This window comes from Enterobacter sp. CGMCC 5087 (assembly GCF_003144775.1).
GTDB lineage: Bacteria > Pseudomonadota > Gammaproteobacteria > Enterobacterales > Enterobacteriaceae > Enterobacter > Enterobacter cloacae_M.
On the sequence record NZ_QFXN01000090.1, the window covers coordinates 1 to 52,753 of the forward strand.

The following is a 52,753-nucleotide window of genomic DNA, read 5'->3' on the forward strand; positions in this document are numbered from 1 at the left end:
CCCAGCAGCGTCGCCACCCCTATCTGGGCGATCGCTCCCGGTATGGCGATCGACTTTACCGCCATCAAATCCTTCAGGGAGAAATGCAGGCCGACGCCAAACATCAGCAGAATCACGCCCAATTCCGCCAGCTCAGGGGCCAGCTTGGTATCCGCCACGAAGCCTGGCGTAAACGGTCCCGCCAGTACACCCGCTAACAGATAGCCGACAAGAGGAGAAATACGCAGCTTATTGGCAATCATGCCGAGGATAAAAGCGAGCACAAGTCCACCAACAATGGTGGTGATAAGCGGTGTGGCGTGGTGCATTCCGTCTCCTTTCGTTGTGGGTGTTCCTTTTTGGCGAAAACCAAAAAACCGAGTAATAGTTTATGACAATTTTTACCCTTATGTTTATGAATTATTGTTGAAGTTTGAATAAAACAGCAATATGCACGTAAAAAAGCGCGTTTTGATAAATTCAGCGAGGGGATGAAGAAGAAACCCTTATGGCATCAGGGTATCAGGTAGCCAAAGTTAAACTTTGGCTACCCGTAATTTACGCTTTGTGGCGGTTATCAGGCAGGAATATGGTCAACATACCAAGAAGTGGCAGGAAAGCGCAGATTTTATAAACCAGGAAGATGCTGGTGTGATCCGCCACCATCCCCAACACCGCCGCGCCCAGCCCGCCCATGCCGAAGGCGAAACCGAAAAAGAGCCCGGAAACCATACCGATACGGCCAGGCAGCAGCTCCTGGGCATAGACCAGAATGGCGGAAAAGGCGGATGCGAGGATAAAACCAATGATCACGGTTAAAATCCCCGTCCATTCAAGGCTGGCGTACGGCAAAATAAGAGTAAACGGAGCCACGCCGAGGATAGAGCCCCAAATGACGTATTTACGCCCAATCTTATCCCCCACAGGCCCGCCAATGACCGTGCCGGCCGCAACGGCGAACAGGAAGGCAAACAGGTGGATCTGCGCATTCTGTACCGATAATCCGAATTTTTGCATCAGATAAAAGGTGTAATAGCTGCTGATGCTCGCCATATAGAAGTATTTCGAGAAAATCAGTACCAGCAGCACGGAAACCGCCAGGATAACCTTGTTGCGCGGCAGGGGATTGATAACCTTCGCTTTAGGTTTACCTTTATTCACGCGATGCTGAGCGGCATACCAGCGGCTGATCTGCGCCAGCACGATGATCGCCAGCAGCGCGGCCAGCACAAACCAGGCCACGTTGCCTTTACCATAAGGGGCAATAATCACCGCGGCCAGCAGCGGGCCGAGAGAGCTACCAAAGTTACCGCCCACCTGGAAGAGAGACTGCGCCAGACCGTGACGTCCCCCGGAGGCCATGCGCGCCACGCGGGAAGACTCCGGATGGAAAACGGACGAGCCGGTACCCACCAGCGCGGCGGCAATCAGCACGGCTTCAAAGCTGCCCGCCATGGCCAGCAGCACCAGCCCGCTTAAGGTAAAGCACATGCCAATCGGCAGCGACCACGGCATCGGATATTTATCCGTCCAGTAGCCGACCACCGGCTGCAGCAGTGAGGAAGCCAGCTGGAAGGTCAGGGTGATCATCCCGATCTGCACGAAGGTGAGTGAGAACTCGGACTGCAGCAGCGGATAAATGGCCAGAATCAACGACTGGATCATATCGTTGAGCAGGTGCGAGAGACTGATTGCGCCTAAGACTTTAAAGGAGGTGCGCGACGCCGGTGCGCCCGGAACGGGCTGGGTTGATTCACTGATTGCCATAGAGAAGTACCACGTTTTTCGTTATTAGAGATGCAGGGTGTAATTATTATCCGACTAACATACCCGCCCGGGACATTTGAAGAAAGTCGCAATTCTGAAAACTTATTTGTCTATTCTTGTTAGTCACTGTAATTTTTGCCTTTGTCTATTGGTCAGGGAGAGAGAAGATGAAGTTAATGAAGCGGGGCGTCGCGCTGGCGCTCATCGCCGCATGGGGCCTGGTAAGCCTGCCCGCGCAGGCGTATGAAAAAGACAAAACCTATAAAATCACCATTCTGCATACCAACGATCACCACGGTCATTTCTGGCGCAGCGAATACGGCGAATATGGACTGTCGGCACAAAAAACGCTGGTGGACGGCATTCGTAAAGAGGTGGCGGCCCAGGGGGGCAGCGTGCTGCTGCTGTCGGGAGGCGATATCAATACCGGCGTGCCGGAATCCGATTTACAGGACGCGGAACCTGATTTTCGCGGCATGAACCTGATTGGCTACGACGCGATGGCCGTGGGTAACCACGAATTCGATAATCCGCTGACCGTACTGCGTCAGCAGGAAAAATGGGCCAAATTTCCCTTCCTCTCCGCCAATATTTACCAGAAAAGCACCGGCGAACGCCTGTTCAAGCCGTGGGCGCTGTTTAAGCGCCAGGATCTGAAAATTGCGGTCATTGGTTTAACCACCGACGATACGGCGAAAATTGGCAACCCCGAGTTCTTTACCGATATCGAATTCCGCAAACCGGCAGACGAAGCGAAGCTGGTAATCCAGGAGCTGCAGCAAAACGAGAAGCCGGACGTGATTATCGCCACCACGCATATGGGGCACTACGACAACGGCGAGCACGGCTCTAACGCGCCCGGCGACGTGGAAATGGCGCGCAGCCTGCCTGCGGGCTCGCTGGCAATGATTGTGGGCGGTCACTCACAGGATCCGGTGTGCATGGCCTCGGAGAACAAAAAGCAGGTGGACTACGTGCCGGGCACGCCGTGCGCGCCGGACCGTCAGAACGGTATCTGGATTGTTCAGGCGCACGAGTGGGGCAAATACGTCGGCCGGGCGGATTTCGAGTTCCGTAACGGCGAAATGAAGCTGGTTCATTATCAGCTCATCCCGGTCAACCTGAAGAAGAAAGTCACCTACCCGGACGGGAAAAGTGAGCGCGTACTCTACACGCCAGAGATCGCTGAAAACCAGCAGATGCTCTCCCTGCTGACGCCGTTCCAGAACAAAGGCAAGGCGCAGCTGGACGTGAAAATCGGCACGCTGAACGGTCGTCTGGAGGGGGACCGCAGTAAAGTTCGCTTCGTGCAGACCAACATGGGCCACCTGGTGCTGGCGGCGCAAATGGCGCGCACCGGCGCTGACTTTGGCGTGATGAGCGGCGGCGGTATTCGTGACTCTATCGAAGGCGGAAACATCACATATAAAGACGTCCTGAAGGTGCAGCCGTTCGGCAACGTGGTGGTCTATGCGGATATGAGCGGGAAAGAGGTGATCGACTACCTGACCGCCGTGGCGCAGATGAAGCCGGATTCCGGGGCCTATCCGCAGTTTGCCAACGTCAGCTTTGTGGCGAAAGACGGCAAGCTTAACGACCTGAAGATCAAAGGCGAACCGGTTGATCCGGCTAAGACTTACCGTCTGGCGACGTTAAGCTTTAACGCCACCGGCGGCGACGGCTATCCGCATATCGATAACAAACCGGGATACGTGAATACCGGCTTTATTGATGCGGAAGTGCTGAAGCAGTTTATCGAGCAGAATTCGCCGATTGACGTGAATGCCTACGAGCCGAAAGGTGAGGTGAGCTGGCAGTAGCGTTGTGCGGCCTGATGCCCTCACCCCAACCCTCTCCCACCGGGAGAGGGCGCGAACACAAAAAACGGTAACGCTTGTTACCGTTTTGCTTTTACCTCGTAGCCGCCACCCGGCAATTTTCTCAATCCCGGCGCGCAATATCCGCAAACTTCGCGTCCAGCATTTTCGCCAGGTCGCCCGCCGCCAGCTCGATATCCAGCCCGCGTTTGCCGCCGGATATAAAGATGGTTTCAAACTCCTGTGAAGGGGCATCAATCAGCGTCGGCAGGCGTTTTTTCTGCCCGAGCGGACTGATCCCGCCCACCAGATAGCCCGTGGTACGCTGCGCCACCATCGGATCCGCCATATCCACCTTCTTCGCCCCCAGCGCTTTGGCGACTTTCTTCAGATCCAGCTGCCCCGCCACCGGAGTAACCGCGACGGCGAGGTGTTTCATATCGCCATTCACCGCCACCAGCAGCGTTTTATAAACCTGGTCCGCATTCAGGCCCAGCTTGCGCACCACTTCATCACCAAAGTTAGTCTCATTCGGATCGTGATCGTAAGTGTGGATCCGGAAAGAAATGTTGTTTTTTTCGAGTAATTTAACGGCGGGAGTCATAGCTATCCTTCTAACGACAGACAAATCATGCCATCAGCATACGCCTGACGTTTGTCTAAAAAATAGCACCATCTTGCGCAATAGTATTGGCAGTGATGGTCACTTTGAGCGACAATCGGCTCAACCGAAGGTCTCCTTCGGCATAATAAAAACGATGAAATTCCTCTTTGACGGGCCAATAGAAATATTGGCCATTTTTTTATTTCAACAGTGACGGCAAATTCCCTTCTCCGTATAAATGTAACGCCCCAACCGCCACCACGTAATGCCCCGCGGGCAAAGCGTGCAGCGTCTGCCGCCAGGCTTTGTTGCGCGCGTTCATCAGCACATCATACAGCGATTCGCTGAACGTCGACGGTAACGCCAGCTTACCGTCTTCAGGCGGCGCGTCCAGCCACCAGCCAATCATGGTCTGCAGCAGGCGCGCGTTGGTGTGCCAGTGGGTCAACGTATCATCCAGCAGCATCAGTCCGTCGTCGGGAAGCTGGCGCAAAAGCGCAATCTGGCTGTCCGTCCCTTCCAGCTCGATGATGGGCAGGCTGCGCGCCCTTGCCGCGTTCAGCAGCTGGTAATCAATGCCGTAGTCACCGCGCAGTCCCAGACGCTGCGCCTGCGTGGCCTGCAGCACCATCGCAATTTGCCAGAGCGGCAGGGTGTCAATCATGGAGAGCGACACGCTGGTTTCATCCGCGACGCGCGTCAGTTCGGCAAGCCGGGCATCATCCAGACGTTCCGCCAGGCTGAGATCGCTTTCCAGCCCGGCAAACGGCGACTCCTGACCCGAAATGTCCGCCTCAACGACCAGCGCGTCGGCGCGTTTCAGCAGTTTAATCAGCCCGGGTGGCAGGGGAGACATATCCTGCGTACCCATATGAATGCTGCCGACCAGGTGCAGGTGCTGCCCGCCGGGGAGAGAGATATCCAGACCGGGCCAGGCATAACGGCGAGGAAAGAGGGCGCGAAACGATGCTTTTATACGATTAAACAGACCCATACGCGCTCCATGAATGGAAAGGTTCATGCTAGCGCGTACGGGTACAAGGTTCAATCCTTCGGTTTAAAGCGCAGCAGGCGGTTGGCGTTGCTCACCACGGTAATGGAGGAGAGCGCCATCGCCGCGCCCGCGACCACCGGGTTAAGCAGCGTGCCGGTCAGCGGCCATAAAATCCCGGCCGCGATTGGGATACCGAGGGTGTTATAGACGAACGCTCCCAGCAGGTTCTGCTTCATGTTGCGCAGCGTGGCTTTAGAAATGGCCAGCGCGTCGGCAACGCCTATCAGGCTGTGGCGCATCAGCGTAATCGCAGCGGTTTCGATGGCGACATCGCTCCCACCGCCCATGGCAATCCCCACGTCCGCCTGGGCCAGCGCCGGGGCATCGTTGATGCCGTCGCCGACCATCGCCACCTGACGGCCCTGACTTTGCAGCTGCTTGATGGCGTCCGCTTTACCGTCCGGCAGTACGCCTGCAATGACCTCATCAATTCCGGCTTCTTTCGCGATGGCGTTGGCAGTGGTCGGGTTATCCCCGGTCAGCATCACCAGACGATAGCCCGCACGGTGCAGACGCTGCAGGGCGTCCACGCTGTCCTGGCGAAGCGGATCGCGCACGGCCAGCAGCGCGGCGGCTTTGCCATCTACCGCCAGCAGAACCGGCGTGGCGCCCTGAGACGCCTGCGCCTTCAGCTCGCTTTCCAGCGCGGCGGTATCAATACCGTTTTCATTAAGCAATGCCTGGTTGCCCAGCAGCAGCGCGTGTCCTTCTGCTTCACCGCTGACGCCGAGCCCGCGCAGGGTGCGGAAATTGCTGACCTGCGGCAGGGCAGAAGCATTCGCTTTATCGAGAATGGCGCGCGCCAGCGGATGGCTTGAGCCTTGCTCCAGCGCGGCGGCGAGACGCAGCGCCTCCTCTTCCGTAATGTCCACGGTGTGGACGGCGACCACCTGCGGTTTGCCTTCGGTCAGCGTGCCGGTTTTATCAAACACCAGCGTGTCCAGGGTGCTGGCCCGCTGCAGCGCGTCCGCATCCCGCACCAGTACGCCAAATTCGGCCGCGCGGCCTACGCCGGAGATAATCGACATCGGCGTCGCCAGGCCAAGGGCGCAAGGACAGGCGATGATCAGCACCGTGGTGGCGATCACCAGGGTGTAAACAATCTGCGGTGCGGGGCCGAAGAAATACCAGATAGCCGCGCTCAGCAGGGCAATGCCGACCACCACCGGCACAAAAATGGCCGAGATTCTGTCGGCAAGCTGGCCAATTTCTGGCTTGCTGCTCTGGGCCTGACGCACCATGCGGATGATACGCGACAGCGTCGTGTGGCTGCCGACGGCGCTGGCGGTAAACAGCACGCTGCCGTCCTGCACCACCGTACCCGCATGAACGGCGTCGCCGTCTGATTTCTGCTGGGGAATGGGCTCGCCGGTCAGCATCGCTTCATCCAGCCAGGCTTCGCCCTGGGTTATCTTACCGTCAACGGGAACGCGATCGCCCGTCGTCAGGCGCAGCGTCATGCCGGGCTGAACTTCCGCCAGCGGGACGCTCTTTTCCCCCTCGTCCGTGACCACGCGGGCCGTTGGCGGGGTTAAATCGAGCAATCGTTCCAGCGCTTTCGAGGAACGCTGACGGGCGCGGGCTTCCAGCATATGGCCCAGGTTAATCAAGCCGATAATCATCGCGCTCGCTTCATAATAGAGATGTCGCGCCTCCATCGGGAACCACTGGGGCCAGACGTTCACGCTCATCGAATAGAGCCACGCCGCGCCGGTCCCGAGCGCCACCAGCGTATCCATCGTCGCGGTGCGGTTTTTCAGGCTCTTCCAGGCACTGGTATAGAAATGCCCGCCTGCAAACACCATCACCGCAAGGGTAATCAGACCAATCACCAGCCACAGCGTGCGGTTGTCAGCGGTGACCATCATGTTGTCACCCATCATGCCCCACACCATCACCGGAATACCCACCAGCAGGGCGACAATTGCCTGCCAGCGGAAGCGTTTCATGGTGGCGATAGCCGTTGCCTGCTGGCGCTCGCGGCGCTCGGCATCATCTTCGATGGCCTCCGCCCCGTAGCCCGCTTTCTCAACGGCCTGCACTAAATCTGCGGCGGAGGCGCTGCCCATCACCAGCGCAGTACGCTCCGCAAGATTGACCCGTGCCTGCGCGACGCCCGGTACGGCCTGCAAGGCGTTTTGTACCCGGGAGACGCAGCTGGCGCAGCTCATGCCGTTGATCAGCAGCTGTTGGCTGTCGTCAATATCATCAGCTGCCGGAAGCTCAGGAGTGGCCGCTGTCAGTGCTTCCGACGGGGATGATGACTCTGCCAGCGGTTTAGCCTTTGGGTGGCTTAACTCCGCCCCGTAACCGGCCTGCTTGATGGTATCAATCAGCGCATCCGCGCTGGCGCTGCCGGTGACGGCGGCATGATCGATAGTCACATCAGCGCTTTCAACGTCAGGGCGCTGTTCCAGGCTTTCTTTAACGCGTTTGACGCAGTGGCCGCATGAGAGGCCGTCCAGCGTCAGGTCGATAGTGTGAGACATAACAAAACTCCCGTATAATGATCTGGTCAGTTGTTGACCGATACAGTGCTTTTCACTGACTGTTATAAAGGTTAAACCTTCCATCAAGGGGAAGGTCAAGTTTTTAATTCACTGATGTAAAAGGATTTTAAAAATCAGTGTCCACATAGCGACCATACTTCGATAAAAGTGTCCACGTAACAATGACAAAGCCTTGCCGAGCGGTGAGGTTTTTTTTCACTTGTGGAATAACTGCGTTTAGATGGATGAGTTATAAAGGTGTTGTTCCTAACAGAAGAAAATGAAGGATATAAATATGAAAATAGGTTTTTTGTTCATGGTGGCGTGCTTTGCTGCCTTAACATCTATGGGGGTGTATGCTGACGATGGAACCCGCGTAGATTTTGTCGCAGCAAACCAGTGTCGAAGTCAGGAGGATGACACGCAACGGCTCGCTTGCTATGACAGTGCGGTAACGCCTACGCGCACCAAAACACTTCAAAAATTTGAGAGCAGGGATCAGTGTAGGGATGAGTCAGGGGATGATAGAAGGCTGGCTTGTTATGACCGATTTTACTCTCCAACATTTGCAGGGGCGCGCGCCGAAAGAAGTATAAATGATTCAGGGGTAAATGTTGGTGGATGGCAAACAAGCATAAGTACCTCTCCAATTGATGATTCCAAAAACGTGATTATTGCTCTTGAAGGTAATGATTCATTTTCCACTCGATTTGGTGAAACGGTAACTCCATCTCTGTACATAGCCTGTCGGGAGAAAAAAACAGAATTATATATAGACTGGAGTACTTACCTTGGGCTGGAAGAGACCACAATGATTCATCGAATTGACAAGCAAAAGGCGATAAACAAATCTTGGGCGATCTCCACGGATACAAATGCTGTGTTTTATCGTGGCAATGTGGTGAGTTTTATAAAAAGCCTGAGCTCTGGAAGAGTGCTGTATGCTCAAATAGTTCCATATAGTGAGAATCCCGTAAGCTCAACTTTTAGCCTTGACGGATTATCTGAGGCATTAAAGCCGCTACAGGAATCATGTGGTTGGCGGTAAGTAAATAGAAAAGCCCGCAGATTTTACGCTGTGGGCTTTTTTTTTACTTCGTTCATACCTGTTGTGAATAGGGTGCCTTGCGACCACTACCCTGAGCAACCGAATAGCGGGGGATTACTCCCCCGCTGCGGCTCCTACATTACTTTTTACAGTGTTGCAGGCTTGCCGCAAACTCCGCTCCCCATAATGTTAAGTGGAACTCGCACAGCGAACCGCGCAGGATCCAGATTATGAGGACCATCGCAATACAGATTGAGACAGTGATGAACGATTTTTGCGACATAGCGCTTGCTCCTATATTGGAGACGCGCTAACCTTCTACTTGCTAGGGTAGATCGGTTAGGGCCTCGGGTTAACGTAAGTTGACTCGGGGCCTTTCCACATCCGACCTTTGGTAATACCTCCGATCGTCAGTCGAAGGCACCCGTCGCGCAGTGTATCAGAAAGTTTTGAATCGCCAAAAAAACCGGCCAACAATGCCGGTTTTGTCTTTACTGCAGCTGATGGTTTTTATATCGGTATTTCCAGTTGGCCATCCCCCCGGTGCGATCGCGGGAATGCCGTCAGCGGGATAGGGGGTAAATTCCTCAGGCTGGCAGGATCTGGTGTGTTGTTGCTGATGATGTGGGTTACCTCCGCCATGGTAACGAAGGTAATACCGCAAAACAGATTATTGCACTGGTGATAGGCTCTCTGTGTGGTATCGCTGAGGGATTCACTGGAGCGCGTGCGGGTTGAGGCTTTACACTTTGGACAACGGAACATGGTGGCTTCTCCTCTCGCTATCGCAATAGTATAACATTTCAACAGCGAAAGAGTGAAGCTACGGGTCCGTTGTGGCCGTTACCGTCCAGTCTGTTAACCTGACTTCCAGATCAAGGGCTGTCCGATAACCCTGCTGCGTGATGGCGTGCACTGTGCGAACGATGGTCCAGTCATTCTCATCTATCACACTCTTAAAACCCTGTACGTTGGCGTGCAGCTCCGGGTAAAGCTCTGGCTGCCCCCTTGCCAGCGTCAGGTTAAACTCTGCGGCACCGCGTTTTAACTGTTGCCATTTCGCGACGGCAGCGCGCCGTGCTCCCCGTTCTGTGGCGTAGGTGTAACGCATGACATAAACGTTACCTTCTGCGCCGTCCAGATAATGCCCCTCTTTACTGCTGCTGTCTTTCCGGCGTCGCCGCCCGGTGGCGCGGGTCTTACGCTTTTTTCCAAATCCTAAATCCAGCCAGTATGCCTCAACACCGGTGTAAGCATCACGATCGGCAACCCTGAAAAAGTGGCTGTCTCCACTCTTGCGCGTGATGGTGATGGAGGGTAATACCTTGCCGCCCGCTGTTCGTCCGGTTCCAGGGGTAAAGAACAGCAGATAACCGTTTTTGATAGTGGTCGCCGCGCCCAGCATATCCGCCATGCGGGTTAAGAAGCTGATATCGGATTCCTTTGTCTGGTCACCGTGGTCAAGCTCCAGCGAGGCCAGCTCGGTGCTGATCGCGGGTATCAGGTTGTAGCGACCGGCGATAGCCTGGACGACATAGCTCACCGTGCAGTTGTGCCAGCTGTAGTCCCGCTTGACGTTGAAATCCGCCCGGAAGTCCGCGCTTCTGGCGCTGATGGTCAGGGTGTCCGGCGGGCCGTGGAGGGTGATTTCATCCACGATAAATGTCCCTTTTTTTACCAGGGGCTGACCTTTCCAGCCAATAGCGACATCGATCGGTGTTCCGCGCGAAGGGGGTTTTAGTGCGCCGTCTGTGTCTTCCAGCTCCATCTCTATCGTGTCAGCGGTAAATCCCCTGTTTTCTGTCACTGTCAGACTGATCAACCTGTCGTTGACGGGCATGATGGTTTTTCCCCCGATCTGTATATCAAAACCTGGCTGTGGGCTGAATGAGGACAGAAAATCATCCATCTGCTCCGTGTTCTGTTTTATGTCATTTACAAAATCGGTCATTCAGTTTGTCCGGTAGATGATTCTGGAGTGTGGGTATCTTTCCTGCGGGCGCGCGCGACCGCAATGATGGGGTTTTGTCGCGGCTCTGTGACAAATGGTAGAGCATGAAATCGCCCGGGTTAACACGCAGTATGTGAGCAGAACTTCAGGAGGCACGATGGCTACTTATCATCACGGCACGCGTGTTACCGAGACGACGGATCTTGGTGATGCGATTAACGATATTGATTCTTCCGTTATTGGGGTGGTCTGCACGGCAGACGACGCAGACGCGGACGCTTTTCCGCTGAATAAGCCGGTTCTTGTTACCCGCGTGCTGTCGATGCTGAGTAAGGCAGGGAATACCGGAACACTGAAAACGGTACTTACCGCTATTGGTAACCAGTGCAGCCCTAAGGTGGTGGTTGTCCGTGTGGCGGATGCCGCAAATGTGCAGCCTGCCCGCAGCGATGAGGAGCCTCCAACGCAGGACTCCCTGGTAATAGGCGGGCAGGGTGATGACGGTCAGTTTACTGGGCTGTATTCGCTATTAACCGCAGAGGCCCGCGTTGATGCAAAACCTCGCATTATCGGCGCTCCTGGGCTTGACTCGCTAAATGTTGCAACTCAACTCGGAGTGATCGCCAAAAAGCTACGTGCATTTACCTATGTTGGTGCGCCTGGCTGTAACACCAAAGAAGATGCGAAGGCGTATCGCCAAAAACTCTCCGGGCGTGAAACCATGGTTATCTGGCCGGACTGGGAAGCGTACGACAGCACGACCGGTGAAACCGGTATTGTTCCGGCTCCAGCGGTTGCGTTGGGTCTGAGGGCACTAATCGATCAACAGATTGGCTGGCACAAATCGCTGTCTAACGTTGAAGTCAGTGGCGTTACGGGCATCACCCATGATGTGTACTACTCCCTTCAGGATACCGACAGCGACACGGACGACCTTAACCAGGCGGGTGTTACGACGCTTATCAAGCGTAATGGATTCCGATTCTGGGGTAACCGTACCTGCGACGAAGAAACCTATATTTTTGAGGTTTACACGCGTACTGCGCAGATACTGGCGGATGAAGTGGCTGAGTCTAACGCTGAGGAAGTGGACGATCCACTCAATCCCTCGCTTGCTCATGACATTGTTGATGGTGTTAGCCGGAAGCTCTCTTCGCTTACCACCAAGGGGCAGTTGTTGGGCGGTAAGGCGTGGCTTGAAGCCGCTGACAATGACAAGGACTCTGCGCGGGGCGGGAAGCTGACCGTCAAATATAACTACACGCCAGTGCCTCCACTTGAAGATCTGGAATTCATTCAGGACTTTACGGATGACTATTTCAGTGTACTTACAGCGTCTGCTGGCAATTAAGAGGTATAGCGGCGATGGCATTACCGGCAAAACTTAAGAACTTCAACATCTTCGTCGATGGTATCACCATGATTGGGGTTGCCCAGGAGATGACGCTGCCAAAACTGACGCAGAAACTGATCGCATATCGTGGCGGCGGCATGATGGCGGCGGTCAACGTCGAACTTGGCTTTGATGATGGCGCGCTGGACATGGATATGTCTGTTGGTGGTCTGATGGTTGACCTGCTTAAAAAAATGGGGACATCAACCGCTGATGGAATGCAGCTCCGTTTCGTCGGAGCGTACCAGGATGACAGTGACGCATTGTACAAGTCCTGTACCATCCAGACGCGTGGCCGCTTCACTGAGGTGGACTGGGGCACCGCGAAAGTAGGTGAAGACACGACTCACAAATACACCCTTAAAAATACTTACGTCAAGATCACCGTTGACGGCGAAGTTGTGCTGGAAGTTGACGCGCTGAATATGATCTGGGTGGTTGGTGGTGAAGACAAAATGGCAGCCCTGCGCAAAGCAATGGGTATGTAACGGAGAATGTAAGTGATGGGTAAAACTGAAGATAATTTGATGGCAGAGGAAGAGATCACCTCCGAGCAGGATGATTCAATGATCACTCTGAGTGTGCCGGTGGAGCGTGGTGGTGGGAGTATCGCGTCGGTGCGCATTACTGATGCTGTGCGCCAGCCTGGTTCCCTGCGTGGTTTGAAGTTGTACGACGTTATGCAAAGTGACGTTGATAGCCTTATTAAGCTAATCCCTCGGGTGACAGAACCGGCGCTCATGGAGCATGAAATCCTGACGATGGATAACCGGGATTTTGTTGCACTGGCAACGGGAATTGTGAGTTTTTTAGTTCCGAGCTAGGGATAGAGGATGATGGCAACATGGAGGTGCCATTCGTTCGGGTTGAGGATGTGATACACGATATCGCTTTTATTTTTCACTGGCCGTGCTCCGAGCTGTGGGTGATGCCTCTCCCTGAGCTGCTTGATACCTGGCGTGGTGCGGTCGAGAGGTTTACGGCCGTCTATGCAGCAAACTCTTAGTATCAATGTGGCATTTGGTGCCATCGACAAACTTACCCGGCCCCTGAATGCTGCAAAGGCGGCAAGCAAGGGGTTGGGTGCGTCCGTTAATTCTACTCGTCAGCAGATCCAGTCACTGGATAAGCAAACCCGCCAGTTCGAAAAATCCAGTCAGATCATCGCCAAAAAGACGGCGGAGATGAACAAGCTCATTGCGAAGCGCGACGAACTCAGAAAGCAGGAGTTCGTCAGTGAAGAGCAGAAAGCGCAGATTGAAGAGTTTGGCAAGCAGATAGGAAAACTCAATCGCCAGATCAAGGCGGAAGAGACCGGCCTTCAGAAAGCTAAGGATGGTTTTAAGCGTTTCGGCCTGGCAATGGAGGCGGGTGGGAGTGTAACCGGAAGGATCATCCAGAAAACCCGTGAATATACAGTTCAGTTACGCCAGCAGGAGGCGCAGCTACTGCGCGTCACGAAGGCGCAAGAGTCATACGACAAGGCTAAAAAACTCTCGCAGCGGATACGTAACGGCGGCGCCAAAGCGGCGGCGCTGGGTGGGGTTGCCTTATGGGGCGGGATGCGCCTCATGCAGCCCGGCATCGAGTTTGACCAGGCATTTTCCCAGACACTTGCAAACGCGCAGCTTCAGCGAAACAGTATAGAGGCGAAGGCGCTGCGTGAGCAGGCAATGCAGCTTGCGCGCACCACGCATTACAACGCTGTTCAGGCTACACAGGGGCAGTATGCGCTTATCTCTGGCGGCATGTCCTCACAGAATGCCCGCACGGCCTTGCCCTCGATTCTTAACATGGCGTTGGCTGCGCATGCCGATCTCGGTGAGGCGGCTAACGTTGGCTCTAATATCCTCGATCACTTCCAGTTGCAGGCCGACCAGGCCACCCGCGTAGCTGACGTCATGGTGGGTACCTTCACCCGCTCCAAAACCAGTCTGTCCTCCCTTAACGAAACCATGGAATACGTGGGTACCGTTGCCAGCAACGCAGGTATGAGCCTTGAGCAGACTGCCGCGGCGGCGGCGACACTTGCCAAAAACGGGCTGACTGGTTCGATCGCTGGTACCGGGCTGAAGGACACCATTAAAGGGCTGTATGCGCCAGCGGCGGCAGGGACGAGGGTGCTTGATGAGCTGAAGATAAAAACTATTACCGCGACCGGCGCTGTTCGTCCCCTGGCTGATGTCATGAGTGAGCTATGGGAGAAAACGCGGAAGTTTGACCAGGGTTCGCAGTTTGCGATCTTCAAGCAACTGTTTGGTACCGAAGGGCTAACGGCTGCTCAGGTGCTGGCTCGTGCGTCGGCGGAAGGGAACCTGCAGGCGTTTGAAAAATACCTTGGAACGGTCAAGGGGTTGGCCGCCAAAACCTCTAAAGAGATGACCGACAACTACGCCGGTGATATGCAGATGCTTCATTCTGCGTGGGATGGTTTGTGGACAAACCTTGAGGATGGTTCCGATTCTCCTATGAGGGCTATCGTCCAGAAGATAACCAAAATTATTCAGGCATTGGCTGACTGGACAAAGAAGCACCCTGCATTAACGGCGGCCATTATGGATACGGTGCTTGCAGTTGGTGCTCTGTCTGCTGTACTCGGCACGCTGTTTACGTTGGTCGGTACGGCGTTGGGTGTTCGTGCGACATTGAAGTTTGCCATGTCGCTGTTTCGTGTTGGGGCGGCGGCTGACACTGCTGCGGTTAGCCTGACGGCGGCCGGTGATGCGGCAGTGGTTGCTGGTACCGAGGTGGCAACGGCAGGTGAGGCAATAGCGACAGCTGGGGCCGCAAGCGCTGTGGCTGCGGGGAGAGTCTCGTTATTCTCCGGGGCAATAACACTTTTGGGTGGTTCGCTTAAGTGGCTTGCGCGATTGCTGTTGGTGTTTGAAGGCATACCTGCTCTGATCTTCGCTATAGGTGCTGCAGCTGATTACATGTGGTCCCACCTCAATCTTACCGACAGGCTCACTGAGCTTGAAAAGCACGGGAAGGGCGTTGCCTCATCAATGGCGAGGGTCTGGCTTGCTTCGACGGCGGATGCCCGGGTTGCAATTTCATTGTTTGATCTCGCTATCAAGAAGGGAAGGCAGCTTCTCGGGCTTGAGGATAGCGATCAGCAGGCCCTCCTCAAAAGTAAAATTCTGGCCCTGCAGGGTGATGTTGCCGGTGCTCAATTGCCTGGGAAACTCCAGGGGATGGTTAATACCCTTAAATCAGATATCAAGGGTGCGCTTAAGAAGCCACCGCCACCAGGCGATAAATTCGGTACTGTGCACTGGGATGGCGGTAAGAAGAAAAAGAAAAAACGCGGGGATGGAGGGTACCTCCCGGAAGATGATGGCCGCCCTGGTGCAATTGTCTTTAAAACGCTGCCACCCTGGCTTGCTCTGAAAAATGGTTTCAACCAGCCGACACTTTCCCCCGGCCATGGTGGCATCCTGGCCGCTACGCAATCGCCTGCCATGCAGGAGAAGAAAAAACCGGATATCGGTACCAACGTGGCCGGTGATATTAATTTGCATATCCATATCGACGGAACACATATGGATCGGCGTGAGCTGGTGAATGATATCGAGCGACAGGTGATGGCGGCGCTCAACAAACTCAAACGGCAAAACCTTGCCAGCCTGAAAGACAGGGAATAACTGTGATGATGATGATACTTGGCTTGTTTCTCTTTGAGGTGCGAACCGCGCCCTACCAACAACTTAGCCGGGAAAATGTCTGGCGCCACAGTAAGGCGGACCGGGTAGGTGCGTCCCCTCGATATCAGTATATCGGTCCGGGTGAAGAGACTATTACGTTGAACGGAGTCCTATACCCGGAGATTACCGGCGGAGACGTTTCATTGCTGGCGCTGCGGGCGATGGGTTACAGCGGCCGGGCCTGGCCGCTGATTGAAGGGACGGGGATGCTGTTTGGGATGTACGTAATTACTGGCCTCAGGCAGACTCGCCAGGTTTTTTTCTCCGACGGTAAAGCGATGATCATAGAATTCTCGCTCTCCCTGAAAAAAGCCAACGAGGATCTGCTGGAAAACATTGATGACTATGCCGCGCGCGGTGGAAAAATACTGTCCGATGTTACCGGCGGGCTGCTTTAGATACTCGCTTTTTCACAGAGGTCTGCGGTTGCTCGGCTGTCTCGCCGGGCTTTTCTGGGAATACCGGATTTTCCATGGTTGCTCTGTTCACCATTACGCTGTATTTCTCCCAGGCTTCAAGCTGTAGCTTTTCTTCCTCGGTGGCGATACCAAATTTAACAGCGCGCTCTAAAGGGGCGATAATGCGTTCAGCTTCCATTAATAGAGATTCTTTCTGGGTGCCGAAAATAGCGTCATGATCAATTTCTGGTGTAACCAGTTTCGGATTACCGTCATCGCCCGGAACGATCACCTGCCCGCGAGACTGACCTTCGAGCAATGCCTGATAATCGTTGGTGTTGATTTCAACGGCGTCAGCAGGCCAGCCATTAAGGCTGTTCTCATATTGCTCTTTCATTGATAGGGGATAAAACCCCCTGGTTGTTGGACTATAGAAATAGCGCTCTTCCATAACCTCTCCTCATTTGCCAAATGCGACCCAGAATGAAGTGGTTTCAGGGTCGCCACCTGAACCATAATCGAAACTGGTGTTACTGTGTGCCAATACCCTGATATTGGCCTGTGAATCTTTAATAGAGCCAACATACATATTCAGAGAGACAAGCACGCCAATGCAGAAATTTGGGAAGGCTTTAGGGAATACCACATTGGTACTGGGGCCGACGCGGTTAACCATCCCCATCTGCATAATCAAGCCAGTTGAGTTGTCCTGCCACCAACCGCCACCACTGCTAATGGCATCAACGATTGTTGATGGTGGCGGATTGTTGGGTGAATAAGCCCTTACCGCACCACCTGACTCGTAAAGCCCCTGACCAGCCACAATATTTCCCGGGGCGTTCATGGTTCCGTTTATGTCGAACCCATATATTGCTGTATTGCCGTTATCCCCGATAATCTGGATTATGGCAGAGCCAAAATCAGCTTTTCCCGTTCGCAGGATGCCAAGGATTACAGCAGCGCCATAACCATATCCTTCTGTGTGAGATATCGCTTTGATGATGGGTAAAAACTCAGAAACATCCTTCGGAGTCTCACGCCCAAAAGGGATGAGGAACGGTGCCACCGGATTGTTGTATTGTTCTGCAAAAGCGCCAGCACCTGGCCATGCTGCTGGATTTATCTGGTAGAACCTGGCATTACTAAGATGGTCAACGTCACCGCCATTAGCATTGATTACTTCAACCCAGGCTTGCCACGGGCCTGAACCATTCCATGTGGTGTTGAGTCCACGGATAAATTTGCGCGTTGAGGCGAAGGCCGTATATTCCTGCTGGCAACCGTACGCACTAGGCGTAACCAGTAGCGTACCGGCTTCCTGAACCGGGTAATGATGTTCAGCGGTCGCGCCAGCATTAGCTGGTTGATAATAAACACCCGCAGCGCTGATATCCCCCAGAGTGTTGAGGTCAACGCTAAGCGCCTGACCAGAAAGAGGGAGCGCCCCTGTTTGTGCCGCTGTCGGTGGATTCAGAGGCCCGTAAAGCATTTGCCTGTTTTGCTGGTTAACCGAACCATCAGCATTTACCTGCAGCCATTCAACAATGATGTTTCCGTCAGCGCGAACAAACATATTTGCTGAAAACTCAACGCCATCACTGTTGGTACCATACTCAACATGCACCCCGGCACCAAAGAGTCCAAAGTGCTTATCAGCATCGCCGTTTCCCTGAATGAAGAATCGCGTGGGGAGTCGGTTCTGTGACTGAATCTCAGCATCAGTGGTTTGTAATGCATAGCCGCCCAGCCCTTCCCAGCCAACAACCGGCACTCGCCCAGGTGTCGTATCGGTCATGGAGGTGACGACATCAGCATCGGCAGCAGAGCCGAGTTTTACGTTGCCGTGTTCGTCGGGTTCTTCGCTGTTGACTGTTTTTACTGCGGCGTCAGCGGCATCTTTGGCTGCTTTTACCGCTTTCGGTGTGGCGGCCTTTGTTTCGTCGTCACTGTCGGTTTCGCTGCTGAGTTGCACAAAGCCTTTAGCTTTTGTTGTGGCGTCCGGGTGATTACGGCTTTTAGCATGCTCCTCAACTGAATCGTCAACATACTCGCGGGTTGCCAGTACAGCGGTCGGATCAATCTTCAGTGTCACGGCGTTGTCACTGGTAACGATCAGAATCATACGAATGACCTGCTCGCGGCTCGCGCCCTCTTCAATGAGTGGCTTGTAGGATGGTGGGCAGTTGCCGACGGCGATCAGATCGCCGTCCGCGTCGTAAAGGCCCAACTCTCTGATGTACCAGCCGCCAACGTTATCCGGGAGAACCTGCTCAGCAATAATTTGATTCGGGTTTTTTGGGTCTGCCTTCAGCGTGTTGAGATCTGCGCGGCGGCGTTCATTAATCAGGCTGGTTTGCCGTGGGTCTGGAGTAGGTACGGTGCCGTTGGCGTCGCCCACACCCATTTGAGTGATGTTGAGTGGCGTGTCGGTTGCCGTTGCGTTCGCGAGCTTTGCGGCACCAATATTGGTAAGGAGTGTGTAATACGGCGCGGTCATGCGGAAATCTCCATTGTATCGATCACTTGCACCGCAGCGCGGGCGTATGCTGTCATGCTGCTTTCGATGCTGTCAGGGAAATAGGGGTACACGGTCATAATGTCGCCATCGTAAGCCGCTGCGGCGACGGGGATTTCTCCGCGTGTTTCCATTGAGATGGTGAGTATCGTCAGGTGACGACTGCACGGCTTGGCATCATTTATGACGCGCTCAAGTTCGGCGTACATCTCAACCGTTACGCCGGTGTTCAGTGCGGCAACCTCCATCTCAAAGGTGCCTGGCTGCTTATCGTTTTCCCACCACTCAGTCACGCTTATCAGGTAGCCCATCGGCTCCACGGCACGACGCAGGGCGCCAATGGTGCCTTTGTGTTGATGCAGGAAAAATGAATCTTTGATGGTCTTGCGCTTGGTGGCTTCATCCCACGTTTCATCCCATCGGTATACCGAGAAGGCCCATGCGAGGTATGGCAGTAAATCTACCCGGCAGGTATCAGGATCCCAGAGGGTGCGTATCGGAATACCCACATCAAAAAACGTCGCCATCACCTGCGCGAGGTTGCGCTCATACAGTGTTGATGATGGTGGCAGGAGTGCCCTGGTATCGCGCTCATTCACTGCTGACACCCTCCACGTTGGTGGATGTGCGCACGGAAACAGAGGTACACCATGACGCCTGGGTGTTGCTCACCGGAATATCGGTCGCCGGTGAGTTGAGAATGATGTTGTTCACCCCTTCGCTGTTCAGTATCCCGATTATTTTTGCGCGGTATATCGTGCGCCCGATGCGGTACTGACTGATAGCGTAATCACTGGCGCGTTGCTGGGCGGCTTTTCTTATAACCTCGGTCTGCGGTCCGTCTTCCATCATGAGCACGGCGTCAATCAGATAGGTGACTATTTCTGCGGACTGAACTGTTAACCGATCCGCTACCGGTCGCACGTCTTCATCATTCAGTGCTGCGCTGACGGTATCGAGTAACGCACTGTCGGCAGTGCCGTCTCCGTCCGTTGATAAAATGGATACGGTTACGCAGGCGGGTGATGGGCTGATTGCCTTCGCGTCGGCTACCCTGCCATCAGCTGCGCGTGCAAAGGCTTCATAAGCTCCGGTTGGGCCAGCAACGCTCAGCGTCTCCATGGTGTTTTGTACGCGCAGGCGCAGTGCGTCGTCAGATTCCATCACTGCGGGAGTTGGTGGTGTTGTTGTGTTGTCCGCGGGAGTGATTACCAGGCGCTGGACATTGTAGTTGGCTGCCAGGTTGTCAAGGTCTGTATCCTCCGCGTAAGCCAGCATGGTTGAAAGCGATGCTTCATTGATTCGCTGGCGCATGAGGTTTTCAAGATAAGTTGAAAACTCAAGGAGCTTTTCGCCCGGATCTGACGGCAGGTTGAGAGTGCGACGGATGGTATCTTGTATTTCCGCTGGGAACAGGGAGACGAACGCCTCTCGTCGTGCGTCAAGCGTAGTATCAAAGTCCAGTTGCTCCACCACGACCGGCGGGGGGAGTTGTGACAGGTCGATAGCGCCACTCATGATTGACCTCTGCTGAAGGTGGTAGTGATGTTGAGCGGTTGGCCGCTAAGGCTGTAGCCTTTAACAATAACCTGCGTCGCGCCTTTTTCTGACCGGGTGGTAACGCTGGATAGCGAGATGCGCGGCTCCCATGCTGTCAGCGCTTCGTAGGTTGCAGCGATGACCCGCAGGCGAAGCGAGTCCGTCAGTGGTCCATCAATCATGGCCGGAACATCACTACCGTAATCCCTTAGCATCAGCCGTGTTCCTTTCGGTGTGGTCAGGATATCGGTTACGGACTGCTGAATATGCGCCTCATCCGTTACCATGCCTCCGCTGTCACGGTTGAGTCCGGCGTAATGCGAGGTCATTTCGTCCCCTTGGTTCGGTCATCGCCGGATTTCACGCCGCCATGATCGTGATCGTCTGGCCTTACGTCGTTGAATGTCGCGGTGCCGGTGAAGTTGCCGTGCATTTCGCCGCCTTTGGTCGCGGAGAAAGAGGCTGTGGTGAGTTGATTTGTGCATTTCACCTCTGGCGCATCAAGCGTGATTTGTTCGGCCGCTTTTATCGTCACTGCGGCGCAGTTAACCGTAACCTCGCCTGATGCGCTGATGGTCAGTGTTTTAATGCCGCTGATGTGCAGGCTGCTGTCGTCCGGGGAATAAATAAACTCTGCGCCGTCCGGGTAAATGGCGTGATAACCTGCGCCTCTGCCTGGGGCGTCGTACGCATCGCAGTACAGCGAACCGGCGATAAATGCATTCCTGAGTTCCCCGTCGGGGGCCAGGATAATGACCTGCTCACCCACAGATGGCGGTAACCACGTTCGCGTATCACCGGCGCGCTCCACCGCCCATTGTATCCAGGTGGTTGTGTTATATCCGGTGCTGACGCGGGCGAGCTTACCGTTAATCTCGGTAACCGTGCCGATTTGTATGAGATTGCATAATCGGCGTAGCAGCTCTGTGGGGGTGTTGTTCTTTTCCATAGAATCAGTATTCCACGCGCGCGGGAGTGTGGCGCGGTGTGCTCTTTGTCGCAGTGCTGCGACAAACTAACTTCTTCCGCTGATAAAGCTGAGGATTTGATCGCTCATCCAGTGTACGTCGTCGTCATTTATCCCAAGTAGTTCGCGCTCCGGGTAGCGTCCGTGAAAGTGCGCATCCAGATCGTCAACCAGGCCAAACTGATGAATGCGGGCAATAGCAGCGGCTCTGCCGGTGAATCCCACTCTGGCACCCTGTGCGCTGTACTCGGTGCGCAGGTACTGGTATGTGCGAAGGCGGCGGAACATCTCATTTTTTTTGAGCGTGCGGCGCATGGCGGTTTTGTTGAGTTCGATTGCCAGGTACTGCGCGATATCGTCGCGCCGGAATGACCGGAAGCTGCCTTTTGAGGCATCAAACCCCGTTACCACGCCGCCACCGCTCTTGTCTTTGGTGTTGTGCCAGTTGTTAATTTCCCGCACTTCACCTTTCCAGATAAAGCGCAGCCTGCCGGTGTAGGTCTTGATTTCGCGCTTCTTCTTCGGCACGTAAGGCGAGCCATCCGGGTTTCTCTGCTGACGGATGCGCTTTGCCTGGCGTTCGCGCAGGCCCATCGCGAGTGTTCCGGCGAGCTTTTTACGGGCTGCGGGAGAGAGTCTCTCCGTCAGTGCTTCCAGCACGCCGTCAAGCTGATACATCAGGCTGTCACTCATAACCCGTCGTCCGTCATGGTGCCGTCAAACTCAAGATCCCATACGCCTTCGCTGATGCCGTACATCTTGCGATAGTCTGGCTCATCCTGTGGCGTGAAGGTGATGCGGCCGTCGCTGTCCCGCGTTACGGTCACGGCTTCCGATACCGGAAAACTGAACAGCACATCGACGTTGCCGTTATCAAGAATGTCAGCATCGAAGCTGACCTCACGCGCGCGCTTGTCCGGGTTAAAGATCAGATCAGGCTGATGGTCGCGCGCCCATGTCAGAATGACCAGGGTCAGCATCTCGATGTCATCCGGGAAGTCCATCGCCAGCACGTCAACATGATAGCGATACTCGAAAGAAGCTCCCGGCCTGCCGCTGGAAACGACGTTACCCTTCCTGACGCGGGTCTCCAGATTGTCGGGGTTGCTCCGCACCCATGGGATAGCCTTGTTCAGGTGCTCACGCAGTATGTCCACTTTAAGCATGATATTGTCTCGCAATAAGCAAAACGGGCGCCCGATAAGCGCCCGCGGATATTATTGTTCTTGTGCTGCCGCGGTGAGCTCGCCCTCTTCGAACCAGCGTTCAGCAGCGCGGCCGTCGGCAGCAAGGTAATGGACGAAATAGTGGTTGCCGCAGGTTGCGTATTCTGCACGACCCTTGATATGGCCTTCCTCGCCGCTGATAGCGATTTGTACTACCTGGGTCAGCTCGTACTTAAATTTCATTGTTTTTCTCTCATGAGTTGGTGCCTGGCTTCATCACCCACGCGACACAGCACGACGGCGTTACCGTTGATCAGTACGCGGGTGAGGCTCGCAGGCTGGGTGGACGTTATCTGTACGCCAACGTAACGCTGTGATACGCAGCCGGAGAGCGGCAGCGACGACAGCAGCAAAAACAGGGTAATTTTCAGGTCTGGCACTATGGGCCTCCCGTCCGGCATGTCTGACTTGCAACCGGGTGGGTGTCGATACACGCGGAGCCGTTCGGGTAAGTCAGTACGACGGTGTTATCGGTCTGAACCTCCGCATTGGTCACCGCCTGCCCGCTGGCGCCGGTCGCATGCGTGAATGAAACGGCAGCGCAGGCGCTCAGCACCATTGATACCAGCAGAATAATGAGGTGCTTCACCTGCATGACTTTCTCCATCGTTGTTGTTCAGTCCCATAACTGGACGACTTCGGCGGTGGCCTGCTCGGGGACCTCCGGCATCCATACCTGCGTTCCGGCAGGGAGCAGCGGGCCTTTCTCGCACAGTCCTGGGTTTGCAGCGTAGACATGTTCCGTCACGCCGCGCGTCCTGCCGTAATGTCGCCAGCACATCAAATCAACCGTGTCGTCCTGCGTTGCCGTCATGTTCATGCGATTTCAGCCAGGCCCCGATTTAATCCCAGAATATCGCGCAGCGCCCACTGGCTGTCCCGCCAGGTGTCTTCAATCTGCGTTGCCAGCGCTTCGGCGTGCTTTTCACCCTCGCGGGTAGTGTCAATGTCCCTGTAGCTTTCGATAATGAGAGCCTTGGTGGTGCTGTATACCGCGCGCAGATAACGGGAGGTCAGTACCGACACGCCGCCCACTTTTTCCGCTGGCACCCCTGCGAGGGTGGTATAGCCGGACTGCCGCTGGATATCGCGCCAGTCTGCCAGCTCATCGTTGACGCGGTTGATGGCCTCAATGGTAACGTGCCGGAGACGGTCATTGGTCACGTTGCCGTCAAGGCGCACGCTCAGGCGCAGCATATTCAGCTCGATGTCCGGCCAGAAATCACTGTTGGTCACCAGCTCCGGCAGGGCGGTGTTGATTGAATTCAGGCTTCCCATGATTCCTCCAGGATGGGCGGTGGACGGCGAACGCCTGAGCCGCCGCAAAGGCAGTCAGCCGATCGCCGTGCCGCCCGGCGCGTGTGGACGCTCGTTTAGCCGGTATGCTTTCGCGTACCCGCGCTGTTCTTTGCAGGGGCGTTGCGCTTTGCTGCGGCGCGGCGCAATGCGTCGATTTCTTTTTTGACGCCAGCGTCAGGGTTTAATCGGGTGGCCTGCGTCAGGTTCTCAAGTGCGCGCCTCTGCTGTTCTTCGTCGCCTTTCATCAGTAGAAGTCCGATAAGCTTGTGCAGTTTCGAACGGACCTGATCCGGCATGTCTTCCTCCTGCGTCATGACGCCAAGCCGCGAGAGCAGTTCTGGCGTCAGCGGGCATGGATCGCCCACCTTCAGCGCGGTCAGTGCCGGGTTGCATATTTCTTCCACTATCAGCGCCGCCGGTGTCCGCTTGTACTGATCCGGCACGGGCATCTTATGACGGAGTGCATGCTCAATCAGTGGCAGGGCTTCCTCCACCTGGCCGGTGTCGATGTGCCAGATCACGCAGGTGATAAAAATTTCATCCGGTCGTCCGCTGTTGCTGCTCATGATGCCGCCGATCCATCCCTGATAGGATGGCAATAGCTCGCGCTTCAGCTCTATCTTGCGGGTTGTTCCCTGGATATCACCGAGGCGTTTTTTATCGTGCCGGAAGCGATGATACATGCGCTCCCACTCGGTGGAATGCGCAGTACCTTCTGGACGCTTTGCCGCTTCCGCTGCGGCGTGAAACTGCCAATGTTTTTGCGCAGGTGTCAGCTTCATGATTACGCCTCGCTGCTTTCGCCTGCCCAGGTGATTCCGTCAATGAGGCAGCCGAAACCATAATCCTCAATCACATAGGCGTCGTTGCTGGAGCTGTACGTCGAAACACGGTTGTACTCCGGCTCTTCCTTGACCTGACGACGTGCGGCGCCAATCTGCCAGTACAGCGACAGGTTAGAGAATGACGTGATCAGCATGCAGCCTTCCGGGAAGTACGGCGCTGCGTAAACCGGCATACCGTCGATGCGACGCTGAGCAATCAGCAACTGACCGGCCAGCTGTTCGCTGTTTGGGTTTGTCTGACTGAGTGAGTTCAGGATCGGGAAATCGTTCTGGTTCAGCAGCGTGCGGCCGGTGATAACGACCAGATCCTGACTCTCAACATACCAGCTGTCCAGCAGGTTGCGACGCGCATCCATCGCCAGGGAGTTCAGGTTGCCGTAGTCGCCTTTCTGGATGATTTTGTTATCTTCGTCACGCGAGGTGATGGTGACATTTGTCAGCACGCGTTTAGAGGCGTTGTTGCGGTACTGCTGTGGCCAGCCGATATTCACGTCCTGCAAAAGCGGGTTGTTGGCGAAATCGGATATCGTGACGTGATGCGTGCCGTTAAAGCCAACCATGATGCGATCGAGTGCGCGACGACGGACAATCTGGTTACTCAGCATTGCCTGGAAGTTCGGAAACTTTGCCCACGCATCCAGCTTCGCATATGAAATGTACGTATCTGAGTTGGTCTGCTCGCAACGGTAGGTTTTATCGTCCATCGTGTCCACTGCGCGCGGCTCGCGTCGTGTGGTCGTGGTGTTATTGGTACCGGCAATTGGCCCGCTGACATCCAGACCGATTTTTTCGCCTTCCTGCTCGTTGACTGGATAGACATTTATTTTTTTCAGAAACTCGTCGGATTCCTGAATTTTGTTTTCCAGCTTTTGCTCAACTGACGGGGATACGTTGAAGCGCAATCCCTGCTGTAAAGTGGATAATTGCTGGTTGTTGATTTCTGCCTGTCGTGACAGCCAGTCGTTATATTTCAATCGTGTTTCGTTACGCATGTGCTTACCTGCTGTCAGTAATCAATCTGGTCGTCTGTACCATTTCCGCCGGTGGCTGGATGGCGCTGGCTGTACGACTGTTCCGGCTGCTGCTCCAGCTGCGATTTCAGTTTGTTGTAGTCCTGGCTGAGCTGGTTAAGCTCCTGTTTAAGCTGTTTCAACTCTGATGCGGACAATTTCAGGTCGTCGATATCATTCAGGACATCGCGCTGACTGGTTGCCAGCAGCTCTACCGCACTCTGTAGTTCGGTGGTGTCGCGGGTCTGCTGGCGATTGCTGCCAAGGAGCATGGCGCTGATTTTGCTGAAAAAATTCGCGCCGCTGTTGGCTGGCTCCGGCACATCTTCTGTCGTGCTGAAAGAAAACTCTTCCGCTGCAGTAAACACGGCGCCATTGACCGTATGAAAGCGAGCGAGAGGGCTTTGCTCCGGGTTCTGAGCGCAGAACTGGAGATATGAAGTGCCAAGACTTGCGGGGCTGTCGGTAACTGCCATTCCCAGCAGGTACGGAGTGCCTGTATCGGCGAAGTTTGGGGTGATCTCGATACTGGAATAGACCTTTTGCCCCTTTTTGTTGAGGGCAATCAGATCATCGTTCGGTGCCAGCCTGCCAAACAGTGCAACCTTGCCTTTCAGCTCTTCCGGCTTCTGAAGTACTTCCGTTTTCACTTCGACGATATCGCCGTACGCGCCAAATGACATGCCGTTTGTGCCATTCATGGGGGCGTAGCCCTTCACGTGCTCACAGTTAATGCGGGCGCCGTATACGTCCGGGTTGTAGGCTTTTGCTGCACCTGTCAGCCATTCGCGTTCGATAGTGCGGCCGTCTGTGGTGGCCCCTTCGACAGCAAGGCGTACCCAGTCTGTTACTTTTTTAGCCATGTTCTTTGTCTCGTCAGATCATGTTCGTCATGTCGCTATGTTCCGTGTCGGGATGGATGGCGGCAATGCGTTCCGTTTGTCGTGATGCTGTGACAAATGCCACTGGTTCAGGTGGGTCGCGCGGGCGCGATACGCTCTGATGCATGGAACAGACAGATATCAAAATCCAGGCTCGCACCCAGTACTGGCTAGGGCGCGACATTAAAGATATTGCGGCGATGCTGGGTGTTAAACCGGCCACGGTTTACACCTGGAAGCGTCGTTATGGCTGGGATAACAGTAGCGCCGGTGAGCGTGCGCATGATGTGACTCTGGCGCGCTATCTGGAACTGATGGTGCGACCGGCGGAGACGCTTACCGGGCGTGAGTTCAAGGCTATCGATCTCTACGGGCGGCAGATTGCACGGCTGGAGCGCGCCATGCGCAGAGATGAAGGTGAGGGGCGTAAAAAGGCACCGAAAAATCACCTGACGGAAGAGCAGATTGCCGCGCTGCGGGCGGATGCTGATGCGACGTTCTTTGAGTACCAGAAAGAGTGGTTCCGGCTGAGCGAGCTGCGTCAGCGCATCAGGATGATCCTCAAATCCCGTCAGGTGGGGGCGTCCTGGTATTTTGCGCGCGAGGCGCTGCTTGATGCGCTGTCCTCCGGGCGAAACCAGATATTCCTGTCAGCCAGCCGTAACCAGGCGCTCAACTTCAAGCGGTTCATTCAGAAGTGGGTCAAGGATGTCTGCGGCGTTGAGCTGAAGGGCGGTAATGAGATGGTGCTGTCCAACGGTGCCACGCTCTACTTCCTGGGTACCTCGGCGGCAACGGCGCAGTCCTACACGGGCAATCTCTATTTTGATGAATTCTTCTGGGTCTCCAATTTCCTCAATCTGCGTAAGGTTGCGGCAGGCATGGCGACGCACGACAAGGCCGGGCTGACGCTGACCTATTTCTCGACGCCTTCCGGTGAAGAGCATGAGGCTTACAGCTTCTGGACGGGGGATTTGTACAACAAATCTCTGAAGAAAGCAGACCGGGTTGATATTCCTCTGACGCATAAGGCGCTAAAAAATGGCCTGCTCTGTAAAGACGAGGTCTGGCGGCAGATCCTGACTATCAAGGATGCCATAGCCAAAGGTCTGGATCTGGTCACGCTCAGCACTATTGAGCGGGAAACGCCGCCGGAAGACTTTCTGAACCTGTACATGTGTGAGTTCGTGGCGCGCGGGGAGCGGGCATTTAACTACAACCAGCTTATTGGATGTGGTGTTGATGGTGATGACTGGGAAGACTGGCGCCCGGATGCGGCGCGACCGATGGGAGAGCGTGAAGTCTGGCTGGGATATGACCCTAACGGTGGCAGCGGCAACGGCGACAGCGCCGGACTGACCGTTATTGTGCCTCCGTTGGTGCCGGGTGGCCGGTTCCGCATTATTGAGGCCATGCAGATCCAGGGGCTGCCGTTTGAGGCGCAGGCTGAGGTGATACGACAGTTTACTGAGCGCTATAACGTCACCCATATCGGTATTGATGGTACCGGTATTGGTGAGGCGGTGGGTGAGCTGGTCCGTAAATTCTTCCCGGCTGTTGTGGTGCATACCTATTCGGCCGGGCTTAAGCGTCTGCTGGTCATGAAGGCGCTGATGCTTATCCGTGCGGGGCGTCTGGAATATGACGCAGGACTGATGGCGCTGGTTAACTCTTTCATGACGGTGAGAAGAGTGGTAACGCCAGGCGGCACGCTGACCTACGAATCGGACCGCTCGCGCGGAAGCAACCATGGCGATTTGGCCTGGTCTGCCATGCATGCGTTGTTTAACGAACCGCTGGGCGCTGAGGCTGACGGCGACGGCTTTGTGATGGAGTTTTAATGAGCGATAAAAGTAACGACAGCACGTGGCTGGATATGGGGAGGGTTGCCGCCGCGGCGCGAAGCGGTGGCGCAGATCTTGCGGCGGATGTTCAGGATGTGGTGACCGAATTCAGTGCGCTGACGCTTGATGATCCTTATCCGCTCGTGGGATGGGGGGATTTTCTGGACTGTATGGAGTGCGCCGAAAACGGCTTATGGTATGAGACTCCGGTCAGTTTTTACGAAATATCCCGCCTGTTCGGTGTGGCAACATATCACCAGTCGGCGTTGTACTTTAAGCGCAACGTCATAACTGGTTGTTACATCGCTCATCCGTTGCTGTCGCTTAAGATGGTGAACGAAATCGCGCTTGACTATCTGGTGTTCGGAAATGCGTATGTCCGGGTTATCAAAAATCGTCTTGGCGGGGTAATGGCGCTTGAATATCTCCCCGCCAAATATACCCGTCGTGGCGTGAACCTCGATCAGTACTGGGATGTGCAGCCCGGCAAAGATCCGGTTCCCTACGCACCAGGCAGCGTCTGCCAGATTATGAACCCCGAAATAAACCAGGAAATTTACGGCCTGCCGGAATACCTGGCGGTCATGATGTCGGTCTATCTCAACAGTGACGCCACCATGTTTCGTCGCAACTATTTCATTAACGGCAGTCACGCCGGAAAGCTGATTTACGTATCTGATGCGCTGGCAAACCCTAAGCAGATTGAAGATCTTAAAAAAGCACTCTCCGGTGTAAACGGAAAGCGGGCATTTAAAAACGTGCTGGTTTATTCGGCGGGCGGCAAAAAAGACGGCATACAGGTGATGCCGTTCAGTGAGATCACGGCAAAGGACGATTTCAGCGGCATAAAAAATATCACGCGTAATGACATGCTGGCGGCGCATCGCGTTCCGCCGCAGCTGATGGGGATTATCCCGAACGATGCTTCTAACTTCGGCGATGTGGAGAAAGCGGCGAAGGTGTTCGCCATTAATGAGCTTTACCCGATTATGTCCGCACTTAAACACCTTAACGACTGGCTGGGTATGAAGGTTCTGACCTTTGCGCCGTACGCGCTTGCTGAGGGCAGTAATGCATGATGGACAGGGCGATTATTCTCGCCAGCGGGCCGTCGCTGGTTCAGGAAGATATCACAATGGCAATTTCGTCTGGCTGGCCGGTTATCGCGGTCAATTCCACCTGGCAGGCTGCTCCTGAATGTGACGTTATCTATGCCGGTGATCTCGAATGGTGGGATTACTGGCACGCGCGCATCGACTCTGCGGCGGAGTTATGGACGTGCAGCGCGCAGGCAGCCAGTCGCTATTGCCTGAAGCTCCATGTAGCGACCGGCGTATATAACTCCGGGATGCGGGCTGTGCAGTTTGCGCATCAGCAAGGGGCGCGGCGCATCATTTTGCTCGGTTTTGACTGCTCCACTCGTCACGGTACCCACTGGCACGGGGATCATCCGGCCGGATTGCGTAATCCGGGTGATGGCAGCGAAGCACGCTGGCTTGGGCATTTTACCGGCCTTGGCAACCAACTCGCCGGTGCCGATATTATCAATTGCTCTCGATATTCGATGCTGACGTTGTTCCGGCGTCTGCCGCTGGCGCAGGCTCTAAAGGAGGATGCATGGACCCTGTAAAATCTCCACAAAAGAGGGCTGTTATCGTTGCTTCCGGTCCATCGGCGCACGGTTTCGTTCCACCTGATGATGTGGCCGTTATTGCCGTCAATGGTGCCATTGAATGGCTGTCCCGCGCTGATTATTTCTTTACCCTGGACCCCTCTCCTGAAAACCGCCGACGGCTAACATGTCAGCGCGCCGGTGTGGCTTACTGCGCAGCTGGGCCGGTTGGTCCGGCGTTCGGTGTGAGACGTTTCCAGCGCATTGCCCGACGTGGGCAGGAGCCGCAGGAACGATACTCACCGGCATGGTGGTTGTGGCGCTGGTCAGCGGTTGAAGGGCTGTCGAAGAATGCCAGGCAAATTCATACAGGTAACAGCGCTTATGGCGCATTGGGCCTTGCCTATCATCTCGGCTTTACTGACGTGGCGCTTATGGGTGTAGACGGAACGGAAGATGCCCGCATTGAAGGCGGTCGGCCGGGCAATCTTAGCCACCTGCCGCTGCTGTTCGCCAGTGCGCTACCACAGATCCGGGTAGTGAGCTGCGGAAAATTAACGGGGATCCCCCAAATGCACTTTGAGGACTGGCTTGATGAGTGATGCGGTATTTGTATCTTTTTTTACCTGTAACTGGCGTTATCCACAGATGGCGCAGCGGCTCGCCAGTACGCTCCAGGATATGGGTGTGGCGTATGATATTCGCTGCATGCCGTCGGATTCCGACTGGCTGGCAAATACGCGTATCAAGCCCCGGTTTATTCGTCAGATGTTGAAACTTTACCCGCGTATTGTCTGGATAGATGCGGATAGTGATGTTCACCAGTTGCCGCGCATGCTTCTCAATTTTCGTGAAGATTTACTGCTTCGTCCGCACTCCACGGTGCCGGGGCGTGCGTGGCACGTCTCGGTGATGGGCTGGCGTTCTACGCCTGAGACTGTAGCGCTGTGCGATGCCTGGCTAGCGTATAGTGATGAGCACGGCGGTACTGATGAGGCGGCTTTTGATGCGGTGATTAGTGAGTTTGCGCCAGCGCTGCGGATTGGCCTGATGCCAGCTAAATATCACCGCATTCCCGGTGAGGCTCATGACAACGCGGTGATCACTATTGGTATCTCAAAGGATGAAGACAAGATGCGTATTAAAAATACGGAGGGATTCCGGTGACTACGATCATGACCGTGCTTCGCTCGGGCGGAGAGTATCGCGCAGAGCATGTTCGGGCGCTGCATGCGCAATTTTGCGATGAGCCGTCTGCCTGTCTTGCTGATGTTCCGGTGGCGGGGGTGTCCGTACTGCGGCAGCGCTATCGCTGGCCGGGCTGGTTTGCCAAGATGGAGCTTTTCAACCCTGATCTGATTGATGACGATATCCTTTATTTTGACCTCGACACGCTTCTGCTGTGCAATCCGTCCGTCTACATGAATGATGACCGTTTCAGGATGTTGTCCGACTTCTACCATCCTGAGAAACCGGCCAGCGGTATGATGTTCATTCCCCACAGGGAGAAGGCGCGTATCTGGTCGCAATGGCTGGCATCTCCTGAGCGCTGGATGCGTGAATGCCGTGGCGATCAAGATGTGCTTGAGCGTATTTGCGGGCGTGATGTCGCCCGGTTCGGTGAGATGGTCAAGTCCTGGAGGGTTCACATTGCGGCACCAGGTATGCCTGGCTATCACGATGTGCGCTCAAAAGGTGATGGCACCATTCCGGCCAACACAGATGTTCTTTGTTTTCACGGTAACGTCAGGCCGTGGGATGTACTGGCGCTCCTTCCTGAATACCTCCAATTCACAGATTACCCTTCAGCCTGACGAGGCGTCACCTGCTGCTACCACCGCCGCCTCGATAACATCCTGCTGCTATCACCATCACACCAGGCGCGCGGTGCGCGTCTGGTGTTCCCATTCCTTTATCCCTGGCGCTTCTGACTGGATGCCCAGACGGCTAACCGCGCCTGATTCGCGGCGTTATCCCTGTGCATCACTCTGAATAAGATCCTGCCTGTATCGCGCTGAGGCACGCGCTAACACATCATGACTGCCAGAACCAAACCAACGAGAACGCATCGCATGACGGATTCCTGACGCCTTGATTTGGCTCTCCAGGCATGGTCCTATCCCACCCCTCAGCGCGGGGGCGTCCCCCACCACACCCGCGCGCAATATGTGCGTGTTTTTCGTCACTTCGTCATGTCGCCCTGAGCCTTGCCGTACAAGGGCTGACATGGGATCGCGTGGTGGGCCTTAATTATTCAATATTATTCACTTTTTCGTCACGGCTTATTCAGGGTGAAAATGATCTTTTTTTTTGGGCGCGGGATCGTTGCTCAGATCGTGCCTGTTCCGCTTTATCGTCATGGCTGTTCGGTGCTCACTGCGTTGCGCTCCGCCTCAGCCCCGCCGATAAACCGTTGCCAATAAAAAAGCCGCACGTGGCGGCTCTTTGTGGTGGTGTGGAGGATTACGTGGGGAAAAGGTTACCGGCGTTTCGCCTGGCGACGGCGGCATTGTCCGCCGGTTCGTCCGTGGCTGGCGCAGATTCCTTTGCTGCTGTCGGGTCTGGCTTGGTGGTAGCGGTGGTCAACTGGCGAAGTGCGGCCACCACGGCGGTGGTATCGTCAGGAAATATGCTGCTGATAAGGTGGCGTATCTGGCTGATGGTGGTGTTCTCGTCGAACAGCTCCGCGATAAGGTGAGGTAGTCGCGGGTCCTGGCGCATTAGCGCCATCCCGGCCAGCATAGCGGCGCGGCTGGCATTACCGCGCGCCTTGACGGGCAGGGCGTCAAGCATCTCATCGGCGAGCTGGTCAGCCCGCGAGTGCGCGGGCTTCAGATAAAAGCTGATTTTGCGGTTTGGGGTGCTCATTCCGGTGTACCCATCTGATAGAGGCCGGTCACCAGATCAAGCTGCGGGTTTGTGGTGCGGAATACGCGCTCCTGCGGCATGGCTGTGGCTTCGCACACTGCCTCAAGGATGATGTCAGCGCCGCCGCCAATCACCATCACATGCGAGTAACCGGAAAACTGCTCAATGGTGCGTTGCACTCGGCGGCAGAGCTGCAGCTCTTTCTCGCGCAGGGTTGCCAGAATAGTGGCGACCTGCGCGGTGTCGTTGACGCGGCTGCGCAGATATGCGGGATCGTTGCGGTGGTGGATCAGGTCGTTAGCAAAGAGACTGCTGGCGCGCGTATTGGCGGCGTCCAGTGCGGTTTTTAGTGCCTCGGTAATCAGCGAAACGCCGATGTCCGGGTCACAGAATGTTTTCGTAATGCCGGTGAATTTGCCGCGCACCTGCGACACGTCCAGCGTGGTACCGCCCAGATCGACGATCAGAAGGGAGTCCAGTTCGTCCAGGTCCTTTACCACATCGAAACCAGCCGGGATGGACTCGGGTAATACGCGCACGCTGCGGATAGTAAAGGTTTCGGCGTTGTTGAGCACGACAGGGCGCATAACGTTGCGTTTCTTGCGCTCGATGTTCAGCATGTTTGGCTGGTTGTGCTCGTCCAGGTATTCTCCCAGTGGCAGGGTGACTTCCACATCTACCGGCTGCGGCGTGATACCGGTTTGCAATAACGCGTGGTGAATGGCGACCACGTTAAGATCGCTATACTGATAGCGGGTATTGGTGGTGCGGATGGCTTCCGGGCTGACCGGATCAAACGAATAGCGCTCACCGTCGATCAGATAGTTGGCCGGTGTCTGGTTACCGAACGGTGTGGACCATTCCGGCTTAAAGCTATTCTGGCTGACCAGTGTTTGCATCTTGCCATCCTGCTGCCAGGCCATTTTGATCGCTGTGGAGCCGTCATCAATAAAAATCTTCATCGTGTTTCTTTCCTTTATGCAGGTATGAAAAAGCCGTTTAATTGTCGTTTTTGGGAACGAAACAGAAAAATGGTGGTTTAGCCGTCTGGCTGGTTGCCGATTTTTCTATATCGTTCCCGTTTTTTCCCTTTTAGCGTGTTTTTGGCGCCGGACTGTCTGCGCTCGATAGAGCCTCCATGATTGCTTTTTGCTCAATGGCGGGTAGCGCCTGAAACTTACGTTTCCAGCGCTGCACCTTTCGTTTGATGCGCTGCCGGTCGATGTAGTCTGTACCGGCGAATGCCGTCGTAAATTTCTCCCCGGGCGGAAAGTTCATCCATAGCTGCTCTGTTCTGACACCACCGCGCGTCATGGCCTGAAAGGTGATGCTGCGCCATTCCGGCAGAAGATCGTCATAGAGCTGTGACGGGTAGCCAGACAGCATGATGTGGATCTCGCGCGGCATGGATTTCAGACAGGTAAGCAGGCGCACGTGATCTGCAACCTGATACTCACAGCGGTACCGTGCGTTGCTGGTTCTGGTTTCATGCAGGTACGGCGGATCCACGTACAGCAACACGCGATTGCCCACAGCGGGCGGGTATTGAATAAACCTTGCCAGAACATCCACTGCATCACGGTTTATCAGCTCAAGGTTGGGTAGCGGTTTAAACTCCGCGCATTCCATGAAATTCGTCAGTGCCTCCTCGTCCTTATCAATGCCGATGTTGTGCTTGGCGGGTGGCTTGCGCAGCATGATGGCACCGCCGCCCAGGTGCGTTTCAATGTAGGTATCATGCGGAGGCATCTCCGCGATGATTTTTTGATATACGCCGCTTGCGGCTTTACTTCCGAGATAACTCATTTGTTCTCCCTAGTCATAAATCACTGTGCTGCAGGTTACTTGTTCTGTCTGTGTCTGCCGGAATGGCCAGCACAGATAAAAATGTCTGTCCGGTACCGCCAGCTACCAGAATGGCGAGCGCGATGCGCTTACCGGTTCGATCCTTCCGTCACGTAGCCGCACAGCTTCACCGCCGCCGATGTTTAGCGTGGCGCCACGCAATAGCGACTCAACCTCCCACGGCTCCAGTGTCAGCCCCGCAGCAGTGGCGAATGCATTGATTAGGGCGTGATCGCGCCTGCTGCCGGTGCTGTTGGCGGCCAGTTTCTCGCCGATGCTCTCCCGCTTTGGTGGTTTCCTGATTTCGTCGCGGATGCGTTGCGATATTTCGCGCCGTTCCTGCTTCGTTATGTTGCTGAGATCAAGGGGGCAGTACGGGCCGTCACCTGTTTCGTTGCCTGCCTTGGCTCCCGCCAGGGGATCCCGCGTACAGTTATTGACAGAACTCCAAGGGGTCGCGGGGCGACCCTCTACGGTCAAAGGCTCTCCCGGTGCGGGTTTGCGCTTCGGTACTATTTTGTAGTTGTTGGTGCGAGTGATAATGGTTGATTCGTTGCCCGCGAGCGGGCAGTAAACACCCGTTATCCGCGACACTGTGTCGCCGTAATCATTGCCGTTCTCGGTTGTTTTATAACTTGGGCGGATGTGGATGCAGTCGCGCGCAACAAATGGACCGCCCTGAATGGTTGTGTACTCAGACCACTTTGACTCGTCCGCTGCGGCGCGGGCGGGTTCGATTTCTTCGATCGGCACCTGTTCGCGCAGGCGGCGCAGTTCGCGCCAGACGGTGACTGGCGCGCCGCCGATCTGCTGAAACTGGCGTATCTTCCAGCGTGCGGCCCATGCCCTGACGCGTTTCGCTTCTTCTTTGATGGGCTTCCCGGTGTCGTGGTCAACCTCGCCATCCATGCCGTAGCCATCAATGTTTTTGGATATGTATTTGGCGATGTACCCCGTTGCGCTGCCGTGCTCTTCTTCTATGGTCTTGGCGGTGAAGCGGTGCTCACTGGCACCCGGTTCATTGCCATTCATCTCCATGGCGTAATGACGAAAAATCGCGGTAGCGGCCTCTACCTGTTCCGGGCGAATGAAAAGCAACAGGTGCCAGTGTGGTGTTGAATCATGGTGCGGCTCGGCGGTGCGGAAACCGAAGGTGCGAATACCGTTGCGGCGCCATGCTGCGCGGACGCGTGACCAGACACCGCACAGGTATTTTTGCGCCTGGCGAGGGCTGGTGTTGGCGTATTTTTTATTCGTCTTACCTGATTTGATGTGTGCTGCATGGAAAAGGGATGGCGTTGTCAGCGTGTAGAACATGCCAGACATCCCCATCTCATTGGCGATGTCTTCAAAACCGCGCATGCGAACCATCAGTTCATGACGAGCGATTTTTGGGTTTGAGACGCTCCTGACCACTTTATCAAGCAGTGATGTGCGTTCGCCGGTCTCCTGGTCTTCCAGCTCCATCGCCTGAAGGTATTCAAAGTTGGACTCGCGCTGTTTCTGCCATTCTTTCAGGCAGGGATCGGAGCATTTTGGTGCGGCCAGTCTACTGACGTAGCCGGTCGCTATCATCAGGTGCTCGCGCCAGCGGTCATGGATGCCGCGAAGTTTATTCAGCCACCACTTTTCGGCGTGGAGGCGGGCGGCAGCGCGCAGGGCGTCTTCGGCTTCCAGTGTTTCTCCGCAATAGGCTTCCCATCCCGGGATCGGGATATTCAGCGTGCGGGCTTTGCTGGCGATGAAGCCATAGGCATAGAGTGTGGCAAACGCCGGATCGGTAGTTCTGGCGTACTGGAGATCAAACTCGCGCAGAAACTCGCTTTTCATGAGGTTTGCGAGGTTGTGCGCCAGTCGTTTCAGGCGCTTTTTGTCTGCCCACGGGAGCAGGTGAAAATCATCCCGGAAAGGAAGCAGGAGGGCGGGCAGAGTGTCCTGCGGGTGGTACTGCGCATTAACAGCATCCACGCGGCGTAAGATGTTGCGCTCAAACGTGTTAAACAGCCAGGTAACCGCCTTGTCCGGGTTGTTCTGGTCAAGTCGGTCAAGTTCTGCGACAAAACGGCGACGGACGAAGGCTGGCAGCCTTTGAAGGCGGCGGCGCAGGAATTTTTCGCGCTCCTGCTGCTTTATCCTGCCTTTTTCCACCAGGCCTATTTTTCTCGGACAAAGCTCAATAAGTTCATCATGGGGTAGTGTCCGGGTTTCGCCGTCTGGCGTCTGATAGGTGATACCCCCGATGCTGACGTTCTGATCTTCGGAGGGGTCATCGCTCAGCGAATCCTTGTGTAAGCCGTTTGCTGTAGCAACATCGTAGCTCGTCGAGTTCCATGCGTAGGCGTGCCATGAGGTATCAGCGGTGCTTCCGGTAAATGGAGGTGGCGGAGTGGGCGCGTAGCGCCCGTGTTTAACTTCACTCATGCGCCAGCCTTCTGAAAAATGATCAGCAGGCCCAACTTTCGAGCCTGATGCAGTTCAGCCAGTACGCGGGGGGAGTTCTCCCTACCGTTAAGCAGAAAAATGGCGTCAGCGCTTCTGAGCATGGCCTGATGAATATCCATGTACCGGTATGGCGTCAGGCCTTCCGGGAGGGCTGCTGGATTCAGTACCTGATGGCCTCTGGCTGCTATTCCCTCAGCAGCGCGAAAGAAAGCCGGGCGGTTAAAGTCAGGAAGGCCTGCCATCGGGCCGGAGATATAGATGATCATGGTTTGTCACCATTGAGCATGACGGCGCGGCAGGCTTCCCAAATCTCCTGCGCACCCTGATCTCCGATTTCATAACCGGCGCACAGGTCTATGATTTCATCACGTAATGATTCCGGGACGATTTCTGGTACCGTTGGTGCTGGCGGATGGATATATAACTTAATGACGCGGAGCTGGTCTGCGTGTGGCGTGATCGGGTTAGCGGTAAAAAGGTATCCGCATCCGTCTTTCTCAACACTCCGCAATTCTTGCTCGTCTGTCCAGCCAACCGGTTCAGCCTCCAGTGTCGCCAGTAATTCACCCAGGCACGCCAACTCAAATTGCTGCTGTTGAACAGCGGTTCCCACGCCGCGCGCATTCAATCCTTCCAGATACGAAATCCGCTCGCGTACTGATTCAATGGTTACTGAATGCATTTGGCCTCCCGGTGAAACTCACTGACGAAACGGTGAAGGCGGCGCATGGTGCGAAAGCGCGGGCGTACGTGTACAGCGCACGGAAGAGGGGCTTCATTGAACTGATAAAGGTTGGCGTAACCGAACCAGTGGTTTTTCAGCCAGACTCTGTAAACGTCGCCGTCAAGCCAGAAAGCCGCCGTGTACTCTTCAACAAAGAGGCATTCGCCTTCATCCAGTAGCTGGTTCAGTGTTTGGTCCCAATCCTCGCTGAAAGGGTGCTGATATATCCCGAAAAGGGTGTTTCCGATATGGCACAGATAATCTTTGAGCATGTTGTTTTCCTTCAAAATGGTGCCTCATCCAGCAGATCGCCGCCGTCTTCCGGGTTCTCAGGGATGGTGATTTCATCGCCGCGCCTGATGGCTTTGGCGTCTCGTTCGGTGAGGGCAGGGATATCGGCGTGATGGTACTGACCATCAGCAAACACCTCGACCTCAACCAGCCAGCCGCAGGGCGCGGGCCAGCGCTCCAGAACCTGCGTTATCACGCCTGTTACGGTGCTCATTTAGCTGGCTCCTTGTTGATTGGTCTGATGGTGTCGAGCAGAAGTATGCGGCGCGTATTCTCCGCAAAATGACGGCGTCCGGTTTCCTTGTGGTAAAACTCGTTAGTGCCAGCCACCCACATTTTTTCCGTTGCGTGCAGCTTTTTGCGCCTCGGTCCGTCTTTGGTAATAACGGTACCGGTGTGAGTTTTTGCGGCTTTCATTTCTTTTGCTCCGGTGTCATGGTTGCTCTCACATCCATGAATGCGTAGCTGTCACACCCTTTCGCAGGATCAAATCCAGCCCAGATGGTTTCACCTGTGGGGGTTGAGAAGAAAATTTGGCGGCCTGTGTTTTGTTTCTGATCGCCACCAAACATCGCGGCACAAGTCGCATCTCCCATCGCTGGCCCGCAGTCCGGGCAGCAACCACCGCCGGAACGACCGCAGCCATCACATACGCGGAGAACGCCGATCACTTCGCCGGTCATGTCACGGCTCCTGGCGCTGACCGAACGGCGGACGCTGAGGGTGTGAAGGTTGAAAGCGGAATAGATCTCGCGGGTTTCTGGTGTATCGCTATTGGATATCACCGCACGGATGCCGTACTGGCGATTAGCATTGAGCAGGGTTGCAACCAGCTCGCGGTGATCTTCCAGTGTGAATGGCTTTCCGTAGTGGGTGAAATTGGCTGTTTTACTGGCCGGGATGTATGGGGGATCGCAGTAAAGTGCTGCGTCCGGCTCGATTTCCAGCGATGACGGGATGGTGTCGCGGAAATCGCCATAGATAAACATGGCTTTGGTGTCGTTGGCTTTTTCAGCAAACAGACGCATTTCAGCTTCGGGAAAATAAGGGGCGGCGTACCTGCCAAACGAAGAATTAAAATTGCCCTCCAGATTGACGCGATAAAGCCCGTTGTACGTGTGACGGTTCAGATACAGGAAGTACGCAGCAAGCAGCATCGCGGCATCCGGATCGGAGTCTGATTTCTGAGCCAGTGCATTAAACGCCGTGCGGCGCTTATAAAATTCTCCTGCGTCATTCCCGCCCCTGAACATCTCCCTGCACGCTGCTATCGTGTCTTCCGGACGGCCTGTTAGCTGGCGGAAAAAATTGACCAAATTAAGATTGCTGTCGCAGAGGATGTAGCGCCTGTAATCCGTATTCATGAATACGGTGCCGCTGCCAACGAACGGCTCAATCAGGCAGTCGGCTTTCGGCAGGTGCTTTTGCAGCTCTGACATGACGCGGGTCTTTCCACCCGCCCATTTAATGGGTGAGCGGATCATTGGTTGCCCTCCCGGCGCAGGAAGGTTTCAACGTTCCATATCCAGAATTTCAGTACCATGACGACAAATGACGGCAGGTGATTAAACTCGTCAATGCCATAGCAATCAGCGATGAACTGGCGTTTATGGTTTACCCAGTCTGCGCGATATAGTGTGGCGATCTCGATGATGGCGACGATCAGAAGAACGGTTTCCAGGCTCACTTTTTCACCTCTTTCTCAAACGTAACGTGCGTTACCAGGTGCCATGATTTCCCTGCATCCTTGCTGAGAAGTCTCCACCAGGCGGTAACGTTGATATGCAGATAGCCATGTTGTCTGGTGCGGCTGAACACCTTCCGGCCTCTGTCGAACTCCTGAAGCAGCGCAGATGCTTTGGCGTAAATGCGCCGGTCAGCTGGCGGTCCTGATAATCTGGCTCTCATAGCTGTGGTTCCTGCTGATGTGGCTTAATCAGTGTTTGCCAGATGTGGATAACGGTTTTTGCCTGGTGGATGGCATCGTTCAGGGCGTGGTGTTTCTGGCCTTCGAAGGTCACTGCGGTGCGTGGATCCATGCCAGCGGCAATGGCGGCGTGTTCCAGGGTGCGAACGTCGCGAACGTTCCAGAATTTCCATGTTGGGGTAATGCCGATGCGTTCCATGGCTGAGGTGATGATCGGGATATCAAAATCGGTACCGCGCGCCCACAGGATGGCATCAGGGTGCTGGCTGTTACGCAGAATGAAGCAGCCCAGCTCACCGATGGCGCGCTTGATGTCTACTGCATCGTCGCTGATTACCTCGCTGCGGGCTTCTGCGGGCTGGCGCATCCACCATTTAACGGTGTCTGCATCGAGGGTGCCGCCATGCTCAACGCTGCTTTTGAGGTTGACGCGCTGGTAGAACTGCTTACCGATAACACCTTCTTCTGGATCAAAGGATACTGCGGCGATTGCTACGATAGCGGCGGCGGGTGATTTGCCCATGGTTTCTAAATCAATCATGATGTGCTGCATGTGTTTTCCTTTTTTCAGGTAATAAGAAGCCCGACGCGATTAAGCGTCTTTTTTATTTCCAGCCCGGTTAATGTATTTTTGCGTGGTCCGGCGATAAATCGCGCGGGAAGTCACCAACCAGATCCCTTAATTCCATCATTGTCCTGATGATGGATATTCGTTCCCGTTCGCTCAGGTTCTCAAAACGTATATTCCAGCGGTCATGCGATATCTCTGAGAGGCAATAAATCCACCTCCGGTAACGCGACTGACGAAGATTTCCAAAAAACCTCAGTACGGGATTTGTTTCACATTGTGCCTTTGTGAGCTGGCGGCGTAGTTCTGCCACCTTTGCCAGCCCATGAACTTTTTGTTCCTGTGGCATGCTGGCAGGGAAAATAAATGTCTTAAGCATTTCCGCACCTCGCTATTGTTAACCTGTTTGAAAGCGCATCCGTGAAGACGCCAGCCCTCACTTGTATATGGCTGCGCTTTCAGTCAGGTGCCGGTTTTTTGCGTGTCCGGCGAACGCTGTGGTATTTTCGCTACGCCCGCTCATTCTTGGCCGACTGACGGGCGTAACTATCCACCACCACAAAGGAACTCTTAATAAATGCCTAAAAATGAGTACAACCAATATCTTGTGAAAGAAACTAACGACATCCTTAAATCTGCACTTGCTGGCGGAGAAGCAAGAGTTCTGTTTGGTTCTATTGCCAATCAGATTAACAAAACCACTGGCAGGGGTTTAGACTCCGGCACGGTCTCATTTGATGAGATATATGAGGTTATCTTTGAGATCATGCATAAAGCCCTAAATGTAAAATTTAGTGATGCCGAACATTCTGAGTCCCCTGACTCTAAGTGATAACTTATTCAGCTATCGGGGTAGTATCCCGATGGCTGCGTCAATTATTTCCTTCATCTCCCGTATGGTTATTTCTCTTTTGGTTTCTCGTGCACAATCATGCCTGATGAAATCTATCGCTCTTGCCGCTGCCATTAGTTTACCCTCTGGGGTATAACAAGGTGTTTCATTTGAGCTAATGCCAAGCGTGTTGCTTTTCTTTTGCTCTGTCAGCTGTAGTGTGTCATCTTTGGCTCTTTCGAAATTCCATTCGTTATGATTTGTAATGGTGTCGTTAATTAGTGCTATCAGTTCTATTTCTTTTTGTGTTGCGGCGGTGATAACGGTGAATTTAACAACGGCGTCACGAGTCCCCTTGGTGTAGTGACTTACCTCTTGCGGGCCAAGCGACGATTGCAGGATGTCCCTCATTGGTATTGGCTTCTCTTTCGGTTCTGGTGTATAGCAAAAGCAATTACCTTTAATCTCCGTCTCAGTGGTACATAGTTTGCGGTATGGAAGTGGTTGTTCAGCGTTGCATTGCATGCTGCTTTCAATTTTTTCAAATATCTCTACCGGCGTCATTGTTTCGCTGGTGACGTGTATTATATCGGGTGCATTTTTTAAATAGATCTGTACCTCATGCTCTAATACGACAATGGCAGTAAGATCTTCTTTGTTGAAGAGTACGCGATTTTCTTCTTTGTCTACTTTTACATTAACCATAATGATACTCATTAATTAAAATGATTGCTCTGTTGTTTTCTGAATTAAATAGGCTGCGGAATGGCGTTTCCGTCAATAAGTTCTTTAACGTGCTTTTGTAATTCAACGGCAGAATCAGTATCCTCGCAGCTGTAAGCAACTACTACGGCGCTCTCAAGTCCCTTTTGCAGAGTAAAGCGGGCTTGCTCTTCGCGCGTAAATCCACCGGAGACTGCGAAATGATAACGCTGTAATAAGGCGTTAAAAGCTTCGATAAATAATGTGCTCATGATCTCACCATGTGCTTATTTATTGGCTCAAGATCCCGAATTGCTGGTTCTGTCGTTAATGACAAACCGGATATGAATGTTGTTGCCCATTCCCTTTCGTTGGCTGGGCGCTGATCCTGAACATACTCCAGACTCGGATAAACTGACTGCGTCTGTAAGTCATAGAGACCAGGGTAAAACCACTCATCGTTAGGTTGAATGAGGGCGCGCAGCAGAGTGGTGCCTTCGCATGATGTGGTTGCTTTAACTGCATAAATTGCGCCAATGGTGAGGAATTCATATTTCCCCGTGTAGGCCGCCTTCACCCTTGGCAGATAGATAGCAGGGTCAAAGTTAGATGCGATATCACGCAGATCCTGGGCTGGGATATGACGCCCGTCAGTGGTGTCGCCGTCGCGGGCGATGGTGATCCAGAATGGTTTGTTGTTCATCATGCAGCTGCTCCACGACGTCCATTTGCCTGCTTATTTTTGCCTGAGCTGCGGCGGTATGTTGCACGATCGCGCATGAGGCGATCTACCCAATGGCGTTCGTCAGCAGTGATGATTGCCCGGCAGTTGCGCACGGCATCAAGATATTCCTGCATCATGATGAAGCGGCGCGGACGTTTGGAGCCTGGCATCCCTTCTCGGTGAACGGGGATTTGTGCTCGGTCCATTAAGTGCAGAACTGATTTCAAGGTTCGCCCGGTCAGATAGGCGAACTCCTCTGCGTTGACAAACATTTCATTCGCCAGCTCATCACGAGGCATATCTCGGATTTTATCGGCCTGCTTTGCTGTCATTTTGCATACGCGGATTGCTCGTGTGACATCAAATGCGAATTGCCTCATGTATCGTGTGTCTACTTCATTGATTGTTGTCATATTGTGATAAAATCCCTAGTTGCCCCTTGCTGGGGTTAATTGGGTTCAGGAGGTGTTGTGTCATCTCCTGTATAGACTACACATATAAAATAAGAGAACTCTATTATGTTGTCAACGTTCGATAGTGACAAGCTAAAGCTCATTAGAGAGTCTGAGAGATTGAATGTTAAGCAAACCGCTGAAATGGTAGGGATTAATTACGTCACTTATCACGGCTATGAAAGCGGAAAGGCCAAAATGTCCTTGGAGTCAGCTATGAAATTTTTTAAACACCCTAGATTCAGAAAGTATCGTGATTGGTTCATGTTTGACGAGACGGACCCAGCTAGGGGGCAGATAGCTCCTGCTCTCGCACACTCTTCGCACGAGGGCGAAACCTCATCCCGTTAAGAGCGGAGAATTGGTTAGATGTTTTCTTTCTGTGGGCCGAGTTCCTGTGGGAAGAAATTATGAATTACATCCGAGGGTTTCATTATGTCTATTAAGAAACTCGAAGATGGTCGCTATGAGCTCGATTTTAGACCGCGAGGGCGCAACGGAAAGCGCATTCGTAAGAAATTTGACCGCAAGGCTGATGCGTACGCTTACGAGCGCGGCATGATCGCAAAGTACCAGACGAATGAGTTTATCGATCGTCCTGCTGATAAGAGGCGACTCAGTGAATTCATTGAGCTTTGGTGGATGTTGGTAGGCCGCAATCTGCGTTACGCAGAGCGTCGCCTCAGTACTCTCAATTGCATTTGCCGCGACATGATGGATCCCATGATCTACCAGATAGACAGCCGTGAGCTAGCCAATTACAGGGCTTACCGCATGAGTGAAGGGGTGAAGGCATCCACAATTAACCATGACCTTTTTGCTTTAAGTGGGGCGTTTAAGGCTATGGCTGAAATTGGGGAGTTTTTCGGTGATAACCCGATTGCAGCTCTGGAGCCACTGAAAGAGGTTAAGCCTGAGATGTCCTATTTGACCACCGATGAGGTTGAGCGTTTGCTCGCTCTGGTCACTGGAGATTATCACCGCATTGCCGTTCTTTGCCTGGCTACTGGTGCGCGCTGGGGTGAGGCTTACCAGCTTAAGGCGGAGCACATCATTGGTAATCGTGTTGTGTTTAACCAGACCAAAAATGGGGATCGCCGTATCGTGCCGGTATCTGACGACGTTCTGAGCATTATCAAGAATGGCGGCCATGGGCATCTGTTCCGGGTTAGTTACAGCCGTTTTCGCAAGATGATGAAAGAGGCTAAGCCGAACCTGCCAGATGGACAGGCTGCCCATGCATTACGGCATACGTTCGCCACCCACTTCATGATGAGGGGCGGGAATATTATTGCGTTGCAGAAAATCCTTGGTCACCGGGATATCTCCCAGACGATGATTTATGCGCATTTCTCGCCTGATTACCTGATTGATGCGGTGAGCTATAATCCCCTTACCAGCGCGTCCACATTACGTCCACAGGGCGGGGGTTTTTTAAAGGATGGCGGTGATTGATGGGGTTATAAATAGTTGATAAAACGTAGCTGTTTCGGCAGCTACGGTTTGACCTGTGCCCCCATCAAGGGGAAGGTCAAGGGGGAAATGTGAATATCAGTGACGTGGCAAAAAAAACCGGCTTAACCAGCAAGGCAATCCGCTTTTATGAAGAGAAGGGGCTGGTGACGCCACCGCTGCGCAGCGAAAACGGCTACCGCAGCTACACGCAGCTGCATCTGGATGAACTGACGCTGCTGCGCCAGGCAAGACAGGTCGGTTTTAATCTGGAAGAGTGCGGCGAGCTGGTAAACCTGTTCAACGATCCGAAGCGTCACAGCGCCGACGTGAAAAAACGCACGCTGGAAAAAGTGGCCGAGATTGAACGCCACATCATTGAGCTGCAGGCGATGCGCGAACAGCTGCTGCAGCTCGCGGAATCCTGTCCGGGGGATGACAGCGCCGACTGCCCGATTATCGACAATCTTGCCGGCTGCTGTCATCGTAAGGCTTCTGCTTAGCAGGCTTTCACCCGCAGGGTAATGCCTTCCACCGCAATGACCTCAACCCGCGTGCCGGCGCTGAGGTCGTCGTCGGCGACCACCGGCCACGAGCTGTCGCCCACCCGCATGTGCCCGCGCCCGTTCACCAGCGCGGTGTCGAGCGTAAAACGCTTGCCGACAATCTGCTGTCCGCGCTGGTTAAGGTGCGCGGACAGCGGTTTTTGCTCGTTAACCCGCCGGTTTAGCCAGCGCCACCACAGCCACGCGGCCACCAGCGTCAGCACGGCAAATAGCGCACCCTGCCACGCCCAGTCCAGGGGAAGGATCCAGACCAGAAGGCCCGTAATGACGGCGGCAACACCGCTCCAGAGCAGGTAGCCGTTGCCGCCCAGCATCTCCGCCGCCAGCAATAAGCCGCCGAGGCTTAGCCAGAAGGCATGAGGATGTGCAGCGATCAGCTCAATCATTTTTTACGCTCGTTTCCGCTGTCTTTAATCAGTTCGGCAATACCGGCGATAGAGCCCATCAGGCTGCTGGCCTCCAGCGGCATCATCACCACTTTGCTGTTGTTCGCGGAGCCAATCTCTTTCAGCGCATCGGTATATTTTTGCGCGACAAAGTAGTTCACGGCCTGGATGTCACCTGCGGCGATTGCCTCGGACACCATCTGAGTGGCGCGGGCTTCCGCTTCTGCCGAACGTTCACGCGCTTCTGCCTGTAAAAACGCGGACTGACGGTCGCCTTCCGCTTTCAGGATCTGCGACTGTTTTTCCCCTTCCGCTTTGAGGATCTCCGCCTGACGCACCCCTTCGGCTTCAAGAATGTAGGCGCGCTTGGTTCGCTCGGCTTTCATCTGGGCGTTCATGGAGGCGATCAGCTCAGCCGGCGGACGCACGTCGCGGATCTCAATACGGGTGACCTTGATCCCCCACGGGTTGGTTGCCTCATCGACAATGTGCAGCAGGCGGGTATTGATGCTGTCGCGCTGGGAAAGCATCTCGTCCAGCTCCATCGAGCCGAGCACGGTACGGATGTTGGTCATCGTCAGGTTGACGATCGCCAGCTCCAGGTTGCTGACCTCATAGGCCGCTTTCGGCGCATCAATCACCTGAATAAAACAGACGGCGTCGATGGTGACGTTGGCGTTATCCTTGGAGATGATCTCCTGAGAAGGAATGTCCAGTACCTGTTCCATCATGTTGATCTTGCGACCAATGCGGTCCATGAACGGAACAATCAGGCTTAAGCCTGGCTGGAGGGTATTGGTGTAGCGACCGAAACGCTCCACGGTCCACTGATAACCCTGAGGGACAATTTTGACGCCTGCGCCCACGATAACCAGCGCAACGAAAATAAGGACAGGAACAACGATAAGCATAAAAACCTCCTGTTTTGCATGCTGTGACGAGAGATGTGTGTGTTTATTGCTCGTAAGTATAGGTAAAGTCAGAGATGAATCCATCACCCGCTTCGGCAATGGCTTTGGATAATCCCTGGTAGTACTTCTCCAGCCCCAGCGCTTCGATACGCTGGATCTGTTCGCGGATAGGGGCGCAGAACAGAACGGCATTCCCCGCTTCTACGCGCTTGTTATTGGGAGGAAGATCGCCCGCGATGGCCTTGAACCACGTTCTGATACCCTGCTTTAAATTATGCGGCGCTTTAGTCAGGTTATCCATGCCCGTCAGGACCTGCAGGGTGGGAAACTCATCGGCCAGCACGGCGGTTTTCATGCGCGCAAAGAACTGGCTGAACAATTCAAACGATCCCAGATCGGTCACGCGCGGTTTGGTCGTTTTGCCGTTTTTATTGCCGATTTTCCCTGCGGCTGACGCTGCGGCCGGAACCGCATTCACCTTTTCCAGCTCCAGCCCGAATAACAAATTACAGTGCGCGCGGCGCTCTCTCAGCGGGTAGGACATCAGCACGTCAATGAATTGGGTGGCCTTTACATCCGCAAGATCGTGGTTGATAAGCCACTGGGTACGAGAAAATTCAGCCGGAGAGACGAACCAGTCGGGTACTTCATTGAAACGTTTTGATTTTCCCTTGCCGTCAAATTCCAGGAAGTGTGTCCCGTTGTCGAAGGCGAAATAGCAATTTTTGAAACTGCCAATCGTGGTGTTCACGATGAGCGCCTTCTTAACAAAATCCACCACCTCTGCACCAATGACAAAACGCGTGAGTTCCGAAGATTTGATGACTTCCATTAATGTTTCGACATCAGGAACACCAGGCTTCAGGGAAGGAAACTCATAAAAGATATGTGCCATGCTGCTTACTTCCTGTAGTGATGGTGGAGACAAATGACAAACAAAAAGTTTAACACTTGCTTTAGCGTGAGGCTATTCGCTCTGTGCGCACGAAAGGATTATGCTACAGGCGGTTATTACACGAAGCGGTTAACGGAAGCGTAATGAACGATAAAAAAGAACTATTACATCTCAGGGATATTGGATTTCGTACTGGAGAAAACATTATTCTTCAGCACGTCGGGTTTAGCCTGTCGCCGGGCGAGTTTAAATTAATCACGGGCCCTTCAGGCTGCGGTAAAAGCACGCTGCTGAAAATTGTGGCCTCACTCCTCAGCCCGACGGAGGGCACCCTTCTGTTTGAAGGACAGGATATCGCGTCGCTTTCCCCGGAAAGCTACCGCCAGCAGGTCTCCTACTGCGTGCAAACGCCCGCGCTTTTTGGCGATACGGTTTATGACAACCTGATTTTCCCGTGGCAAATCCGCAATAAAACGCCGGAGCCGGAAAAGTTTATCAGCGATCTTGCCCGCTTTGGCCTGGCGCAGGAGACGTTAACCAAATCCATCGCTGCGCTGTCGGGCGGAGAAAAGCAGCGCGTCTCGCTGATCCGCAACCTGCAGTTTTTACCGAAGGTGCTTTTGCTGGATGAAATTACCAGCGCGCTCGATGACCTCAACAAACGCAACGTTAACGAGATTATTCATCGCTACGCCCGGGAGCAGAATATTGCCGTGCTGTGGGTGACGCACGACGCTAATGAAATAGCCCATGCGGATGACGTGATTACGCTTCAGCCGTACGGCGGGAAAATGCAGGAGGCTAACCGTGGGTGAGCATAACATTACCAATGAATCACTGGCGTTTTCGATGGTGCTGGTGCTGATTGCGATTGTGGTCAGCTATCGGGAAAAGCTGGGGCTGGAAAAAGATATTGTGTGGAGTATCTGCCGCGCGGTGGTTCAGCTCATCATCGTCGGCTATGTGCTGAAGTATATTTTCAACGTCAACCACGCGGTGCTGACGATGCTGATGGTGCTCTTTATCTGTTTCAACGCGGCGTGGAATGCGAAAAAACGCAGTAAATATATAGATAAGGCGTTTATCTCGTCGTTTATCGCCATTACCACCGGGACGGCGCTCACGCTGGCGGTGCTGGTGCTCTCCGGCTCGATTGCCTTTACGCCGATGCAGGTTATCCCTATCTCCGGGATGATCGCGGGGAACGCCATGGTGGCCGTTGGGCTGTGTTATAACAATCTCGGCCAGCGCTTCAGCAGTGAACAGCAGCAGCTTCAGGAGAAGTTAAGCCTGGGGGCAACGCCTAAAGTGGCCTCGGCGCGGCTGATTCGCGAGAGCATTCGCTCATCGCTGATCCCTACGGTAGATTCCGCCAAAACGGTGGGGCTGGTGAGCCTGCCGGGCATGATGTCGGGGCTGATTTTTGCCGGTATCGATCCGGTAAAAGCGATTAAGTATCAGATCATGGTGACGTTTATGCTGCTTTCCACGGCAAGCCTGTCAACCATCATTGCCTGCTACCTGACCTATCGGAAGTTCTACAACGCGCGCCACCAGCTGGTGGTGACGCAATTAAAGAAAACGGGTTAAGCCTGTTTTGTAGGCCCGGTAAGCGTTAGCGCCACCGGGCATTTTTTTGTTAGTACAGCAACGCGTACAGCTGACGACGATACTTCGACGCCAGCGCGTCTCCGGTGCCCAGCGCGGCCAGAATTTCCTGGAACATCTTACGCGCCTGACCGTCTGCGGCTGCCAGGTCTTTTTGCAGGTGGCTGAACAGCAGCTCCAGCGCCTCTTCGTTACGCCCGACCTGGTGCAGCTGCAGCGCCAGCTGGCTTGCCAGCGCGGCATCGGCCGGGTTGTCGGCAACCTGCTGCTGCAGCTGCTGAATTTCCGGGGTGTCCGCGGCCTGTTTCAGCAGCTCAATTTGTGCGACCAGACCCTGATAGCGGGTGTCCTGATCCTGGAGCGGAACCGTCTTGAGAACGGCTTCCGCGTCTTCTGAACGGTGCAGGGCGATCTGCGTTTCCGCCAGCAGCAGGCCGATCTGGCTATTCTGATTCGACAGCTGCCACGCCTCTTTGAGCAGCGGCAGCGCCTCGTCGTATTTACCTTCCTGCATCAGCGCCATGCCTTCCTGCGCTTTCAGCTCTTCTTCGCGCGGCAGCACTTTATCCAGCAGGGCGCGAATCGCCTCTTCCGGCTGCGGCCCCTGGAAACCGTCAACGGGCTGGCCGTTCTGGAACAGATAGACGGTTGGGATGGCGCGCAGACCAAACTGAGACGCCACCATCGGCTCGGCGTCACAGTCCAGTTTGGCGAGGATGAACTGACCGTTGTACTGGGCGGCAAGGCTTTCCAGCACCGGCGTCAGCTGCAGGCAGTGTTGGCTACGTTCAGACCAGAAGTAGAACAGGACCGGTTTGGTCATCGACTGTTCAAGGGTCTGTTGCAGGTTAGCTTCTGTAATATTGACGATATTCTGTACGGACATGCGGCTTTCTCTTTTGTCGGTTTGTTCTTTACATGGGGATGAGCGTCGTCGCTTCAACTCAACCGTGCAAAATTTTGTCCATCACCCGGCCCGGCAGCAGGCGCTTTAACCAGCCTACGGCGTGGGTGACCAGCGTTACCGGATAGCGCATTTTGGGATGTTCGCTCTCAAAAGCATGGCGCACTTTGGCCACCACCGCCTCTGGCCCGAGGGTAAAACGTGCGGCAATGCCGGGGTTCTCGACCGGTTTATCCGCCTGGGTCTGGTTCACGTTTTCGGTAAAGCGGGTACGGATCGGGCCGGGTTCAATCAGGCTGACCTTGATGCCGCTGTGGCGCAGCTCCATGCGCAGGGCGTCGGACCAGGCCTCCAGCGCATATTTGCTGGCGGCGTAGGCGCCGCGGCCGGGGGTGGAAATCAGCCCCATCACTGACGATGTCATCACGATGCGCCCTTCACCGTGCGGCAGCATCGCGGGGAGCAGACGCATGGTGAGCTGATGCACGCCGAAGAAGTTGGTCGAAAACTGTTTCTCCAGCGTTTCGCGGGAGAGCGTATCCAGCGGACCATACACGCCGTAGCCGGCATTGTTAAAGAGCCCGTACAGACGATTGTCGGTCAGCGCGATCACTTCATCGGCGGCGCGTTCAACGCTCTCCGGCGAGTCCATATCCAGCAGCACGCCGGTAAAGCCCAGCCCATTCATGCGTTCGACATCGTCGGGTTTGCGACAGGCCGCCAGCACCCGAAACCCCTGGCGCTTCAGTTCGAGCGCGCTTTCCAGGCCGATTCCACTGGAACATCCTGTAATTAAGACCGATTTTTGCATAACTTTACCTGTCAGGATCTCCGCTTAATCAGGAGTCATGTTTAACTAAAGGAGCCAGCCGCGTTGCCATCCAGTCGGCAATAAACGGCTGAGCATCGCGATTGGGGTGGATCCCGTCGTCTTGCATCCACTGGGGTTTGAGATACACCTCTTCCATGAAAAATGGCAGCAGCGGAATATCAAACTCTTTGGCAAGCTTAGGGTAGATCGCGCTAAAGGCTTCATTATACCGACGACCGTAGTTGGCGGGCAGGCGAATTTGCATCAGCAGCGGCTGGGCGTTTGCCGCCTTAATGTCCTGTAAAATGGTGCGCAGCGTTTGCTCGGTTTGCTGAGGCTGAAAACCGCGCAATCCATCGTTACCGCCAAGCTCCACCAGCACCCAGCGAGGCTGATGCTGTTTGAGCAGCGCAGGCAGGCGCGACAGGCCCTGCTGCGAGGTATCGCCGCTGATGCTGGCGTTGATTACCGACGTCTTGCTCTGCCATTTGTCGTTGAGCAGCGCGGGCCAGGCCGCGCTGGCCGCCATGCGATAGCCTGCGCTCAGGCTGTCGCCGAGAACCAGTAACGTGTCCGCTGCCGCCGCGCGGAAGGTCATCAGAATCAAAAACAGGAAGGGCAAATGCCAGCGGAAAACAGTGTTGAAGTTCATCATCTTAAGAAGTCCGTCGGTCAGGGGGAACACGAGCTTTCCATCCTTACTGGAGTTGAACTCGTTGTCAAACGCGCTGAAACCATCGCGCTGATTGGCGAATCCGGCTCCGGTAAGTCCACGCTGCTGGCGATTTTGGCCGGTCTGGACGACGGCAGCAGCGGCGAGGTCCATCTTGTCGGGCAACCGCTGCATCAGCTTGATGAAGAGGCGCGGGCCGCGCTGCGCGCGCGTCACGTTGGTTTTGTCTTCCAGTCTTTCATGCTGATCCCGACCCTGAACGCGCTTGAAAACGTCGAACTCCCGGCGCTGCTTCGCGGTGAAAACAGCCGTGAAAGCCGGGCGCACGCGAAGGCGCTGCTGGAGCAGCTCGGTCTGGGCAAGCGTCTCGACCACCTTCCCGCACAGCTTTCCGGCGGTGAGCAGCAGCGCGTGGCGCTGGCGCGGGCGTTTAACGGTCGTCCCGAAGTCCTGTTTGCCGATGAGCCCACCGGTAACCTTGACCGTAAAACCGGCGACAAAATTGCCGACCTGCTGTTTTCGCTCAACCGCGAGCACGGCACCACGCTGATCCTCGTGACCCACGATCCTCAGCTCGCCGCCCGCTGCGACCGTCGCCTGCGGCTGGTGAACGGTATTCTTCAGGAGGAGGCATGATTACCCGCTGGTTCTGGCGCGAGTGGCGCTCGCCCTCGCTGCTGATTGTCTGGCTGGCGCTAAGCCTGGCGGTGGCCTGCGTGCTGGCGCTCGGCAGCGTCAGCGACCGCATGGAAAAAGGGCTCAGCCAGCAGAGCCGGGAGTTTATGGCGGGGGACCGGGCGCTGCAAAGCTCCCGCCCGGTGCCGTCGGGCTGGATTGCAGAGGCGCGTAAAGAAGGGCTGAAGGTGGGGGAGCAGATAAGCTTCCAGACCATGACCTTTGCGGGCGACACGCCGCAGCTCGCCAGCGTTAAAGCCGTCGATGATATCTACCCGATGTACGGCGAACTGCAGACCAGCCCGCCCGGGCTGAAGCCCAAGCCCGGCACGGTGCTGCTGGCATCACGTCTGATGGCGCTTCTGAACCTGAAACCCGGCGACAGTATCGACGTCGGTGACGCCACGCTGAAAATCGCCGGGGAAGTGGTGCAGGAGCCCGATTCCGGCTTTAACCCCTTCCAGCTTGCGCCGCGCCTGCTGATGAACACCGCGGATGTTGCGGCAACCCATGCTGTTCAGCCGGGCAGCCGCGTCACCTGGCGCTATAAGTTTG

The 52,753-nt window shown here is 54.8% G+C and carries 70 protein-coding genes (1 of these 70 cut by a window edge); 22 read left to right on the top strand and 48 right to left on the bottom strand.

What is annotated here, in order from left to right:
- On the bottom strand, window positions 1-308 hold a 308-nt coding region (locus DEO48_RS08220), incomplete at its 3' end, for a cation:proton antiporter (RefSeq protein ID WP_181366980.1).
- Between the two features lie 229 nt (window positions 309-537).
- Window positions 538-1,746: an MFS transporter gene (locus DEO48_RS08225; protein ID WP_045887946.1), complete on the bottom strand. Its 1,209-nt coding sequence runs from the start codon at window positions 1,744-1,746 to the stop codon at window positions 538-540.
- Window positions 1,747-1,913: 167 nt separating this feature from the next.
- Here DEO48_RS08225 and ushA point away from each other — a divergent pair, with 167 nt between their 5' ends.
- On the top strand, window positions 1,914-3,566 hold the full coding sequence (ushA, locus tag DEO48_RS08230; protein ID WP_023310614.1) for a bifunctional UDP-sugar hydrolase/5'-nucleotidase UshA: 1,653 nt from the start codon (window positions 1,914-1,916) through the stop codon (window positions 3,564-3,566).
- Between the two features lie 121 nt (window positions 3,567-3,687).
- Here the strand turns inward: ushA and ybaK are convergent, their stop codons facing one another.
- The 3 genes from ybaK to copA form a co-directional block, all read right to left on the bottom strand.
- Window positions 3,688-4,167: a Cys-tRNA(Pro)/Cys-tRNA(Cys) deacylase YbaK gene (ybaK, locus tag DEO48_RS08235; RefSeq protein WP_023310615.1), complete on the bottom strand. Its 480-nt coding sequence runs from the start codon at window positions 4,165-4,167 to the stop codon at window positions 3,688-3,690.
- Window positions 4,168-4,366: 199 nt separating this feature from the next.
- Window positions 4,367-5,161 (bottom strand): TraB/GumN family protein, encoded by a 795-nt coding sequence (locus DEO48_RS08240; protein WP_109844851.1) that lies wholly within the window; start codon window positions 5,159-5,161, stop codon window positions 4,367-4,369.
- 50 nt (window positions 5,162-5,211) lie between these two features.
- Window positions 5,212-7,710, bottom strand: coding sequence for a copper-exporting P-type ATPase CopA (gene copA / locus DEO48_RS08245; protein WP_109844852.1), 2,499 nt, complete (start codon window positions 7,708-7,710; stop codon window positions 5,212-5,214).
- 280 nt (window positions 7,711-7,990) lie between these two features.
- Here copA and DEO48_RS08250 point away from each other — a divergent pair, with 280 nt between their 5' ends.
- Complete coding sequence (locus DEO48_RS08250) at window positions 7,991-8,758, top strand: type VI secretion system-associated protein TagO (protein ID WP_181366981.1); 768 nt, start codon at window positions 7,991-7,993, stop codon at window positions 8,756-8,758.
- Window positions 8,759-8,897: 139 nt separating this feature from the next.
- Here DEO48_RS08250 and DEO48_RS08255 read toward each other — a convergent pair whose 3' ends face one another.
- The 3 genes from DEO48_RS08255 to DEO48_RS08265 all read right to left on the bottom strand — a co-directional run bounded on the left by DEO48_RS08255 (window position 8,898) and on the right by DEO48_RS08265 (window position 10,667).
- The gene (locus DEO48_RS08255; RefSeq protein WP_109844854.1) at window positions 8,898-9,041 is read right to left on the bottom strand and encodes a Hok/Gef family protein; all 144 of its coding nucleotides are present in this window, start codon (window positions 9,039-9,041) and stop codon (window positions 8,898-8,900) included.
- A 227-nt stretch (window positions 9,042-9,268) separates the two neighbouring features.
- Window positions 9,269-9,523, bottom strand: coding sequence for an ogr/Delta-like zinc finger family protein (locus tag DEO48_RS08260; RefSeq protein ID WP_109844855.1), 255 nt, complete (start codon window positions 9,521-9,523; stop codon window positions 9,269-9,271).
- A gap of 58 nt (window positions 9,524-9,581) precedes the next feature.
- The gene (locus tag DEO48_RS08265) at window positions 9,582-10,667 is read right to left on the bottom strand and encodes a contractile injection system protein, VgrG/Pvc8 family (RefSeq protein ID WP_109844912.1); all 1,086 of its coding nucleotides are present in this window, start codon (window positions 10,665-10,667) and stop codon (window positions 9,582-9,584) included.
- Window positions 10,668-10,866: 199 nt separating this feature from the next.
- On the opposite strand from DEO48_RS08265, the gene DEO48_RS08270 reads away from it, so the two are divergent.
- Genes DEO48_RS08270 through DEO48_RS08295 form a run of 6 tightly spaced genes read left to right on the top strand, consistent with a single transcriptional unit; the run spans window position 10,867 to window position 16,204 of the window.
- Window positions 10,867-12,060: a phage tail sheath subtilisin-like domain-containing protein gene (locus DEO48_RS08270; protein ID WP_109844856.1), complete on the top strand. Its 1,194-nt coding sequence runs from the start codon at window positions 10,867-10,869 to the stop codon at window positions 12,058-12,060.
- Window positions 12,061-12,074: 14 nt separating this feature from the next.
- Entirely contained in the window at window positions 12,075-12,590 is a 516-nt protein-coding gene (locus DEO48_RS08275; RefSeq protein ID WP_109844857.1) for a phage major tail tube protein, read from the top strand.
- A 15-nt stretch (window positions 12,591-12,605) separates the two neighbouring features.
- On the top strand, window positions 12,606-12,926 hold the full coding sequence (locus DEO48_RS08280) for a phage tail assembly protein (RefSeq protein WP_258306078.1): 321 nt from the start codon (window positions 12,606-12,608) through the stop codon (window positions 12,924-12,926).
- A gap of 20 nt (window positions 12,927-12,946) precedes the next feature.
- Window positions 12,947-13,108: a GpE family phage tail protein gene (locus DEO48_RS08285; protein ID WP_109844858.1), complete on the top strand. Its 162-nt coding sequence runs from the start codon at window positions 12,947-12,949 to the stop codon at window positions 13,106-13,108.
- Window positions 13,092-15,746, top strand: coding sequence for a phage tail tape measure protein (locus DEO48_RS08290; RefSeq protein ID WP_109844859.1), 2,655 nt, complete (start codon window positions 13,092-13,094; stop codon window positions 15,744-15,746). Before DEO48_RS08285 ends, DEO48_RS08290 begins: the two co-directional genes overlap by 17 nt.
- A gap of 5 nt (window positions 15,747-15,751) precedes the next feature.
- Window positions 15,752-16,204: a phage tail protein gene (locus DEO48_RS08295; RefSeq protein WP_109844914.1), complete on the top strand. Its 453-nt coding sequence runs from the start codon at window positions 15,752-15,754 to the stop codon at window positions 16,202-16,204.
- On the opposite strand, the gene DEO48_RS08300 is transcribed toward DEO48_RS08295, so the two are convergent.
- The 16 genes from DEO48_RS08300 to DEO48_RS08375 all read right to left on the bottom strand — a co-directional run bounded on the left by DEO48_RS08300 (window position 16,185) and on the right by DEO48_RS08375 (window position 26,468).
- Window positions 16,185-16,655 carry a tail fiber assembly protein gene (locus DEO48_RS08300; protein WP_109844860.1) on the bottom strand — a complete coding sequence of 157 codons (471 nt, stop codon included), beginning with the start codon at window positions 16,653-16,655 and terminating at the stop codon, window positions 16,185-16,187. The genes DEO48_RS08295 and DEO48_RS08300 overlap by 20 nt on opposite strands.
- A 9-nt stretch (window positions 16,656-16,664) precedes the next feature.
- Window positions 16,665-18,701: a phage tail protein gene (locus tag DEO48_RS08305; protein ID WP_109844861.1), complete on the bottom strand. Its 2,037-nt coding sequence runs from the start codon at window positions 18,699-18,701 to the stop codon at window positions 16,665-16,667.
- Window positions 18,698-19,318 (bottom strand): phage tail protein I, encoded by a 621-nt coding sequence (locus DEO48_RS08310; RefSeq protein ID WP_258306074.1) that lies wholly within the window; start codon window positions 19,316-19,318, stop codon window positions 18,698-18,700. Before DEO48_RS08310 ends, DEO48_RS08305 begins: the two co-directional genes overlap by 4 nt.
- Window positions 19,311-20,237, bottom strand: a complete 927-nt coding sequence (locus DEO48_RS08315) for a baseplate J/gp47 family protein (protein WP_109844863.1) — start codon at window positions 20,235-20,237, stop codon at window positions 19,311-19,313. The genes DEO48_RS08310 and DEO48_RS08315 overlap by 8 nt, the downstream gene beginning before the upstream one ends.
- Window positions 20,234-20,587, bottom strand: a complete 354-nt coding sequence (locus DEO48_RS08320) for a GPW/gp25 family protein (RefSeq protein ID WP_109844864.1) — start codon at window positions 20,585-20,587, stop codon at window positions 20,234-20,236. Before DEO48_RS08320 ends, DEO48_RS08315 begins: the two co-directional genes overlap by 4 nt.
- Window positions 20,584-21,207: a phage baseplate assembly protein V gene (locus DEO48_RS08325; RefSeq protein ID WP_109844865.1), complete on the bottom strand. Its 624-nt coding sequence runs from the start codon at window positions 21,205-21,207 to the stop codon at window positions 20,584-20,586. Before DEO48_RS08325 ends, DEO48_RS08320 begins: the two co-directional genes overlap by 4 nt.
- A gap of 66 nt (window positions 21,208-21,273) precedes the next feature.
- On the bottom strand, window positions 21,274-21,918 hold the full coding sequence (locus DEO48_RS08330; protein WP_109844866.1) for a phage virion morphogenesis protein: 645 nt from the start codon (window positions 21,916-21,918) through the stop codon (window positions 21,274-21,276).
- Complete coding sequence (locus tag DEO48_RS08335; protein WP_109844867.1) at window positions 21,915-22,391, bottom strand: phage tail protein; 477 nt, start codon at window positions 22,389-22,391, stop codon at window positions 21,915-21,917. The genes DEO48_RS08330 and DEO48_RS08335 overlap by 4 nt, the downstream gene beginning before the upstream one ends.
- Window positions 22,392-22,442: 51 nt before the next feature.
- Window positions 22,443-22,634 (bottom strand): hypothetical protein, encoded by a 192-nt coding sequence (locus DEO48_RS08340; protein WP_109844868.1) that lies wholly within the window; start codon window positions 22,632-22,634, stop codon window positions 22,443-22,445.
- Window positions 22,631-22,831 carry a hypothetical protein gene (locus DEO48_RS08345; RefSeq protein WP_109844869.1) on the bottom strand — a complete coding sequence of 67 codons (201 nt, stop codon included), beginning with the start codon at window positions 22,829-22,831 and terminating at the stop codon, window positions 22,631-22,633. The genes DEO48_RS08340 and DEO48_RS08345 overlap by 4 nt, the downstream gene beginning before the upstream one ends.
- Window positions 22,831-23,046: a hypothetical protein gene (locus DEO48_RS08350; protein ID WP_109844870.1), complete on the bottom strand. Its 216-nt coding sequence runs from the start codon at window positions 23,044-23,046 to the stop codon at window positions 22,831-22,833. The genes DEO48_RS08345 and DEO48_RS08350 overlap by 1 nt, the downstream gene beginning before the upstream one ends.
- A 21-nt stretch (window positions 23,047-23,067) precedes the next feature.
- Window positions 23,068-23,271 (bottom strand): tail protein X, encoded by a 204-nt coding sequence (locus tag DEO48_RS08355; protein WP_109844871.1) that lies wholly within the window; start codon window positions 23,269-23,271, stop codon window positions 23,068-23,070.
- Window positions 23,268-23,729, bottom strand: a complete 462-nt coding sequence (locus DEO48_RS08360) for a head completion/stabilization protein (protein WP_109844872.1) — start codon at window positions 23,727-23,729, stop codon at window positions 23,268-23,270. Before DEO48_RS08360 ends, DEO48_RS08355 begins: the two co-directional genes overlap by 4 nt.
- A 95-nt stretch (window positions 23,730-23,824) precedes the next feature.
- Entirely contained in the window at window positions 23,825-24,532 is a 708-nt protein-coding gene (gene gpM, locus DEO48_RS08365) for a phage terminase small subunit (protein ID WP_109844873.1), read from the bottom strand.
- Window positions 24,533-24,534: 2 nt separating this feature from the next.
- Window positions 24,535-25,587: a phage major capsid protein, P2 family gene (locus DEO48_RS08370; protein WP_109844874.1), complete on the bottom strand. Its 1,053-nt coding sequence runs from the start codon at window positions 25,585-25,587 to the stop codon at window positions 24,535-24,537.
- Between the two features lie 14 nt (window positions 25,588-25,601).
- The gene (locus tag DEO48_RS08375; protein ID WP_109844875.1) at window positions 25,602-26,468 is read right to left on the bottom strand and encodes a GPO family capsid scaffolding protein; all 867 of its coding nucleotides are present in this window, start codon (window positions 26,466-26,468) and stop codon (window positions 25,602-25,604) included.
- A 143-nt stretch (window positions 26,469-26,611) separates the two neighbouring features.
- Between DEO48_RS08375 and DEO48_RS08380 the strand changes: the two genes are divergently transcribed.
- The 6 genes from DEO48_RS08380 to DEO48_RS08405 are packed head-to-tail and all read left to right on the top strand — an operon-like array spanning window position 26,612 to window position 31,756.
- Window positions 26,612-28,327 (top strand): terminase large subunit domain-containing protein, encoded by a 1,716-nt coding sequence (locus tag DEO48_RS08380; protein ID WP_109844876.1) that lies wholly within the window; start codon window positions 26,612-26,614, stop codon window positions 28,325-28,327.
- A complete protein-coding gene (locus tag DEO48_RS08385) occupies window positions 28,327-29,409 on the top strand; it encodes a phage portal protein (protein ID WP_258306075.1) in 1,083 nt (360 codons plus the stop codon). The genes DEO48_RS08380 and DEO48_RS08385 overlap by 1 nt, the downstream gene beginning before the upstream one ends.
- Window positions 29,406-29,960 carry a hypothetical protein gene (locus tag DEO48_RS08390; protein WP_258306076.1) on the top strand — a complete coding sequence of 185 codons (555 nt, stop codon included), beginning with the start codon at window positions 29,406-29,408 and terminating at the stop codon, window positions 29,958-29,960. Before DEO48_RS08385 ends, DEO48_RS08390 begins: the two co-directional genes overlap by 4 nt.
- Window positions 29,948-30,544, top strand: coding sequence for a hypothetical protein (locus DEO48_RS08395; RefSeq protein ID WP_109844877.1), 597 nt, complete (start codon window positions 29,948-29,950; stop codon window positions 30,542-30,544). Before DEO48_RS08390 ends, DEO48_RS08395 begins: the two co-directional genes overlap by 13 nt.
- On the top strand, window positions 30,537-31,109 hold the full coding sequence (locus DEO48_RS08400) for a hypothetical protein (RefSeq protein ID WP_109844878.1): 573 nt from the start codon (window positions 30,537-30,539) through the stop codon (window positions 31,107-31,109). The genes DEO48_RS08395 and DEO48_RS08400 overlap by 8 nt, the downstream gene beginning before the upstream one ends.
- Window positions 31,106-31,756, top strand: a complete 651-nt coding sequence (locus tag DEO48_RS08405) for a hypothetical protein (RefSeq protein WP_109844879.1) — start codon at window positions 31,106-31,108, stop codon at window positions 31,754-31,756. The genes DEO48_RS08400 and DEO48_RS08405 overlap by 4 nt, the downstream gene beginning before the upstream one ends.
- A gap of 649 nt (window positions 31,757-32,405) precedes the next feature.
- Here DEO48_RS08405 and DEO48_RS08410 read toward each other — a convergent pair.
- The 14 genes from DEO48_RS08410 to DEO48_RS08475 form a co-directional block, all read right to left on the bottom strand.
- The gene (locus tag DEO48_RS08410) at window positions 32,406-32,810 is read right to left on the bottom strand and encodes a plasmid partitioning/stability family protein (protein ID WP_109844880.1); all 405 of its coding nucleotides are present in this window, start codon (window positions 32,808-32,810) and stop codon (window positions 32,406-32,408) included.
- Entirely contained in the window at window positions 32,807-33,772 is a 966-nt protein-coding gene (locus DEO48_RS08415) for a plasmid segregation protein ParM (RefSeq protein WP_109844881.1), read from the bottom strand. The genes DEO48_RS08410 and DEO48_RS08415 overlap by 4 nt, the downstream gene beginning before the upstream one ends.
- A 130-nt stretch (window positions 33,773-33,902) precedes the next feature.
- Window positions 33,903-34,616 carry a DNA adenine methylase gene (locus DEO48_RS08420; RefSeq protein ID WP_109844882.1) on the bottom strand — a complete coding sequence of 238 codons (714 nt, stop codon included), beginning with the start codon at window positions 34,614-34,616 and terminating at the stop codon, window positions 33,903-33,905.
- A gap of 102 nt (window positions 34,617-34,718) precedes the next feature.
- Window positions 34,719-37,076 carry a replication endonuclease gene (locus DEO48_RS08425; protein ID WP_109844883.1) on the bottom strand — a complete coding sequence of 786 codons (2,358 nt, stop codon included), beginning with the start codon at window positions 37,074-37,076 and terminating at the stop codon, window positions 34,719-34,721.
- The gene (locus DEO48_RS08430) at window positions 37,073-37,363 is read right to left on the bottom strand and encodes a DUF4406 domain-containing protein (protein WP_109844884.1); all 291 of its coding nucleotides are present in this window, start codon (window positions 37,361-37,363) and stop codon (window positions 37,073-37,075) included. Before DEO48_RS08430 ends, DEO48_RS08425 begins: the two co-directional genes overlap by 4 nt.
- Window positions 37,360-37,779, bottom strand: coding sequence for a hypothetical protein (locus DEO48_RS08435; RefSeq protein WP_109844885.1), 420 nt, complete (start codon window positions 37,777-37,779; stop codon window positions 37,360-37,362). The genes DEO48_RS08430 and DEO48_RS08435 overlap by 4 nt, the downstream gene beginning before the upstream one ends.
- Window positions 37,767-38,093 carry a hypothetical protein gene (locus DEO48_RS08440; protein ID WP_109844886.1) on the bottom strand — a complete coding sequence of 109 codons (327 nt, stop codon included), beginning with the start codon at window positions 38,091-38,093 and terminating at the stop codon, window positions 37,767-37,769. Before DEO48_RS08440 ends, DEO48_RS08435 begins: the two co-directional genes overlap by 13 nt.
- 11 nt (window positions 38,094-38,104) lie before the next feature.
- Entirely contained in the window at window positions 38,105-38,326 is a 222-nt protein-coding gene (locus tag DEO48_RS08445; protein WP_109844887.1) for a hypothetical protein, read from the bottom strand.
- Window positions 38,323-38,529, bottom strand: a complete 207-nt coding sequence (locus tag DEO48_RS08450) for a hypothetical protein (RefSeq protein ID WP_109844888.1) — start codon at window positions 38,527-38,529, stop codon at window positions 38,323-38,325. Before DEO48_RS08450 ends, DEO48_RS08445 begins: the two co-directional genes overlap by 4 nt.
- Window positions 38,526-39,596 carry a Dam family site-specific DNA-(adenine-N6)-methyltransferase gene (locus tag DEO48_RS08455; RefSeq protein ID WP_109844889.1) on the bottom strand — a complete coding sequence of 357 codons (1,071 nt, stop codon included), beginning with the start codon at window positions 39,594-39,596 and terminating at the stop codon, window positions 38,526-38,528. The genes DEO48_RS08450 and DEO48_RS08455 overlap by 4 nt, the downstream gene beginning before the upstream one ends.
- A complete protein-coding gene (locus DEO48_RS08460) occupies window positions 39,593-39,799 on the bottom strand; it encodes a hypothetical protein (protein ID WP_109844890.1) in 207 nt (68 codons plus the stop codon). Before DEO48_RS08460 ends, DEO48_RS08455 begins: the two co-directional genes overlap by 4 nt.
- A complete protein-coding gene (locus tag DEO48_RS08465; protein WP_109844891.1) occupies window positions 39,796-40,020 on the bottom strand; it encodes a hypothetical protein in 225 nt (74 codons plus the stop codon). The genes DEO48_RS08460 and DEO48_RS08465 overlap by 4 nt, the downstream gene beginning before the upstream one ends.
- A complete protein-coding gene (locus DEO48_RS08470) occupies window positions 40,017-40,592 on the bottom strand; it encodes a 3'-5' exonuclease (RefSeq protein WP_109844892.1) in 576 nt (191 codons plus the stop codon). Before DEO48_RS08470 ends, DEO48_RS08465 begins: the two co-directional genes overlap by 4 nt.
- Window positions 40,593-40,659: 67 nt before the next feature.
- Window positions 40,660-40,986: a DUF5347 family protein gene (locus tag DEO48_RS08475; protein ID WP_109844893.1), complete on the bottom strand. Its 327-nt coding sequence runs from the start codon at window positions 40,984-40,986 to the stop codon at window positions 40,660-40,662.
- 198 nt (window positions 40,987-41,184) lie between these two features.
- On the opposite strand from DEO48_RS08475, the gene DEO48_RS08480 reads away from it, so the two are divergent.
- Window positions 41,185-41,439, top strand: coding sequence for a hypothetical protein (locus DEO48_RS08480; RefSeq protein ID WP_109844894.1), 255 nt, complete (start codon window positions 41,185-41,187; stop codon window positions 41,437-41,439).
- A gap of 12 nt (window positions 41,440-41,451) precedes the next feature.
- Here the strand turns inward: DEO48_RS08480 and DEO48_RS08485 are convergent, their stop codons facing one another.
- Genes DEO48_RS08485 through DEO48_RS08500 form a run of 4 tightly spaced genes read right to left on the bottom strand, consistent with a single transcriptional unit; the run spans window position 41,452 to window position 43,278 of the window.
- Window positions 41,452-42,144 carry a hypothetical protein gene (locus tag DEO48_RS08485; RefSeq protein ID WP_109844895.1) on the bottom strand — a complete coding sequence of 231 codons (693 nt, stop codon included), beginning with the start codon at window positions 42,142-42,144 and terminating at the stop codon, window positions 41,452-41,454.
- Between the two features lie 44 nt (window positions 42,145-42,188).
- The gene (locus DEO48_RS08490; protein WP_109844896.1) at window positions 42,189-42,413 is read right to left on the bottom strand and encodes a hypothetical protein; all 225 of its coding nucleotides are present in this window, start codon (window positions 42,411-42,413) and stop codon (window positions 42,189-42,191) included.
- Window positions 42,410-42,847 carry a GPO family capsid scaffolding protein gene (locus DEO48_RS08495; protein WP_109844897.1) on the bottom strand — a complete coding sequence of 146 codons (438 nt, stop codon included), beginning with the start codon at window positions 42,845-42,847 and terminating at the stop codon, window positions 42,410-42,412. Before DEO48_RS08495 ends, DEO48_RS08490 begins: the two co-directional genes overlap by 4 nt.
- Entirely contained in the window at window positions 42,844-43,278 is a 435-nt protein-coding gene (locus DEO48_RS08500; RefSeq protein WP_258306077.1) for a hypothetical protein, read from the bottom strand. The genes DEO48_RS08495 and DEO48_RS08500 overlap by 4 nt, the downstream gene beginning before the upstream one ends.
- Window positions 43,279-43,386: 108 nt before the next feature.
- On the opposite strand from DEO48_RS08500, the gene DEO48_RS27135 reads away from it, so the two are divergent.
- The 3 genes from DEO48_RS27135 to cueR all read left to right on the top strand — a co-directional run bounded on the left by DEO48_RS27135 (window position 43,387) and on the right by cueR (window position 45,272).
- Complete coding sequence (locus DEO48_RS27135) at window positions 43,387-43,668, top strand: helix-turn-helix transcriptional regulator (protein WP_109844918.1); 282 nt, start codon at window positions 43,387-43,389, stop codon at window positions 43,666-43,668.
- Window positions 43,669-43,752: 84 nt separating this feature from the next.
- Window positions 43,753-44,772, top strand: a complete 1,020-nt coding sequence (locus DEO48_RS08510; RefSeq protein WP_109844898.1) for a tyrosine-type recombinase/integrase — start codon at window positions 43,753-43,755, stop codon at window positions 44,770-44,772.
- 89 nt (window positions 44,773-44,861) lie between these two features.
- Window positions 44,862-45,272, top strand: a complete 411-nt coding sequence (cueR, locus tag DEO48_RS08515; RefSeq protein ID WP_023310618.1) for a Cu(I)-responsive transcriptional regulator — start codon at window positions 44,862-44,864, stop codon at window positions 45,270-45,272.
- Here the strand turns inward: cueR and DEO48_RS08520 are convergent.
- From DEO48_RS08520 to DEO48_RS08530, 3 genes are read right to left on the bottom strand one after another with little or no spacing between them, the layout of a single operon-like run.
- Window positions 45,269-45,721, bottom strand: coding sequence for an NfeD family protein (locus DEO48_RS08520; protein WP_109844899.1), 453 nt, complete (start codon window positions 45,719-45,721; stop codon window positions 45,269-45,271). The two genes, cueR and DEO48_RS08520, sit on opposite strands and share 4 nt — an antisense overlap.
- The gene (locus tag DEO48_RS08525) at window positions 45,718-46,632 is read right to left on the bottom strand and encodes an SPFH domain-containing protein (protein WP_032661456.1); all 915 of its coding nucleotides are present in this window, start codon (window positions 46,630-46,632) and stop codon (window positions 45,718-45,720) included. The genes DEO48_RS08520 and DEO48_RS08525 overlap by 4 nt, the downstream gene beginning before the upstream one ends.
- A gap of 43 nt (window positions 46,633-46,675) precedes the next feature.
- Window positions 46,676-47,527, bottom strand: a complete 852-nt coding sequence (locus DEO48_RS08530) for a hypothetical protein (RefSeq protein ID WP_109844900.1) — start codon at window positions 47,525-47,527, stop codon at window positions 46,676-46,678.
- Between the two features lie 143 nt (window positions 47,528-47,670).
- On the opposite strand from DEO48_RS08530, the gene fetA reads away from it, so the two are divergent.
- On the top strand, window positions 47,671-48,342 hold the full coding sequence (gene fetA, locus DEO48_RS08535) for an iron efflux ABC transporter ATP-binding subunit FetA (RefSeq protein WP_109844901.1): 672 nt from the start codon (window positions 47,671-47,673) through the stop codon (window positions 48,340-48,342).
- Window positions 48,335-49,117 carry an iron efflux ABC transporter permease subunit FetB gene (gene fetB / locus DEO48_RS08540; RefSeq protein ID WP_109844902.1) on the top strand — a complete coding sequence of 261 codons (783 nt, stop codon included), beginning with the start codon at window positions 48,335-48,337 and terminating at the stop codon, window positions 49,115-49,117. The genes fetA and fetB overlap by 8 nt, the downstream gene beginning before the upstream one ends.
- Window positions 49,118-49,166: 49 nt before the next feature.
- Here fetB and DEO48_RS08545 read toward each other — a convergent pair whose 3' ends face one another.
- From DEO48_RS08545 to tesA, 3 genes are read right to left on the bottom strand one after another with little or no spacing between them, the layout of a single operon-like run.
- Window positions 49,167-50,021 (bottom strand): co-chaperone YbbN, encoded by an 855-nt coding sequence (locus tag DEO48_RS08545; RefSeq protein ID WP_023310624.1) that lies wholly within the window; start codon window positions 50,019-50,021, stop codon window positions 49,167-49,169.
- A gap of 58 nt (window positions 50,022-50,079) precedes the next feature.
- Complete coding sequence (locus tag DEO48_RS08550; protein ID WP_048991462.1) at window positions 50,080-50,850, bottom strand: SDR family oxidoreductase; 771 nt, start codon at window positions 50,848-50,850, stop codon at window positions 50,080-50,082.
- 28 nt (window positions 50,851-50,878) lie between these two features.
- Window positions 50,879-51,502 (bottom strand): multifunctional acyl-CoA thioesterase I/protease I/lysophospholipase L1, encoded by a 624-nt coding sequence (gene tesA / locus DEO48_RS08555; RefSeq protein ID WP_032661743.1) that lies wholly within the window; start codon window positions 51,500-51,502, stop codon window positions 50,879-50,881.
- On the opposite strand from tesA, the gene ybbA reads away from it, so the two are divergent.
- Both ybbA and ybbP read left to right on the top strand, forming a co-directional pair.
- Complete coding sequence (gene ybbA / locus DEO48_RS08560; protein WP_047650473.1) at window positions 51,473-52,159, top strand: putative ABC transporter ATP-binding protein YbbA; 687 nt, start codon at window positions 51,473-51,475, stop codon at window positions 52,157-52,159. The two genes, tesA and ybbA, sit on opposite strands and share 30 nt — an antisense overlap.
- A protein-coding gene (ybbP, locus tag DEO48_RS08565) for a putative ABC transporter permease subunit YbbP (protein WP_109844903.1) crosses the window boundary here: on the top strand, window positions 52,156-52,753 show its 5' portion. Its footprint extends 1,817 nt past the window's final position; the window shows 598 of its 2,415 coding nt (coding positions 1-598); the start codon lies at window positions 52,156-52,158; its stop codon lies off the right edge, out of view. The genes ybbA and ybbP overlap by 4 nt, the downstream gene beginning before the upstream one ends.

Coding starts and splice junctions, on each gene's coding strand:
- DEO48_RS08495 (WP_109844897.1), bottom strand. CDS start 42,847: ATGATGAACAACAAACCATTCTGGATCACCATCGCCCGCGACGGCGAC.
- DEO48_RS08225 (WP_045887946.1), bottom strand. CDS start 1,746: ATGGCAATCAGTGAATCAACCCAGCCCGTTCCGGGCGCACCGGCGTCG.
- DEO48_RS08375 (WP_109844875.1), bottom strand. CDS start 26,468: ATGGCTAAAAAAGTAACAGACTGGGTACGCCTTGCTGTCGAAGGGGCC.
- DEO48_RS08480 (WP_109844894.1), top strand. CDS start 41,185: ATGCCTAAAAATGAGTACAACCAATATCTTGTGAAAGAAACTAACGAC.
- DEO48_RS08315 (WP_109844863.1), bottom strand. CDS start 20,237: ATGAGTGGCGCTATCGACCTGTCACAACTCCCCCCGCCGGTCGTGGTG.
- DEO48_RS08260 (WP_109844855.1), bottom strand. CDS start 9,523: ATGTTCCGTTGTCCAAAGTGTAAAGCCTCAACCCGCACGCGCTCCAGT.
- DEO48_RS08525 (WP_032661456.1), bottom strand. CDS start 46,632: ATGCTTATCGTTGTTCCTGTCCTTATTTTCGTTGCGCTGGTTATCGTG.
- DEO48_RS08395 (WP_109844877.1), top strand. CDS start 29,948: ATGGACCCTGTAAAATCTCCACAAAAGAGGGCTGTTATCGTTGCTTCC.
- DEO48_RS08295 (WP_109844914.1), top strand. CDS start 15,752: ATGATGATGATACTTGGCTTGTTTCTCTTTGAGGTGCGAACCGCGCCC.
- DEO48_RS08420 (WP_109844882.1), bottom strand. CDS start 34,616: ATGAGTTATCTCGGAAGTAAAGCCGCAAGCGGCGTATATCAAAAAATC.
- DEO48_RS08325 (WP_109844865.1), bottom strand. CDS start 21,207: ATGGAAAAGAACAACACCCCCACAGAGCTGCTACGCCGATTATGCAAT.
- DEO48_RS08440 (WP_109844886.1), bottom strand. CDS start 38,093: ATGCTCAAAGATTATCTGTGCCATATCGGAAACACCCTTTTCGGGATA.
- DEO48_RS08430 (WP_109844884.1), bottom strand. CDS start 37,363: ATGATCATCTATATCTCCGGCCCGATGGCAGGCCTTCCTGACTTTAAC.
- DEO48_RS08450 (WP_109844888.1), bottom strand. CDS start 38,529: ATGAAAGCCGCAAAAACTCACACCGGTACCGTTATTACCAAAGACGGA.
- DEO48_RS08280 (WP_258306078.1), top strand. CDS start 12,606: ATGGGTAAAACTGAAGATAATTTGATGGCAGAGGAAGAGATCACCTCC.
- DEO48_RS08370 (WP_109844874.1), bottom strand. CDS start 25,587: ATGCGTAACGAAACACGATTGAAATATAACGACTGGCTGTCACGACAG.
- DEO48_RS08455 (WP_109844889.1), bottom strand. CDS start 39,596: ATGATCCGCTCACCCATTAAATGGGCGGGTGGAAAGACCCGCGTCATG.
- DEO48_RS08335 (WP_109844867.1), bottom strand. CDS start 22,391: ATGCTTAAAGTGGACATACTGCGTGAGCACCTGAACAAGGCTATCCCA.
- gpM (WP_109844873.1), bottom strand. CDS start 24,532: ATGAAGCTGACACCTGCGCAAAAACATTGGCAGTTTCACGCCGCAGCG.
- DEO48_RS08250 (WP_181366981.1), top strand. CDS start 7,991: ATGAAGGATATAAATATGAAAATAGGTTTTTTGTTCATGGTGGCGTGC.
- DEO48_RS08270 (WP_109844856.1), top strand. CDS start 10,867: ATGGCTACTTATCATCACGGCACGCGTGTTACCGAGACGACGGATCTT.
- ushA (WP_023310614.1), top strand. CDS start 1,914: ATGAAGTTAATGAAGCGGGGCGTCGCGCTGGCGCTCATCGCCGCATGG.
- DEO48_RS08415 (WP_109844881.1), bottom strand. CDS start 33,772: ATGAAGATTTTTATTGATGACGGCTCCACAGCGATCAAAATGGCCTGG.
- DEO48_RS08510 (WP_109844898.1), top strand. CDS start 43,753: ATGTCTATTAAGAAACTCGAAGATGGTCGCTATGAGCTCGATTTTAGA.
- DEO48_RS08290 (WP_109844859.1), top strand. CDS start 13,092: ATGCAGCAAACTCTTAGTATCAATGTGGCATTTGGTGCCATCGACAAA.
- DEO48_RS08330 (WP_109844866.1), bottom strand. CDS start 21,918: ATGAGTGACAGCCTGATGTATCAGCTTGACGGCGTGCTGGAAGCACTG.
- DEO48_RS08240 (WP_109844851.1), bottom strand. CDS start 5,161: ATGGGTCTGTTTAATCGTATAAAAGCATCGTTTCGCGCCCTCTTTCCT.
- DEO48_RS08465 (WP_109844891.1), bottom strand. CDS start 40,020: ATGAGAGCCAGATTATCAGGACCGCCAGCTGACCGGCGCATTTACGCC.
- DEO48_RS08285 (WP_109844858.1), top strand. CDS start 12,947: ATGGAGGTGCCATTCGTTCGGGTTGAGGATGTGATACACGATATCGCT.
- DEO48_RS08340 (WP_109844868.1), bottom strand. CDS start 22,634: ATGAAATTTAAGTACGAGCTGACCCAGGTAGTACAAATCGCTATCAGC.
- DEO48_RS08275 (WP_109844857.1), top strand. CDS start 12,075: ATGGCATTACCGGCAAAACTTAAGAACTTCAACATCTTCGTCGATGGT.
- DEO48_RS08445 (WP_109844887.1), bottom strand. CDS start 38,326: ATGAGCACCGTAACAGGCGTGATAACGCAGGTTCTGGAGCGCTGGCCC.
- DEO48_RS08530 (WP_109844900.1), bottom strand. CDS start 47,527: ATGGCACATATCTTTTATGAGTTTCCTTCCCTGAAGCCTGGTGTTCCT.
- DEO48_RS08545 (WP_023310624.1), bottom strand. CDS start 50,021: ATGTCCGTACAGAATATCGTCAATATTACAGAAGCTAACCTGCAACAG.
- DEO48_RS08500 (WP_258306077.1), bottom strand. CDS start 43,278: ATGACAACAATCAATGAAGTAGACACACGATACATGAGGCAATTCGCA.
- DEO48_RS08400 (WP_109844878.1), top strand. CDS start 30,537: ATGAGTGATGCGGTATTTGTATCTTTTTTTACCTGTAACTGGCGTTAT.
- DEO48_RS08320 (WP_109844864.1), bottom strand. CDS start 20,587: ATGACCTCGCATTACGCCGGACTCAACCGTGACAGCGGAGGCATGGTA.
- ybbA (WP_047650473.1), top strand. CDS start 51,473: ATGCCAGCGGAAAACAGTGTTGAAGTTCATCATCTTAAGAAGTCCGTC.
- tesA (WP_032661743.1), bottom strand. CDS start 51,502: ATGAACTTCAACACTGTTTTCCGCTGGCATTTGCCCTTCCTGTTTTTG.
- copA (WP_109844852.1), bottom strand. CDS start 7,710: ATGTCTCACACTATCGACCTGACGCTGGACGGCCTCTCATGCGGCCAC.
- DEO48_RS08390 (WP_258306076.1), top strand. CDS start 29,406: ATGATGGACAGGGCGATTATTCTCGCCAGCGGGCCGTCGCTGGTTCAG.
- DEO48_RS08490 (WP_109844896.1), bottom strand. CDS start 42,413: ATGAGCACATTATTTATCGAAGCTTTTAACGCCTTATTACAGCGTTAT.
- DEO48_RS08300 (WP_109844860.1), bottom strand. CDS start 16,655: ATGGAAGAGCGCTATTTCTATAGTCCAACAACCAGGGGGTTTTATCCC.
- ybaK (WP_023310615.1), bottom strand. CDS start 4,167: ATGACTCCCGCCGTTAAATTACTCGAAAAAAACAACATTTCTTTCCGG.
- DEO48_RS08410 (WP_109844880.1), bottom strand. CDS start 32,810: ATGAGCACCCCAAACCGCAAAATCAGCTTTTATCTGAAGCCCGCGCAC.
- DEO48_RS08425 (WP_109844883.1), bottom strand. CDS start 37,076: ATGAGTGAAGTTAAACACGGGCGCTACGCGCCCACTCCGCCACCTCCA.
- fetA (WP_109844901.1), top strand. CDS start 47,671: ATGAACGATAAAAAAGAACTATTACATCTCAGGGATATTGGATTTCGT.
- DEO48_RS08520 (WP_109844899.1), bottom strand. CDS start 45,721: ATGATTGAGCTGATCGCTGCACATCCTCATGCCTTCTGGCTAAGCCTC.
- DEO48_RS08255 (WP_109844854.1), bottom strand. CDS start 9,041: ATGTCGCAAAAATCGTTCATCACTGTCTCAATCTGTATTGCGATGGTC.
- DEO48_RS08350 (WP_109844870.1), bottom strand. CDS start 23,046: ATGCAGGTGAAGCACCTCATTATTCTGCTGGTATCAATGGTGCTGAGC.
- DEO48_RS08475 (WP_109844893.1), bottom strand. CDS start 40,986: ATGCTTAAGACATTTATTTTCCCTGCCAGCATGCCACAGGAACAAAAA.
- DEO48_RS08380 (WP_109844876.1), top strand. CDS start 26,612: ATGGAACAGACAGATATCAAAATCCAGGCTCGCACCCAGTACTGGCTA.
- DEO48_RS08550 (WP_048991462.1), bottom strand. CDS start 50,850: ATGCAAAAATCGGTCTTAATTACAGGATGTTCCAGTGGAATCGGCCTG.
- DEO48_RS08265 (WP_109844912.1), bottom strand. CDS start 10,667: ATGGATGATTTTCTGTCCTCATTCAGCCCACAGCCAGGTTTTGATATA.
- DEO48_RS08435 (WP_109844885.1), bottom strand. CDS start 37,779: ATGCATTCAGTAACCATTGAATCAGTACGCGAGCGGATTTCGTATCTG.
- DEO48_RS08355 (WP_109844871.1), bottom strand. CDS start 23,271: ATGAACATGACGGCAACGCAGGACGACACGGTTGATTTGATGTGCTGG.
- DEO48_RS08470 (WP_109844892.1), bottom strand. CDS start 40,592: ATGCAGCACATCATGATTGATTTAGAAACCATGGGCAAATCACCCGCC.
- DEO48_RS08305 (WP_109844861.1), bottom strand. CDS start 18,701: ATGACCGCGCCGTATTACACACTCCTTACCAATATTGGTGCCGCAAAG.
- DEO48_RS08485 (WP_109844895.1), bottom strand. CDS start 42,144: ATGGTTAATGTAAAAGTAGACAAAGAAGAAAATCGCGTACTCTTCAAC.
- DEO48_RS08360 (WP_109844872.1), bottom strand. CDS start 23,729: ATGGGAAGCCTGAATTCAATCAACACCGCCCTGCCGGAGCTGGTGACC.
- DEO48_RS08385 (WP_258306075.1), top strand. CDS start 28,327: ATGAGCGATAAAAGTAACGACAGCACGTGGCTGGATATGGGGAGGGTT.